Source organism: Rathayibacter sp. PhB179 (genome assembly GCF_004345345.1).
In the GTDB taxonomy this organism is placed as follows: domain Bacteria; phylum Actinomycetota; class Actinomycetes; order Actinomycetales; family Microbacteriaceae; genus Rathayibacter; species Rathayibacter festucae.
On sequence record NZ_SLVD01000008.1, the window covers coordinates 114,213 to 171,883 of the forward strand.

The window sequence follows — 57,671 nt, forward strand, 5'->3', positions numbered from 1 at the left end:
CGAGCCGACCGCGAGGCCCCTCCCCTGCAGAGGAGTGCCGACGCACGAGGGCCCCGAGACGATGTCGTCCGGGAGCCCGCGGCGGATGCCTAGGGGTGCCGGACGACGCCGGGCTGGAGGTTCGCGAGATCGCGCTTCGAGCTTTCGAACTCGACCGCGCCGACGAGGGCGCGGAGGCGATCGGCGACGAGCAGCTCGTCGCGGGTCGATCGGTTCGCGGTCACGGGCTGCTCCTTCCGGGCGTCAGGGGTGCGCACTCCGGTGGCGCGCCCGCCGAAGCTAGCAGTGCTACTGGTGCCGTGCAACCCGGGCGTGTCGCGCGGCACGGGACGTCGGAGCACATCGGCGAAGGATCCTCCTGCCGTCCAGTGAGCACCTCCCCCTCGAGTCGGAGTCTCCTCCGCATCGCGTGGGCGCTCTCTGGGCGACCCCTCCGTGTCCCCGGATCCGTGACAGCGACAGGAGTAGGCAGGACGGGCAAGGGAGAAGCGAACTCCGCCGATCGTGACAACGAATCCGGCCGCCCGGCGGCCACGAAGAGGTGTACGAAACGATGAGAACCACCCGTCCCACTCCAGTCGCCCAGCGCCCGAGGCGCCTCCTGATCGCAGGGCTCGCTTGCGGCGCCCTCGCCCTCGGGTCGGTCGCCACGGCCCCGGCCGTCTTCGCGGCCGAGGCGCCGGTCAGCGCCGCTGCCGCGTCCGCCGCCGCCTGGCCCGTCGTCGCCGAGGGCGAGAACAGCGCCAACGCCCGCACGGTGCAGCACCTGCTGAACGCCGCCGGCGCCTCCGTGGACGCCGACGGCGTCTTCGGCCCCGCCACCGCCGCCGCGGTGACCTCCTTCCAGAGCGCGCGCGGCCTCTCCGCCGACGGCATCGTCGGCGCGCAGACCTGGGCCGCCCTGATCACGACGGTGTCCTCCGGCGACTCCGGCGAGGCGGTCAGCGCGCTCCAGGTGCAGCTGAACAAGGTCGGAGCGAGCCTCACGGTCGACGGTGCGTTCGGCGCCGCGACCCTCGCCGCCGTGAAGAGTGTCCAGTCCGCGGCCGGGCTGACCGTCGACGGCGTCGTCGGACCGCAGACCTGGCAGTCGCTGGTCGGCGCCGGCTCGGGCACCACGCCCGACCCGGGCCAGCCGGGCGAGACGTTCGCGACCCTCAGCGAGGAGCAGCTCGCGAACGTCCGCACGATCATCGCGGAGGGCAGGACCGCCGGCGTCCCCGAGTACGGCTGGGTCGTCGCCATCGCCACGGCGATGCAGGAGTCACGACTGCGGAACCTCTCCGGTGGCGACCGCGACTCGGTCGGCCTGTTCCAGCAGCGCCCGTCGGCGGGCTGGGGCGACGCGGCCGACCTCGTCGACCCGGTCTACGCCTCGAGGGCGTTCTACGGGGCGGCGAACAGCCCCACCACGAACACCGGCCTGACGGACATCGCCGACTGGGAGTCGATGTCGGTGACCGAGGCGGCCCAGGCCGTGCAGGTCTCCGCCTACCCGGACGCCTACGCGCAGTGGGAGACCCTGGCGCGCGAGGCCGTCGAGAGCGAGGGATGAGGATCATGAGCACCACGGACATCAGAACGACAGAGATCAGCACGCCGACGATCAGCACGACCGCCGCCACCACGACCCCCGAGACCCGGCGCGCACGGAGTCTCGGCGCCCGCGCCCTCGCGGTCGTCACCGCCCTGCTGCTCGCCTTCGGCGTCAGCGTCGGGACCGCGACCAGCGCTCAGGCGGCCGACTGGCCCGTCCTCTCCTCCGGCTCGACCGGGGAGGACGTGACCACCGCGCAGTACCTGCTCCGCTCCTCCGGCCAGTCGCTCGCGGTCGACGGCGCGTTCGGCGCCGGCACGCAGTCGGCGGTCACCTCCTTCCAGTCCGGCGCGGGTCTCGCTGCCGACGGCGTGATCGGTGCGGCCACCTGGGGTGCCCTGACGGTGACCGTGCAGAGCGGCGCCTCCGGAGACGCCGTCAGCGCCGTCCAGACGCAGCTGAACGCGAACGGCGCGTCCGTCGCGGTCGACGGCGCGTTCGGCGCGGCGACCACCGCCGCGGTGCAGAGCTTCCAGAGCAGTGCCGGACTGACCGCCGACGGCATCGTCGGACCGGCCACCTGGAAGGCGCTCGTCGCCGGGACCGGTGGCGGCACGACGCCTCCCCCGTCGGGCGACGCCGCCGCGACCGCGCAGGCGATCCTCGACAACCCGGGGATCGAGCTCTACGAGCTGGGCTCGGACGCCGCCTCCACCTCGCTCGCGAACATCCGCGACACGGCCGCCGGCCAGCCGGCCAAGACGAGCCCCGAGGGCGACGCCGGCGTGACCTCGGTCGCACTGAACCCGGCCATGCTCGACGCGCTGCTGAAGCTGAACACGCAGTACGGCCACACCCTGCGGGTCACCTCCATCGCGGGTGAGGACCACTCCACCGGCTCCGGCCACTACACCGGCGACGCGGTCGACATCGACCTGATCGACGGCGTGCGGGTCTACGAGGGCGCCGACCACCAGGCGATCCAGAACGCCTGCGCCGAGATGGGCGCGACGCTCACGCTCGGCCCCGGCGACGCGGGCCACTCGGACCACGTGCACTGCGAGTTCTGACCCTCGGGACCTCGGTCCGGGTACTCGGAACAACAGGGGGCGGGCGCTCGATCGGGCGCCCGCCCCCTTCCGCGCGCGAGGCGTAGTCTCGGGAGATGAGTGCATACGTCTCCGCCTTCGACCTGTTCAGCGTGGGGATCGGCCCCTCCAGCTCGCACACGGTCGGCCCGATGCGGGCGGCTCTGGCCCTCGCCGAGCGGCTGCGCGACGCCGGCCTGCTCGACCGGGTGAGCCGCGTGGTCTGCACGCTCTACGGCTCACTCGGCTCCACGGGCATCGGCCACGGGACGCCGGACGCGATCGTCGCCGGGCTGTCCGGGCTGCACCCGGAGACCTGCGACCCGGAGGAGGTCCGCGGAGCGTGGCGGCGGCTCGACGAGGACGGCGCGATCGCGCTCGCGGGCGAGGCGCGCCTGCCGATGACGCGCGACGACATCGCCTTCGAGCCGCGCACCCGGCTCCCCGAGCACCCCAACGCCCTGACGTTCAGCGTCTGGCTCGGCGACGCGGCGCTGCCCGAGTGGGAGGAGACCTACTACTCGATCGGCGGCGGCTTCATCCGCCGGGCCGGCGAGCGCGCCGAGCTGGCCTCGCTCGCTCCGCACCCCTACCCCTTCGTCTCCGCGCTCGACCTGCTCGCGACCTGCGACCGGACCCGCTCGAGCATCGACGAGATCGCCGCCGCGAACGAGCGGGCGCTGCACCCCGGCCTCGACGTCGACGCGCGGCTGGACGCGATCTGGGACGCGATGGCCGCCTGCGTCGAGCACGGCCTGGCGACCGAGGGCGTCCTGCCGGGAGGTCTGGGCGTGCAGCGCCGCGCCTCCGTCCTGCGCGGCAGGCTCGAGGCCTTCGAGGACGACCCGCTGGACCGCGCGCGGGCGACCTCGGTGGAGTGGCTGCACGCGTTCGCGCTCGCGGTGAACGAGGAGAACGCGGCCGGCGGACGCGTCGTCACGGCGCCGACGAACGGGGCGGCGGGCATCATCCCGGCCGTCGCGCACCACTACCTCCGCTTCGTGCCCGGGGCGGACCGCGCGGGCATCCGACGGTTCCTGCTCACCGCGACGGCGATCGGCTCGCTCTGCAAGACCAACGCGTCGATCTCGGGTGCCGAGGCCGGCTGCCAGGGCGAGGTCGGCTCGGCCTGCGCGATGGCGGCGGGCGCGCTGTGCGCGGTACTCGGCGGGACCCCGCGGCAGGTGGAGAACGCGGCCGAGATCGCGATGGAGCACCACCTCGGGCTGACCTGCGACCCCGTCGGCGGGCTGGTGCAGATCCCGTGCATCGAGCGCAACGCGATCGCGGCCTCGACGGCGGTGAGCGCGGCGCGGCTGGCGCTGCACGGCGACGGGACGCACCGGGTCTCGCTCGACACCGTGATCGAGACGATGCGCCAGACGGGCATCGACATGTCCTCGAAGTACAAGGAGACCAGCGAGGGCGGCCTCGCGGTCAACGTCATCGAGTGCTGAGGGCGGCGGTCGGTACCGCAGGAGGGACGGCCGCGCCAAGCGGACTGTGACGCCGGATGAACCACGATGACGCACCGGCCTGCGGAGCGTCGGGGGTCGCGCCTAGCGTGGTGCGGGTGAGCAGCACTGCAGCCCCCTACCTCGCCCGGCCGATCGTCTCGACCCAGTGGCTGGCCGACCAGCTCGGCCGCGAGCACCTCGTCGTGGTCGACGCGAGCGTCCTGCTGGTGACCGGCTTCGACGGCCGGCCCGGCTACCTCGGCGGCGACGAGCAGTACCTCCTCGAGGGCCACGTGCCCGGTGCGGTCTTCGGCGACCTGCTCGCGCAGCTCTCGGATCCGGAGGCGGCCCTCCCCTTCACCCGGCTCGACCCCGAGCGCTTCGCCGCGGCGACGGCCGCCCTCGGCATCGACGACGACTCGGTGGTCGTCGTCTACGACTCCGCGGTGGGCCAGTGGGCGTCGCGCCTGTGGTGGCTCCTGCGCGCCGCCGGGCACGACGCGGTCGCGGTCCTCGACGGCGGACTCAGCGCCTGGCGGCGGGAGGAGCGCCCGATCGAGACCGGTCACGTCGAGCCGCGGGCCGCCGCGGGCATCACCGTCCGCCCCGAGCGCCCGCTCTGGATCGACAAGGCCGGCGTCGAGCGCGTCGTCCGCGGCGAGGAGCCGGGCGCCCTGATCTGCGCCGTGCCGCCGAAGGAGTTCACCGGCGAGCAGGGGCGCCGGCCGCGCCTCGGCCACCTCCCCGGCTCGGTCAGCGTCCCGGCCGTCCGGCTGGTCGACCGCGAGGACAACACGCTCCTCCCGCCGGAGCGGCTGCGGGCGCTCTTCGGCGAGACGCTCCGGGCCGAGCGGATCGTCCTCTACTGCGCGGGCGGGATCGCCGCGACGGCCGACGCGCTCGCGCTCGCCGTCCTCGGCGTCGACACCGCGGTCGTCTACGACGGCTCGCTCAACGAGTGGGCCGCCGATCCCGACGCCCCGCTCGTCGTCACGGCCGCGTGAGCAGCTCCTCCGGGAGCTCGGTCGTCGGCAGCGCGCAGACGAAGGCCTCGCAGGAGTAGGCCGTCGGCAGACCGTCGCGCGACGTCCGGCCCTCGAAGAGCTCGAAGCCGGCGCGGGCCCACTCCGCCGCCACGTCGTCGCTCACCACCGCGAGCACGCCCAGCCCGGTCTCCCGGGCGCCGCGCTGCAGCGGTGCCCGTGCGCCGTCGTCCGGGACGACGACGACCATCTGCGTGACCGGCCGCGCGAGGCGCCCGGCGAGCGCGAGGACCCCGCCGAACCCCATCGGCTGCCCGAGTGCCCCGGGCCCGATGCCCGCGACCACGGCCTCCGCCGCCTCCCGGTAGCGCCGCTCCCCCGTCAGGAGGTACAGCACGTGGGCCGCGTCGGCCGCCGCCGAGAGGCCCGAGGGGTAGGCGCCCTCGGACGGATCGGCCGCCAGCAGCAGCCCACGCGCGGTGAGCGCCGGGTCCCCACCGCCGGGCAGCGCGAACGGCGGCCAGGACGCGGCCGCGTCCAGCGCCCCGTCGATCAGCGTCCGGGCGACGACCGCGGAGCGGGGCGTCCCCTCGGCGAGCGCCAGCTGCAGCAGCCCGCCGGCGAGCATGCCGAGATCCTCCAGCGCCGGGCGCGCGGCGGAGACGGAGTCGCCGAGCGAGGCGCGGACGCCGACGCGCCCGTCGACGAGGTGCCGCTCCAGGAGGAGATCGGCGGCGGCACGCGCTGCAGCGATCCAGTCCTCCCGTCCCAGCACCCGCCCGGCTCGCGCGAGCGCTCCGATCGCCAGCCCGTTCCAGCCGGTGACGACCTTCTCGTCGAGCGCGGGGGGCGCCAGATCCGTGCGGTCCTCGGCGAGGTAGTAGCCGCCCTCCGAGCGCTGCCCGTCGATGACGCTCTCGGAGTCCTGCGCGCTGGCGAAGCCGCCGCTCGGCCGCCGCAGCGTCGCGAGCAGGAACGACGCGACGCCCTCCGCCACCCCGGCGAGCGCCTCCCGGTCGACGCCGTCGCGCCCGAGCAGCACCGCCGCGACGTCGAGCAACTGCGCGTTGTCGTAGAGCATCCGCTCGTAGTGCGGATCGCTCCAGTCCTGGCGGGTGGCGTAGCGGAAGAAGCCGCCGTCGCGATCCCTCAGCGGCGAGCCCGCCAGCGTCAGCAGCGTCCGCTCGGCCAACTCCGCGCCGTCGTCCCGCGACGCCAGGAACCCGAGCACCGGCGCCACCGGGAACTTCGGCGCCCCGCCGAAACCGCCGTGCACCCGGTCCTCCTCGGCCGCGAGCGCCCCGACGGCCGCCGCGAGCGTCGCGTCGTCCGGGAGCGCGTCTCCCGACGGCACCACCGCGGTCGCCTCCCGCAGCGCGGTGCTGAGCGACCCCGCCGTCGCCTGCACCTCGTCGCGCCGCAGCCGCCACGCCTCCGACACCGCGTCGAGCACGTCCGAGAACGCCGGCACCCCGCCGACGGCCCGCGGCGGGAAGTACGTCCCCGCGTAGAAGGTCTCCCCGGCCGGAGTCGTGAACACCGTCAGCGGCCAGCCCAGATTCCGCGTGAACGCGCTCGCCGCCGTCAGATACGCGGTGTCGACGTCCGGATGCTCCTCCCGGTCCACCTTGACCGCCACGAACCCGTCGTTCAGCCGCGCCGCCAGCACCGGGTCCGAGAACGACTCCCGCGCCATCACATGGCACCAGTGGCAGGTCGCGTACCCGATCGACACCAGCACCGGCACGTCCCGGCGCACCGCCTCGGCGAACGCCTCCTCCCCCCACGGCCACCAGTCGACGGGGTTGTCCGCATGCGAGCGGAGGTACGGGCTGACACTGGAGCGGAGTCGTTCGGCCATGCCCTCCACGCTAGACGCGCCGCCCGCCGCCGTCCGGGCCGTTGACAGCCGCCCCCCACTCTCGCCGCTCCCCCCGGTGGACCCCCGCTCCGCGGGGCCCCATGCTGATCGAGTAGCCCGCTTCGCGGGCGTATCGAGATCCACCACCGTCAGAAGCCGAGCATGCAGACCCGCCCTGCTGACGCCGGTAGGTCTCGATACGCCCCTGCGGGGCTACTCGACCAGCATGATCTGCTGACTTCATGCTGCTCGAGCAGCCCGCGCAGCGGGCATATCGAGATCCACCACCGTCAGGAGATGAGTCCGCAGACCCGCCCTGCTGACGGCGGTGGGTCTCGATACGCCCCTCCGGGGCTACTCGACCAGCATGGCTGCGATACGCCCCTCCGGGGCTACTCGACCAGCATGTTTCATGGGCCTCTCCCTGCGATGGAGGCACCGGCCTCAGAGCTGACGACGTCGAGTCTCCTCCCGAAGGGATAGGCCCGCCCCTCGCCTCCGTCTCACCCCGGAGGGGTGGACGCGGTGCCTCGTCGCGGCTCCTGGCTCGGGTCTGGCGGGCGCGCCGCAGGCGCGCGGGAAGGAGCCGCGACGAGGCACCGCGTCCGCCCCACCCGCCAGCACCCCAAACGCCGAAGGACGCCTCAGCGCTCGAAGAACCAGCCGGTCGGCCGCTGCGGCCCCGGCGACCCGCCGCCGCTCGCCCGCCGGCCGAAGACCAGGTACGCGATGCTCCCCGCGAACGGGAGGATCACGATCAGTGCCACCCAGCCGACCTTCGCGACCTTCGACAGCCGCCCGTTCGCCAGCACGCCCCGGATCGCGAGGATCAGCAGGACGATGTTGAGGATCACGAGGAGGGACTGCGTGTTCACACTCGGCTCTCTGCTCGGCCCGCTCGGCGCGGGTGACCGCCCGCGGGATTCCGCCGGGAGACCTGGGCATCATGTCACGGCGCCGTAGGATGGAGGGCTCATGTCCGACGTCCTCAGCATCCGGTATCCTCCCGAACTCCCCGTCTCGGCGCGCAGGGACGACATCGCCGCCGCCATCCGCGACCACCAGGTCGTGATCGTCGCCGGCGCCACAGGCTCCGGCAAGACGACGCAGCTGCCCAAGATCTGCCTCGAGCTCGGCCGCGAGAGCATCGCGCACACCCAGCCCCGCCGCATCGCCGCCCGCACCATCGCCGAGCGCATCGCGGAGGAGCTCGACGACGAGGTCGGCGGGATCGTCGGCTACCAGGTCCGCTTCACCGACAAGGCGAGCGCGTCGACCCGGATCAAGCTGATGACCGACGGCATCCTGCTCAACGAGATGAACCACGACCGGATGCTCAGCCGGTACGACACGATCATCATCGACGAGGCGCACGAGCGCAGCCTCAACATCGACTTCCTGCTCGGCTACCTGCACCGGCTGCTGCCCCGCCGCCCGGATCTCAAGCTGATCATCACCTCCGCCACGATCGACCCGCAGAGCTTCGCCGAGCACTTCCGCGACGCCGCCGGCGAGCCCGCCCCGATCATCGAGGTCTCCGGCCGCACCTACCCCGTCGAGATCCGCTACCGCCCGCTCGTCGCCGAGGAGCCCGAGGAGGAGGAGGACACCGACGTCCCCGACGCCACGAGCGGCAGCCGCGATCTGATGACCGGCATCGCCGACGCGCTGGCCGAGCTGGCGCGCGAGGACCAGGGCGACGTCCTCGTCTTCCTCTCCGGCGAGAACGAGATCCGCGACGCCGAGGACGCCATCCGCGGCCGGAACATCCCGGGCACCGAGGTCCTCCCCCTCTACGGCCGGCTCTCGGCCGCCGACCAGCACCGCGTCTTCGAGCGCGGCCGCACCCCGGGCGTCCGCCGGCGCGTGGTGCTCGCGACCAACGTCGCCGAGACCAGCCTCACCGTGCCCGGCATCCGCTACGTCATCGACGGCGGCACCGCCCGCATCTCGCGCTACAGCGCCCGCTCGAAGGTGCAGCGCCTGCCGATCGAGGCGATCTCGCAGGCGTCGGCGAACCAGCGCTCCGGTCGCTCCGGCCGCACCAGTGCGGGCATCGCGATCCGGCTCTACTCGGAGGAGGACTTCGAGCGCCGCCCCGAGTTCACCGATCCGGAGATCCTGCGCACCGGCCTCGCCGCCGTCATCCTGCAGATGATCTCGCTCGGCCTCGGCGACATCGCCGGCTTCCCGTTCCTCACCCCGCCCGACTCCCGCGGCATCAAGGACGGCCTCGACCTCCTCACCGAGCTCGGCGCCCTCCGCTCCCCCGCCACCCCCGCCGACTCCCCCTCGCGAGATGCCACTTCGGTACGCGACACGCCGGAGAAGGCGAGCACAAGTGGCATCTCGCGGGGAACGGGGGCCGACACGGCGCCTCAGCTCACGAGGATCGGGCGGGATCTCGCGCGGCTGCCGATCGACCCGCGCTTCGGGCGGATGGTGATCGAGTCGCGCAAGCACGACGTCAGCCGCGAGGTGATGGCGATCGTCGCCGGGCTGACGATCCAGGACGTCCGGGAGCGCCCGCTCGAGCGCCGCGCGCAGGCCGACCAGCAGCACGCCCGCTTCGTCGACCCCACCAGCGACTTCCTGACCCTGCTCAACCTCTGGAACTACGTGGAGGAGAAGCAGGCCGAGCTCTCCTCCAGCGCCTTCCGCCGGCTCTGCAAGGCCGAGTACCTCAACTACCTCCGCGTGCGCGAGTGGCAGGACGTCTTCCGCCAGCTGCGCCAGCTGGCCCGGCCGCTGAAGCTCGAGCTCGGCGAGCCGAAGGTCGACCCGGACGGGATCCACCGGAGCCTCCTCGCCGGCCTGCTCTCGCACCTGGGCATCAAGGACACCACCTCGCAGCAGGCGCAGCGCGCGGCGAAGAACCGCGAGCGCCAGAGCGTCCAGTACGTCGGCGCCCGCAACGCGAAGTTCTCGATCTTCCCCGGCAGCGCACTGGCGAAGAAGCAGCCCGACGCCCTGATGAGCGCCGAGCTGGTCGAGACCAGCAAGCTCTTCGCCCGCTCCAACGCCGCGATCGATCCGGCCTGGGCCGAGGCGATCGCCGGCGACCTGGTGAAGCGGCAGTTCAGCGAGCCGCACTGGGAGAAGGCGCAGGGCGCGGCCGTCGCCTACGAGAAGGTCACGCTGTACGGCGTGCCGATCATCGCCCGGCGCCGGGTGCAGTTCTCCCGGATCGACGCCGGCTACGCCCGCGAGCTGTTCATCCGGCACGCCCTCGTCGAGGGCGAGTGGGACGCGCGGCACGCCTTCGACCGGAAGAACCGGGCCCTGCGCGCCGAGCTCGAGCGCCTCGAGGAGCGCACCCGCCGCCGCGACCTGCTCGTCGACGACGAGGCCGTCTTCGACTTCTACGATCGCCGCGTCCCGCGCGACATCACCTCGGTGCGCTCCTTCGACTCCTGGTGGCGCACCGCGCAGCACGACGAGCCCGACCTGCTGACCATGACGCAGGAGACCCTCCTGCCCGAGGACGCGGAGCAGATCGACGAGACCGCCTTCCCGACCCAGTGGCGCCAGGCCGACCAGCGCTTCCGGCTCTCCTACCGGTTCGAGCCGGGCACGGAGGAGGACGGCGTCACCGTGCACGTGCCGCTCGCGCTGCTGCCGCGCGTCACGCCGCTCGGCTTCGACTGGCTGGTCCCGGGGCTCCGCGCCGAGCTCGTCACCGCGATGATCAAGGCGCTGCCCAAGCACCTGCGCCGGAACGTCGTCCCGGCGAACGACTGGGCGCGCAAGCTCACCGCCGCGCTCCCCCAGGACGTGCCGAACCCGCCGACGGAGTCGTTCGCCGCGACCCTCGCCGGGGCGATCCGCCGCGAGGCCGGCGTCGTGATCGACGCCTCCGACTTCGACCTCGAGCGCATCCCCGCGCACCTCCGGGTCACCTTCGCGATCGCCGACGAGCGCGGCCGCACCGTCGCCGCCGGCAAGGAGCTCGCGCCGCTGGCCGAGCGCCTGCGCGGCCGGGTCCGCGACGAGGTCGCCCGGGTCGTCGAGGCGCGCGTGCCCGACGCCCTCGAGCGCCGCGGCATCAAGACCTGGGACATGGCGGAGCTCCCCCGCGTCACCGACACCCGCCAGGGCGGCAACACGATCCGCGCCTACCCGGCACTGATCGACGACGGCGACTCCGTCTCGATCCGCCTCCTCGCGACCGCGGAGGACCAGGCGCGCGAGCACCCGCGCGGCGTCCGCCGCCTGCTGCTGCTCGCGACACCCAGCCCGGTCGCCTACGTGCAGCAGTACCTGACCGCCAACGAGAAGCTCGTCCTCGCGCAGAGCCCGTACCAGAACACGACGGCGCTGTTCGGCGACTGCCTGCTCGCCTGCGTCGATGCGGTGCTCTGGCGGATGAAGCCGGACGGCATGCTCTTCCTCCGCGCCGAGTTCGACGCGGTGCGCGACCGGGTCTCGGGCAGCGTGATGGACTCGATGTTCGAGACCGTGAAGACGGTCACCACGATCCTCACCACGGCGCGCGGCGTCGAGAAGGCGCTCAAGGCCTCGACGAGCATGGCGCTGCTCCCCGCGCTGACCGACGCCCGCGAGCAGCTGACCGGCCTCGTGCACCCCGGCTTCGTCTCCGCGACGGGACTCGAGCGGCTCCGGCACCTGCCGCGCTACCTCGGCGGCATCACCGAGCGCTTCGGCAAGATCGGCGAGAACGTCGGCCGCGACCGGGTCTGGCTGAACGAGGTGCAGGCGGCGCAGGAGCTCTACCGCTCCGCGGGCGGCACGATCCCGCTGCCGCCGCACGCTCCGGAGCGTCTCGTGCGCGCGCGCTGGCTGATCGAGGAGCTGCGCATCAGCTTCTTCGCGCAGAGCCTGGGCACCGTCGAGAGCGTCTCGCTGCAGCGGATCCGGAAGGTCCTCGCGGGCTGACCGGGGCCGCTGCCGGCCGGTTCGGCGGACGACGCCGGCGGGCCGCCGCGGGCCGCTAGTGTCGTCCGGTGGGCAGCTACACCGAACTCCTGAGAACCCCCGGCGTGGGTCGCATCATCGCGGCCCAGCTCACCGCGCGCTTCCCGTTCGGGATGCTCTCGCTCGCGTTCCTCCTGCACGTGGAGCGCGTGCACGACTCCTACGCCGCGGCCGGCCTGGTGCTCGGCTCGATGTCGATCGGCCAGGCGATCGCCGGCCCGCTGACCAGCCGCCTGATGGGCCGGCTCGGGATGCGGCGGGTGCTCACCGCCACCCTCATCGTCTGCGCGGCCGCGATCATCGCGATGGCGCTGCTGCCGCTGGAGATCTGGCAGTTCGTCGTCATCGGCTTCGTCGCGGGCCTCAGCATGCCGCCCGTGCAGCCGGCGGTCCGGACGATCTACCCGAAGATGGTGCCCAGCTCGCAGCTGACCCCGCTCTTCTCGCTCGACGCCTCGGCGCAGGAGATCATCTGGGTGCTCGGCCCGGTGCTGACCACCTTCGTCTCGATCCAGATCTCGACCGTCGCGGGCATCCTCACCGCCGCGGTCTTCCTCGTCGGCGGCGGCATCTGGTTCATCGCCTCGCCCGAGGTCGGCCGGGTGCGCATCCCGCGCTCGCGTCGGAAGCTCGGCGCCGTGCTGACCAAGCCGCCGGTGCTGCTCGCGACCGTCGTCGGCTTCCTGCTGGTCGGCGCCTGCGCCGCGGTCGAGGCCGGCGTCGTGGCGGTCTTCGGCGAGGGCGGCGTGGAGTCGGGCGTCGTCCTGGCGGTCTTCGCGGCGGGCTCGCTCGTCGGCGGGCTCACCCTCGGTCACATCCCGATCAGCCGCTGGGCGACCGCGCGACGGATGCTGATCGTCACCGTCGGCATGGGCCTCGCGGCGTTCTCGACCGATTTCTGGTGGCTCTCGATCACGCTGTTCCTGGCCGGTGTCGGCATCGCGCCGGCGCTGGCCGCGCTCTTCACGATCACGGCCGCGAGCGTGAAGTTCTCCGACACGGCGGAGGCCTACGGCTGGGTCGGCACCGGGCAGCTGATCGGCGCGGCGCTCGGCTCGGCGATCGCGGGCGTGCAGATCGACCGGTCCGGCCCGACGGCCGCGATCGTGGTCGCCGCGGTGTTCGCCTTCGTCGGCTTCGTCGTCCCGGCGCTCGGCCGCCGCTTCCACCCGGACCTCCGCGGTCGCGACGCCAGTCCGCTGCCGGACACCGAGCCGGTGGAGCTGCCGACCTGAGTCGGCGTCCTCCGACGTCCTCGCGCGGAGGCGTCTCCCACTCCGCTCCGACTCGGCTCCCTTGAGGCTCCCAGCCTGTCCCCCTTAGGGTGGGGCTCGCACGGGACGGAGGGGCTGCCGATGGCACTGCGCGACGACGCGGAGGAACTCGTCCGCCAGCATCAGCGCGAGGCGGAGGAGGCGCACGTCCTCGACCCCTGGGCCGACCCCGAGACGCCCGAGTGGGCCGGCGAGCTGGCCGCGGCACTCTGGCAGGGCTCGTTCCGCCCCAGCCCCGTCTACTACCGCGCGGAGGACCCCTCGCACGCCTGGCGCGGACCGCATCCGATCCGGGTGCACCACCTCGGCTTCGGCTGGCAGATCACGGCCCGGCGCCTGCGGGCCGGCGCGATCGTGCCGAGCACCGTAGTCCTGCTCGAGACCGGCACGCTCTGGCTCGGTCTCGGGCCCGCCCGCCGACCGGGCCGCGGACTGCGCGCCCTCGGGGAGCAGGGCCTCGTCGACGGACTGCAGCCCGGACACGACGACTACTTCGCCGTCCGCCGCTTCGTGCACACCAGCCAGGCCGCGCGCGACGACCGCCGCCTCCTCTTCGGCGTCGCCGGCCTCGCCGCCCTGATCGAGGACACCGTCCGCGTCGGCCCGCACGGCGAGCTGCACTGGCACCTCTGACCCCTCCCGCGAGATGCCACTTGTGACCGGCTTTCGCGGCGTGTCGTGCGCACAAGTGGCATCTCGCGGAGGGGGAAGAATGGGGGGATGAGCGTTCCCCTTCTCCCCCTCAACGACGGGCGGGCGATCCCGCAGATCGGGCTCGGCGTCTACAAGATCGGCGACGACGAGGCGGCCCACACGGTCGCCACGGCGCTCGAGGCCGGCTACCGGCACATCGACACGGCGACCCTCTACGGCAACGAGCGCGGCGTCGGCGAGGGGATCCGCGCCAGCGGCCTCCCCCGGGAGCAGGTCTTCGTCACCACCAAGGTCTGGAACGACGACCACGGCTTCGACGAGACGCTCGAGGCCTTCGACCGCAGCCTCGAGTTGCTCGGCACCGACTACGTCGACCTCTACCTCGTGCACTGGCCGATCCCCTCGCGCGACCGCTACGTCGACACCTACCGCGCGCTGGAGCGGATCCGCCAGGAGGGCCGGGCGCGCTCGATCGGCGTCTCGAACTTCGCGATCGAGCACCTCGAGCGGCTGCTCGGCGAGACCGAGGTCGTGCCCGCGATCAACCAGGTCGAGCTGCACCCGCGGCTCCCCCAGGACGAGCTGCGCGCCTTCGACACCGCGCACGGCATCGTGACGCAGGCCTGGTCGCCGCTGGCCCGCGGCCGTCTGCTCGACGAGCCGGTGCTCGCGTCGATCGCCGCGAAGCACGGCGTCTCGCCCGCGCAGGTCGTGCTGCGCTGGCACGTGCAGCTCGGAGTCGTCGTGATCCCGAAGTCGGTGACGCCCGCGCGGATCCGGGAGAACCTCGACGTGTTCGGCTTCGCCCTCGACGAAGAGGATCTGGCAGGAATCGGTGCACTGGCGTCCGGCGAGCGCACCGGCCGCGACCCGAGCCTCGACTGACGCGCCCTAGCCTGGCGGCATGACGACGCGAGCCCCGGAGACGAGAACCGCCCTCCTCCTGCACGGACTCGGCGGCGCGTCCGGCACCTGGTGGCGGGTCGCCGAGGCGCTGACCGGTGCCGGCTGGAGCGTGACGGCACCGGATCTGCGCGGGCACGGTGCGGGCGCCCGCGGCGGGTCGTCCCGGCACGACGACTACGCCGGTGACGTGCTCGCCCTGCGCGCTCCGTCCGGCACCTGGGACCTCGTGGTCGGCCACTCCCTCGGCGGAGCGGTGGCGGTGCGGGCGGCGGCGCGCGACACCGGCTGGGCCGCCCGGCTGGTGCTGCTCGACCCGGTGCTGCAGCTGCCGGCCGAGTCGCGGGCGGAGGTCCGCGCGGAGGAGCTCGCCGCCCTCGCCGTCACCGCGGACGGGCTCGCCGCCGCCGAGCCGCGCTGGGACGAGCGCGACCGCGCGGAGAAGCTCCGCGCCGCGCACGCCGCCGATCCGGCCGCCGTCGCCGCGACCGTCGACGACAACGACCCCTGGGACCTGCTCGCCGACGTCCCGGCCCTGCGCACGCCCGCGCTCGTGCTCGCGGGCGACCCGCAGGTGTTCACGTTCTTCCCGCCGTCCCTCGCCGCACAGGTCCTCCGCGCGAACCCGCGCGTCCGCTATGCGGTGGTCGCCGGAGCCGGTCACAGCCCGCACCGCGACCGGCCCGCGGAGACGATCGCGATGCTCCGCGAGTGGGCCGAGAGCGACGCGACGGCCTGAGACGCCCTCCGGCCGCGGCCGGCGCTCCGTGTTTCCACCGGGTGACAAGTGCCGCGAAGGGGTGTCATTCGCGCGCGACCTGTGAATACGCTCGCAGAGGGCACCGCCGCTTCTCAGCACAGCGAGGGCGACGGAGGCCGTCGGTCCGACGGCCGCCGCCCTCGACGAAAGGGACCACCTGTGGCTACCACCACTGAAGACACCTCCGGCGCACGACGTCGGCGTCCACTCCTCGGCTCGGCCGCGATGATCGGCGCCGGCGCGCTGGTCGCCGGCTTCGCCTTCGCTCCCGCGGCGAACGCCGTCGAGCCCGTCGACTTCGCCGATGCGGTGACCGTCGACGGCATCATGAACCACCTCGAGGCCTTCCAGGCGATCGCGGACGCCAACGACGGCAACCGCGCGATCGGCACCGAGGGCTACGAGCAGAGCGGCCAGTACGTCGAGGCCGTGCTGAAGGCCGCCGGCTACACCACCGAGCGCCAGGACTTCACCACCACCACCCAGACGATCGACGAGTTCTCGCTGACCACGACCCCCGCGGTCGAGGGCATCCCGATGTCGTTCACCCCCTCCACCCCCGAGGGCGGCGTCACGGGCGAGCTGATCCAGCCGGTCGACCCGCTGGGCTGCGACGCCGACGCCTGGGCCGGACTCGACGCGACCGGCAAGGTCGCCCTGGTCAGCCGCGGCACCTGCAGCTTCTCGGAGAAGTCGGCCGCCGCCGGCGCCGCCGGGGCCTCCGCCGTGATCATCTACAACAACGCTCCCGGCGAGGCGCTCAACGGCACGCTCGGCGCGCCCGACGACAGCTACATCCCGTCGGTCGGCGTGACGCTCGAGGAGGGCCAGTCGCTGATCGCCGCGCTGCCCAGCACGGCGACGCTGGTCCTCGAGCAGACGACCACCGACACCGACACCTTCAACATCATCACCGAGACGCCCGGCGGCGACCACGACAACGTGGTCATGCTCGGCGCGCACCTCGACGGCGTGCCCGAGGGCCCCGGCATCAACGACAACGGCTCGGGATCGGCGACGCTCCTCGAGACCGCCGTCCAGCTCGCGGACGCGGGCGAGACCACCAACGCCGTGCGCTTCGCCTGGTGGGGCGCCGAGGAGGTCGGGCTCGTCGGCTCGTACACCTACGTCGACTCGCTCTCGGAGGAGGAGGCCGGCGACATCGCGACCTACCTGAACTTCGACATGGTCGCCTCGCCGAACTACGTCGTCTCGGTCTACGACGCGAACGAGTCCACCTACGAGGCCCCGGTCGAGGTGCCCGCGGGCTCCATCGCCACCGAGAAGGCGTTCACGGACTACTTCGACTCGATCGGCCAGCCCTGGATCGACACCGCGTTCGACGGCCGCAGCGACTACGACGGCTTCATCTCCGCCGGCATCCCGGCCTCCGGCCTGTTCACCGGAGCGGACGACATCAAGACCGAGGAGGAGGCCGCGCTCTTCGGCGGCACCGTCGGCATCGCGCACGACCCGAACTACCACTCGGCCGGCGACGACCTGGCGAACATCAACCAGGAGGCGCTCGGCATCACCTCGAAGGCGATCGCCTTCGTGACCGCCTCCTTCGCCGAGGACACCTCCGCGATCGACGCCGAGAAGGACCCGACCACGCCGGAGCCGGAGCCCACCACCCCGCCGTTCGTGCTCCCCACCAAGGAGCAGGTCCTCGGGCTGATCGCCGCCGGCCTCTCGCCGCGCGAGATCGCCGCCGAGCTCGGCATCACCGAGGCGATCGCGCGTCCCTACGTGCAGCAGATCATCGACCGCTACGGCATCACCGACCGGGCGAGCGCTGAGCGCCTGATCCGCGAGTACCTCGCCGACCGCGGCGTGCTCATCGGCGCGTAGCCACCGCACCACCCGAGGCGTCCCGCTCCGGTCGACGCGTTCCGCTCCGGCAGGACGCCTCGACGGGGGCGGGACGCCTCGCTCGTTCGCGGCGGGCCGCCGCCGACCCGGACCGCTCGCACTGAACGACGGATGTCGTTGATAGCCTCGCGAGCGATGGAGCCTTCCTGGATCGTCGTCGTGGCCGCGGGCGAGCGGACCGGCGAGCCCGCCGTCCGGCCGCGGCGCGTGTTCGCCGGCGTGATCGCCGTCGCCCTGCTCCTGATCCTCGGCATCAGCGCCCTCGACGTCCAGGCTGCGCGGACGCTCGCGGAGTCCGAGGCCGTCGCCGACGCCTCCGACACCGCCGATCTCCTCGCGGAGGTGATCGTCGAGCCGGCTCTCGCGGACGCCGTGCTCACCGGCGACCCGGCGGCGCTGGAGCTCGTCGACCGCGAGGTCCGGGCGCACGTGCTCGACGACTCCCTGGTGCGCGTGAAGCTCTGGGACCGCTCGGGCCGCATCCTCTACTCCGACGACCGGCGCCTGGAGGGGCGGACCTTCACCCTCGACGAGGACGATCTGGAGGCCTTCGCCGACGTCGCTGTGCACGCCGAGGTCTCCGACCTGCAGGCCCCGGAGAACGTGTACGAGCGCGACAGCGGACGCCTCCTCGAGGCCTACCGGACCGTGCGGACGCCGTCGGGGACTCCGCTCCTGTTCGAGAGCTACTTCCGCTACGACGAGGTCGTCGAGCGCAGCGGCGAGCTCTGGCGCAGCTTCGCCGTCATCTCGATCGCGAGCACGGTGCTGCTGGTGCTCGTGCTGCTGCCGGTGCTCGCGCGCCTGCTCGCGCTGATCGGGCGGTCGCGGCGGAGTCGCGAAGCACTGCTGCAGCGCGCCCTCGACGCCTCGGCGGACGAGCGCCGGCGGATCGCGGCGACCGTCCACGACGGTGCCGTGCAGGACCTCGTCGCCGCCTCCTTCGCCGTGCACGGGCGGGCGGAGCGGGCCGAGGCGGACGGCGATCCCGCCCTCGCCGCGGATCTCCGCGAGGTCGCCGCGACCGTCCGCACCGGCCTCGGCGGTCTGCGGTCGCTGCTCGTCGACATCTACCCGCCGAGCCTCGCCGACGCGGGGCTCGCCGCCGCTCTGGAGGATCTCGCCGTCACGACCCGCGCGCGCGGACTGGACGTGGTGGTCGAGGCGCCGCCGCGCACCGGCCTGACCGCGGACGACGAGCGGCTCCTCTACCGGGTCGCGCACGAGGCGCTGACGAACGCGGTCAAGCACTCCGGCGCGCGGAGCGTCCTCGTCCGGCTGCGGCGCGCAGGCGATCGCACGGGCCGCTCGGTCGCGCTCGACGTCGTCGACGACGGGTGCGGCTTCGACGCGGCGACGGCGCTCGCGCACCCGGAAGCGGGACACCTCGGGCTGAGCATCCTGCGCGATCTCGCCCGCGAGCGCGGCGCCGAGCTGCGCCTCCTGACGGCTCCAGGCCGGGGGACGCACTGGCGACTGGAGCCGGCGCCGTGATCCGCGTCCTGATCGTCGACGATCATCCGCTCGTCCGCGCGGGCCTCGCCGCGCTGATCTCGAGCGCGCCGGACCTGCTGCTCGTCGGGCAGGCGGGCAGCGGCGAGGAGGCGCTCGGATCGGCGGCGGAGTCCGCGCCCGACGTCGTCCTGATGGACCTGTCGATGCCGGGCATGGACGGCATCGAGGCGACCGCGCGGATGCTCGCCCTGCACCCGGCGATCCGCGTCGTGGTCCTGACCTCGTTCGACGACCGGGGCCGCGTCCTCGCCGCGCTGCGGGCGGGCGCCCAGGGATACCAGCTCAAGGACGCCGACCCCGCCGTGGTGCTCGACGCGGTCCGCTCGGCGGCGGCGGGGCACGCCCCGCTGGATCCGCGGGCGGCCCGGGCTCTGCTGCCGGGCGGCGCCGGTGCCGCCCTGCCCGCGCTCAGCACTCGCGAGGAGCAGGTGCTGCGGCTGATCGCCTCCGGCCGAGCGAACAAGGAGATCGCGCGAGAGCTCGGGATCGCGGAGCGGACGGTCAAGGTGCATGTCGGGCACGCCTTCACGCGCATCGGCGTGCGCGATCGCACGAGCGCCGCGCTGTGGGTGCGCGACCACCTGCCCGGGTACTAGTACCAAGGTCCGATTGCCGCGCGGCGCGGCGCGGGCGAGGGTTGCCTCCTACCCGCACCGGCCCAGCGCCGGTCGACAGGAAGGCCACGATGTCCCCCCTCAGCAGAACCGCCCGCACTGCGGCGATCGCCGCGATCGCGCTGCTCCTCACCGGCCTCGCGGCCTCGCCCGCGCAGGCCAAGACCTCGTCCGTCGGAGGCGACTACTCCGTCACCGTGAACGGCACCACCTACGACCCGGCCGCCGGCAAGGACGTGAAGCTCAAGGACGTCGCCGTCGCTGGGACCATCGCGGTGCGCGGCGTCAACAACCGCTTCGACCTCCGCGTGTCGACGCTGGGCGTCTACGACTACACGCTCACCGGCGCCCCCGACACGCAGCGGATGGTCACCTCGCCGACGGTGGTCTTCGCGTCCAAGGTGCCGACGCTCACCGCGGCGCAGCTCGCGGGCGCGCGGCTCGACTCGCTGGAGGTGAAGGACGACACCCTGGTGGTGATCCTCCGGACCGCGGCCGGCAAGCTCAAGGTGCAGGCGAAGGACGGCGCGCAGGGCGGCATCTTCCAGATGGAGCCCGAGTTCGCCGGGAACGTCGAGCTCGTGCACACACTCGGCCCCGGGCTGTTCTACTTCGTCAACAGCTTCACCGGCAAGATCAACTTCGGCAGCGGAGTCGACGCAGTGACCCCGGCCCAGAGCGCGACGGGCTACCACTCGATGCTGCTCGGCAAGGACAGCCCGCAGGTCGCCACGAAGACCTTCCAGAGCGGCACGGTCACGAAGTGGACCGTCGCCTCGGGTGGCCGCCTCGGCGGGGTGCTCGGCGAGGACGCCGTCGAGCTCTCGCAGGGAGCGACCAACTGCACGAGCCAGTGCCAGGCGCAGAACCGCATCAACGGCTCGCTGCCCGTTCCGCCGGACCCCGTGAACCCGACCCCGATCGGCTGAGCCGACCCGGACGCCCGAGGCGTCCCGTCCCCGTCGAGGAGTCCCGCTGCTGCTGGACGCCTCGACGGGAACGGGACGCCTCACGCGTTCCCTGCGTCCGCTTCCGAGCGGTCGGGCCCGCGTCAGGGGCGGCGGGCGCGGGCGAAGGCCTCCTCGACGTCCTCGTCCGGGTCGGCGAGGAGGCGGAGGGTCGCCAGGGCGTGGAAGCGGCGGGGGTCCTCCTCCGAGCGCGCGGCGGCCTCGAGGACGGGGCCCGCGGCGTCGCCGAGCATCAGCAGCGCGCGGGTGAGGGCGCGCTGGTCCGGGCGGTCGCGCTCGCCGAGGTGCTCCGCGAGCTGCCGGGCCAGCGCGGGCCGCTCGGAGTCCGGGGCGAGCCGGGCGGCGGTGCGCCAGGCCGCGTGCGCGACCGCGGCGTGCTCGTCGTGCAGCAGCGCGGGCGTGATCGCCGGGAACGCGCGCGGGTCGCCCACCTTCGACAGCGTGTGCAGCGCCTGGCTGCGGGCCTGCGGTGTCCCGGACGCGAGCTCGGGCAGCAGCAGGTCGACGGTGACCGCCGGATCGTGGCGGGTGAGCGCCCAGGTGAGCATCTCGCGCACGCCGAAGTCGGGCTCGACGGCGCAGCGGGCCACGAGCACCGGGGCGTACTCGCCGGCGGGCCGGGTGCCGGCGGTCATCGCCGCCTGCAGCCGGGACGACGCGTCGGGGGCTGTCAGGGCGGCGCGGAGCCTGTCGGCGGGCCGGTTCTCGTCAGTCATCGCCGTCCATTCGACACCCGCCGCCCGAAAGGATGTCGAGTGCCCCTCCCCCTCCGCGCCGCGAGATGCCACTTGTGACCCGATTCCACGGCGTGTCGCGTGCACAAGTGGCATCTCGCGGGAGGGGCGGGGCTTCCCGCCGCGGTGGCGCACGGTGTTCACTGGGGCCATGCGAGCCATCTGGAAGGGCGCGATCACCTTCGGCCTGGTCAACGTGCCGGTGAAGATCTACAGCGCCACCGAGGACCACGACGTCCCCCTGCACCAGGTGCACGACAAGGACGGCGGCCGGATCCGCTACCAGCGCAAGTGCGAGATCTGCGGCGAGGTCGTGACCTTCGACCACATCGACAAGGCCTACGACGACGGCGAGCGCACGGTCGTGCTCACCAAGGACGAGCTGAAGGCGCTGCCGGAGGAGCGCGACCGCGAGATCGACGTCGTGCAGTTCGTGCCGAGCGAGCAGGTCGACCCGATCATGTTCGACCGCGCCTACATCCTCGAGCCGGACTCCTCCTCCCCCAAGGCCTACGTGCTGCTGCGCCGCACCCTCGAGGAGACCGACCGCACCGCGATCGTCGAGTTCGCGCTCCGGCAGAAGACCCGGCTGGCGGCGCTGCGCGTGCGCGGCAAGCTGCTGATGCTGCAGACGCTGCTCTGGGCGGACGAGGTGCGCGAGGTCGAGTTCCCGTCCCTCGAGGGCACCACCCGGATCGCCGCCCGCGAGCTGGAGATGTCCTCGCACCTGGTCGACTCCTACTCGGAGGACTTCGACGCGTCGAAGTTCCAGGACTCCTACCAGGCCGAGCTGCGCACCCTCATCGACGCGAAGATCGAGCAGGGCGACGCCCTCGACACCTCCGCGACCTTCGGCGAGAAGCCCGAGGAGGAGGGCGGCGGCGAGGTGCTCGACCTGATGGAGGCGCTGAAGCGCTCGGTCGAGCGCAGCCGCGGCGCGAAGGCGGGGGTGTCCGCGGACTCCGAGGAGAAGGCGCCGGCGAAGAAGCGCGTGACGAGGAAGAAGGCGGACGAGGACTCCTCCGCCGACGAGGACTCGGCGCCGAAGAAGACCGTCGCCAAGAAGCCGCCGGCGAAGAAGAGCGCCGCGAAGACCGACGACGACGAGAAGGCTGCTCCCAAGAAGATCGCTCCGAAGAAGAAGCCCGCCGCGAAGACGGCGGCCTCGACGGCCGGAGCGGAGGAGGAGAAGGCGGCGTCCTGAGCCCGACCGGCCCGGAGGATCGGCTCAGGCGAGCTCGTCCACGTCGTCGAGGTCGACCGCGACCGAGCTGACCAGCGCGAGCAGCGCCTCCGCGTAGGCGTTCTCGGCGATCTCGTCCTCGAAGTCGCGCTGCTCGCCGGCGAGCTCGACCGTCACGGCGAAGCGCACCGGCCCGCCGTCCGCGACGCGACGCAGTGAGCGGAACGTGCCGCGGAGCAGCTCGCGCAGCTGGTCCTCGCGCGGCAGCCAGAGCGAGTCGTCGAGCGCCACGGAGTCGAGCGCCCACTCGGTCGTGCCGTTGAAGCCGAGCACGGTGCCGGTCTCGTACTCGTGCGGCTCGATGGTCATGTCGCTCACGGTGAAGACGTCGCCGTCGAACCCCTCGCGCTCGATGCGGAAGCGGTCGCCGGTGACCGGTGCCCAGCGCAGACCCGCGGTGCGCAGCGCCTTGGCCAGTTCGAAGGAGATCATCCCCCGATCATGGCGCGCGTTCCCGGACGGAGGCCGCGAAGACGGGACCGCGGCCCCGATGTCGGTGGGTGAGTTTACGTTCATGAAACGTCCGGTTCACAGGCCGGGCACCCGCACTGCATAGCGTGGCTCACTGTGCCCCTTTCAGGGGCGAGGGTCGCCGTCGACGTGCGGTGACGCACCACCGCTCCCCGGAGCGGCGATCGAGAGGACCACCATGCCCGACTCCCCCGCACTCCCCGCGCAGAGGCCCCGCGCCCGCGCACCCCGGAGAGGCCTCGCGCTCGCGGCCCTCGCCGGCCTGGCCCTCGTCGCCTCGCCGCTGGTCGCTGCCCCCGCCACCGCCGCTCCGAGCGGGGACGAGCTGGTCATCAGCGAGGTCTTCGCCCGCGGCGGCTCGGCCGGCGCGACCTACAGCAACCGCTTCGTCGAGCTCTTCAACCCGACCGGCGCCGACGTCGCGCTCACCGGCCTCTCGCTGCAGTACCGCTCGGCCACCGGCACGGCCAACCCGACGACGACCGTCGCGCTCACCGGCACCGTCCCCGCCGAGGGCCACTTCCTCATCGCCGGCGCGAGCAACGGCACCAACGGCGCGCCGCTCCCCGCCGCCGACCAGACCGCGAACGGCCTCAACATCGCGGCCGCGGGCGGCACGCTCTTCCTGGTCGAGGGCACCGCGACCCTCGTCGCCCCGCCGATCGGCACCGCCGAGCAGCCCGAGGCGGTCCTCGACCTCCTCGGCTACGGCACCTCGAACACCTTCGAGTCGGCGGCCGCCACCGCGCCGACGCTGACCGAGTCGATCGCGCGCGCCGACACCGCGACCGGTGACACCGACTCCAACGCCGCCGACTTCACCGTCGGCGCGATGACCCCCGAGGCCGCCGGCGGCAGCACCCCGGAGCCGACGCCCGCGCCGACCGGGACGCCGACCCCCACCGCGACCCCGACCGCCCCGCCGACGACGCCGCCGACGACGCCGCCCACCACCGCGCCGACCGTCTCGATCGCGGAGATCCAGGGCACCGGAGCCGCGTCCCCGCTCGTCGGGCAGACCGTCACCACCACCGGCGTCGTCACCGCGCGCTACGCGACCGGCGGCTACAGCGGCTTCGTGATCCAGACCGCCGGCACCGGCGCGCAGACCACCGGCCGCACCGCCTCCGACGCCGTCTTCGTCTACTCCTCCGCCTCGGTCGGCGCGGTCGCGATCGGCGACAACCTGCGCATCACCGGCGCCGTCAGCGAGTTCAACGGCCTCACCGAGCTCACCCCGACCTCGGCCGCGACCGTCGAGAAGCTCGGCACCCCGGCCGCCGCGCCGATCCCGGCCGCCGTCGGCCTCCCCCGCACCGTCGAGGAGCGCGAGACGCTCGAGAGCATGCTGATCGCCCCGCAGGGCGCGTTCACCGTGACCGACACCTTCGACCTCAACAGCTTCGGCTCCATCGGCCTCGCCGCCGGCGACTCGCCGCTGCTGACCCCGACCGAGGTCGCCCGTCCCGGAACGCCCGAGCTGGCCGCGGTCGTCGCCGACAACGCCGCGCGCGCGATCGTCCTCGACGACGGCGCCTCGATCAACTTCCTCGGCGCCGCCGCGAACAAGGCGATCCCGCTGCCCTACCTCACCCCGACCGAGCCGATCCGCGTGGGCGCCCCGGCGACCTTCACGACCCCGGTCGTGCTCGACTACCGCAACGGCGGCTGGTCCTTCCAGCCGACGACGCAGCTGACGGTCGAGAACGCCGCGACCGTCCAGCCGGCGACGTTCGCGAACACCCGCGAGGCGGCCCCCGAGGCCGTCGGCGGCGACCTCTCGATCGCGTCCTTCAACGTGCTCAACTACTTCTCCACCACCGGCGACTCGATCACCGGCTGCACCTTCTACACCGACCGCGACGGCGACCCCGTCACGGTGAACAGCGGCTGCGACGCCCGCGGCGCCGCGAACGCGGACGACCTCGAGCGCCAGCAGGCCAAGATCGTCACCGCGATCAACAGCCTCGGCGCCGGCGTCGTCTCGCTCGAGGAGATCGAGAACTCGGCCAAGTTCGGCAAGCCGCGCGACGAGGCCCTCGCCACGCTGACCGCCGCCCTCAACACCGCCGCCGGCTCGGAGCTGTGGGCGTACGTGCCCTCGCCCGCCGCCCTCCCCGCGCTCGCGGACGAGGACGTCATCCGCACCGCGTTCATCTACAAGAAGGCCGTCATCGAGCCGGTCGGCGAGTCCGTCATCCTGAACGACGGCGTCGCCTTCTCCAACGCCCGCAAGCCCCTCGCCCAGGAGTTCCGCCTGATCGGCGACAGCGCCAGCGAGTTCGTCGCGATCGTGAACCACTTCAAGTCGAAGGGCTCCGGCTCCGGAGTCGACGCCGACCAGGGTGACGGCCAGGGCGCCTCGAACGCCTCCCGCGTCAACCAGGCCACCGCGCTCGTCGCGTTCGCCGACCGCCTGAAGACCGAGAAGGCGACGGACCTCGTCTACCTGCTCGGCGACTTCAACGCCTACTCGCAGGAGGACCCGATCCAGGTCCTGCGCGACGCGGGCTACATCGACCAGGGCGCGAAGGACGGGAAGTACTCCTACTCCTTCGACGGCGCGGTCGGCTCGCTCGACCACGTCTTCGCCTCCCCGGCGGCCGACGCGACCGTGACCGGTGTCGACACCTGGAACATCAACAGCGGGGAGTCGGTGGCGCTGGAGTACAGCCGCTACGACTACAACGCGACGATCTTCTACGACACCTCGGCCTACCGCTCGAGCGACCACGACCCGGTCGTCGTCGGACTGGACCTGCCCGAGACCGCGCCGGCGACCGTGATCGACGTCGCGACCAGCGCGAAGACCACGCGCCTCGCCGTGCTCCGCACGCTGACGGTCACGGCCGTCAACAACGGCCCGGAGGCGGTCGCGATCGAGATCTCGACGCCCTTCGGCACGCGGACGAAGAGCTCGGTGAAGCCCGGCCAGTCGTTCACGACCTCGTACCTCACGGTGCTCCGCCCGATCAAGGCCGGCACCGCGACGATCGAGGTCACCGCGAAGGACGGCACGGAGCGGACGTACCGGCAGGCGTACAGCGCCCGCTAGAGCACCGCGCACGACCGACCGCCGGGGCGGGCCCGCTGAGAAGCGGGCCCGCCCTCGTCGCGCCACCCCTGACGTCGCGCGGGTCCGGCTCCTAGAGTGCGGAGCATGCCCGAGGGAGACAGCGTCCACCGTCTCGCCGCCCGCCTGAGGCGGGCGGCGGACGGCCGCACCGTGGCGGACGGCGAGCTGCGCTCGGGCGACGCGGCCGGCAGCTCGCTCGAGGGCCTGCGGATCCTCGAGCACGACACGCACGGCAAGCACCTGCTCACCCGCTTCTCCGGTGACCTGACCCTGCATACGCACCTGCGGATGCAGGGCTCCTGGACGGTCACCTCGCCCGGCCGCGCCGTCCCGCGGGCCGTCCAGAAGGACGTCCGCGTCCGGCTCCGACTCGACGACGGGGTCACCCTCTGGGGCATCGACCTCCCCGTCGTCGAGCTGCTGCCGACCCGCGACGAGGCACGCGCGGTCGGCCACCTCGGGCCGGATCCGCTCCGCGCCGACTGGAGCGCGGAGGAGGCCGTCGCCCGCCTCTCCCGCACACCGGAGCGGCCGGTCGTCGCCGCCCTGCTCGATCAGCGCCTGATGGCGGGCCTCGGCAACCTCTGGGCCAACGAGGTCTGCTTCCTCCGCGGACTCTTCCCCTGGCGGCCCGTCGGCACCGTCGACGTGCGCGCGCTGATCGCCACCGCCGCCCGGGGCCTGCGCGCGTCCGTGACGGTGCCCGGGATGTTCCAGACCACGACCGGCGACACCCGCCGCGGCGAGCGGCACTGGGTCGCGGGCCGCGCCGGCCGGCCGTGCCTGCGCTGCGGCACCACGGTCCTCGTCCGCGCCGAGGTCCGCGACGACCCGGAGCAGCGGCGCACCTGGTGGTGCCCGCACTGCCAGCCCGAGCTCCCCTGAGGCGGGCCGTGCCCTCGACCGCCCGCCTGCGTAGGCTGGGCGCAACGAGCGGAGGGGTGTCATGAGCGACAACGTCTGGGGGTCCCCGGACCCGTCGGCCCGGCGCGATCAGCCGTCGGCGACCGGGGTCGAGCGGGGCTCCGCAGCGCAGCCGCCCGCCGAGAACGCCGCCGAGAAGCCGGCGGAGGTCGAGCTCGCCCGTCCCGAGGACATCGAGCGGGCGCAGGCCGTCAAGGACCTCAAGCGCCGCCGCGACTTCGCCGGCTCGGTCGGCGGCTGGATGACCGTCTCCGCGATCAGCACCGGCGTCTGGTTCGCGACCGGCGCCGACGGCTACTTCTGGCCGATCTGGCCGATGCTCGGCATCGGCATCGGGGTGGCCAGCCAGGCCGCCGCCCTCTGGGGCCCGGCGAAGAAGGAGATCACCGAGGCCGACATCGCCGCCCAGATGCGCAAGCGCGAGGCCCGCGGCCGCTGACCCCGGTCGCCTTGGAAGAGACGCCCGCCTGCATGCTGGTCGAGTAGCCGCGCAGCGGCGTATCGAGACCCACCCTCCTCAGCAGGGCAGGTCTGCAGACTCCCGTTCTGACGCTGGTGGATCTCGATACGCCCGCTCCGCGGGCTGCTCGATCAGCATGCAGCGCACCGCCCGGAACGGCCCGTCATGCTGGTCGAGCAGCCGCACGCCCGCTTCATACTGGTCGAGCTGCCGCGCCGCCCCGCTTGCATGCTGGTCGAGTAGCCGCGCAGCGGCGTATCGAGACCCACCCGCCGACAGCACCCGCCCCGCCCGGCACCCCCCTCCCAGGAGTCCCGTCGACCCCGGCTGCTAGGGTGCGTGTCGAGCGTGCCGACGTCCCGACGGCTGCGCTCACGGCACAGCGTGGCGCGCCGGACCCGAGGCGTGCCGCCTCCGGCACCGCCCACTGACGGTTTGGACACCCTTGGCCGACTCCTCCTCGCCCTCCTCCGCGAAGCCTCCCTTCGACGCGTCGCAGTTCCACGAGCTCCCGCCGAAGCGGCCCTCCCGTCGAGCCGTCGTGCTCGGCGCGGTCGGCGCCGGCCTCGGCCTCGTCGCCCTCGGCGGCGGCGGCTACGCCGCCTATCGCGCCCTGCAGCCCGACCAGCCCGGCGTCTCCGGCGAGCCGGGCACCCCGGCCGCCGAGCTCGACCTGCTGGCCGGCGTCCCGACTCCGACGCCCTCCTTCGGCCCGAACGGCACCCACTGGCCCTCGCGGACCCCGTGGTTCACCGGTGACGTCGACCTCGAGGTCGAGGTGGAGTGCTCCTGGTCGGCGATCAGCGAGGCCATCACCACGGCGCTCGACACCGCGGGCCCCGCCGACACCGTCCGCATCCTCGTCGCGCCGGGCGAGCTGCCCGGCGGCGGCGCCGGCTCGAGCTCGTCCCCGATGATGCAGGACATCGGCACGCTCGATCGCGACACCCGCGTCCTCGTCTACCCGCGCGACGGCTGGGGCACGGTCACCACCGCCAACTCCTGGCGCCTGCTCCGCGTCTACAACGTCGCGCTCGTCGGCATCGTCACCAACGGCGCCTTCCTCGCCTCCGGCTGCAGCAGCTCGGCCTTCGCGCGGATCACCACCAACGCCTACAACGTCTACGGCGTCGACGGCACCGACTTCACCGAGAACGTCGAGCTCGTCGAGGTGGTCGTCCCGGACGCCCAGCTCCGCGACGAGGACGTCTCGAGCATGCGCACCCCCACCGACGGCGCGGGCGGCCTCCGCCACATCTTCCGCATCGGCTGCTACACCGCCCCCGCGTACAAGGAGAAGGGCTCCGGCGCGCACACCGACACCGTGCAGTTCTCCGGCCAGGGCGGCAACTACTACGGCGACATCACGAGCATCGACTGCATCGACTTCGCCTCGACGAACACCGCGTTCCAGATCGGCTCGGCCGAGAACGTGCGCTACCAGCACTGCCTGGTCGTGGGAGCGGACGTCGTGAAGCGGGTCTTCCCGGTGCCGGACGAGGCCGACCAGGACGGCAGCTTCGGCGCCTCCAACGGCCCCGGCGTCGAGTTCGGCTGCTCGGCGCTCGACAGCACCTTCATCGGGCCGATGGGCGCCGCGACCTGGGCGTCGGTGACGAACTCGACCGCCGGCTACGAGACCAGCGGCGCGGCACCGAAGGAGGGCGAGTGGATCATCGACGAGTCGATCCTCGAGTGGAGCGCCGACGACGTGCACGAGCGCAGCCCGCAGGTGACGAGCGAGTACCTGGCCCAGATCTGGGCCTGACCGGCTGAGCACCCGGCCGGCTGAGCACCGACCGTCCGACCACCTGATCGCCTCACCGGGCGGGCGCCTGAGCGCGCGGCTGCCGGCGCTCAGCCCGCGTGCCGCCCGGCCCGCGCCGGACGCGTCAGCGCGACGAGCGGCGCCGGCACCGTGAAGAGCGGATCCCCCGGGATCAGCGCCAGCACCCGGCGGATCCCGAGCGAGAGCGCGACGATCGCCGCCGTGAGCACCAGCGGGTAGAGCAGCGCCGCCACCGGCTTCTCGAGCAGCCCCGTCAGCCAGGCGGCGTCCGGGTTCGCGACGAGAGACCACAGCCCGAGCAGCGGCACCTGCAGCAGGTAGATCGGCAGCGTCCGCCGTCCGATCGCCGAGCCGACCCGCGCCGCCGGCGCCCAGCGGCAGAGCAGAGCCGCGCAGGCCACGGCGAGCGGGATCGCGCTCGCGCTCACCACGAAGCCCGCGATCTGCCCGGCTGCCCCGTCGACGACGCGCCCACCCACGACCGCCACCAGGAACACCCCGAGCGGCACGAGCAGCACCAGCACACCCGGCCGCGAGAAGCGGCGCAGCTGCTCCGCCCCGAGGACGCCGAGCGCGAAGAAGACGAAGTTGGCCAGCAGCGCGTCGCCGAAGAGGATCACCCGCAGGTTCGTCGCGAGGAACCAGGCGGCGGTGCCGAGCAGCAGGATCCCCCACCACGGCACCCGCAGCGCCCGCAGCAGCACCAGCACGAGCGGGTAGAGCGCGAGCGCGAAGAGGAACCAGAGCGTGGTCGTCGGGAAGACGAACTGCAGGAGGACGCGGTCGAGCGAGTCGATCGAGTGCGGGAAGTCGGGGCGCGCGAGCAGGGCGAAGAACACGGCGTAGAGCACGACCCACACCGCGTAGAGGTAGTAGTTCGAGACGAGCCGCACCCGCGCGGAGCCGCGACGCCAGCCGCGCAGCAGGCCGGACTGCGCGAGAAGCCCCGCCAGCGCGAAGAGGATCGGCATCCGGATGCGCCCGAGCGAGCCCCCGACCTGGTCCCAGAGCGCGGCGACCGAGGATCCCGGATCCGCGACGGTGGCGAAGCTCCAGATCAGGACGTGGAAGAGGACGACCGCGAGGACGCCGAGGCCGCGGGTCGTGTCGATCCAGGCGAGCCGCTCGCGCGCGACGAGCGCGTCCCCTGATCCCGTTGCCACGCGAACCAGTATGCGGGCTCGATGTGTCGCGGAAAACGCGACGTGCGGCGCGCGGCGTCGGTCCGCGGTGGCGGCTCGCGGCGTTCGGCCGCGCGCCGCCCGTCGGTTTGCGCCGTCAGCTCGCGCCGTCGAGCCGCCCGACCGCGGTGACCCGCACGACCGCGGCGCCCGCCTCGTCCGACTCCGCGAGATCGACCGTGGCGGAGATCCCCCAGTCGTGATCGCCGGCCGGATCGTCGAGGATCTGCCGCACCCGCCACTGGGTCGGCGTCTCGGTGACGAGCAGCATCTTCGGACCGCGGGCGTCCGGCCCGATCCCGATCGAGTCGTGCTCGTCGTAGTAGTCGTCGAGCGCCTCTCCCCAGGCGTCAGCGTCGAAGCCGGCCGCCGCGTCCAGCTCGCCGAGCGCCTCGTGGTCGTCCAGCGCCGCGAGCGTGACCCGCCGGAACAGCTCGTTGCGCACCAGCACCCGGAAGGCGCGCTGGTTCGCGGTCAGCCGGCGCGGCGCGGGCGGCACGATCGCCTGGTCGGCGGCGTGCAGGGCCGGGTTGACCAGCTCCTCCCACTCGTCGACCAGCGAGGAGTCGACCTGGCGCACCAGCTCGCCGAGCCACTCGATCAGATCGTGCAGCTCCTCGTTCTTGATCTCGTCCGGGATGGTCTGCCGGGCGGCCCGGAACGCGTCGGAGAGGTAGCGCAGCACCAGCCCCTCCGAGCGGGAGAGCTTGTAGAACGCGCAGTACTCGCCGAACGACATCGCGCGCTCGTACATGTCGCGCACCACCGACTTGGGCGAGAGCTCGAAGTCGCGCACCCAGGGCTGCACGGCGGTGTAGGTCTCGAAGGTCGCCTCGAGCAGCTCCTGGAGTGGCTTCGGGTGCGTGACGCTCTCGAGCAGCTCCATCCGCTCCTCGTACTCGATGCCGTCCGCCTTCATCGCGGCGACCGCATCGCCCCGGGCCTGGAACTGCTGGGCGCCGAGGATCTGCCGCGGGTCGTCGAGCGTCGCCTCGAGCACCGAGATCACGTCCAGCGCGAAGGTCGGCGACTCCGGGTCGAGCACGTCGAACACGGCGAGCGCGAACGGCGAGAGGGGCTGGTTGAGCGCGAAGTTCGGCTGCAGGTCGACGGTCAGCCGGATGCGGACCACGCCGTCGGCGTCGACGATCTGCTCGACGACCTCCGCGGTGCGGAGCGTGCGGTAGATGCCCAGCGCCCGGCGGGCCAGCTGCAGCTGCCGCTTCCACGGCTCGTGGTTGTCGAAGATCAGCGCGTGCACGTTCGCGAAGACGTCGCCGCCGCGCGCGATCACGTTGAGCAGCATCGCCGAGGTGATCGTCATGTGCGAGGTGAGCGTCTCGGGCTCGGCGTCGACGAGCTTGCGGAAGCTCGGCTCGCCCCAGCTGACGAAGCCCTGCGGCGCGCGCTTGCCGACCCACTTGCGCCGCTTCTTCGGGTCGTCGCCCATCTTGTCGAGCGCCTTGCGGTTCTCCGACTCGTGCTCGGGCGCCTGCACCACCACGGTGCCCGCGGTGTCGTAGCCCGCGCGGCCGGCCCGCCCGGCGATCTGGTGGAACTCGCGGGCCGAGAGCTGGCGGCTCTTCACGCCGTCGTACTTGGTCAGTGCGCTGAGCAGCACCGTCCGGATCGGCACGTTGATGCCGACGCCGAGGGTGTCCGTGCCGCAGATCACCCGCAGCATGCCCTGCTGGGCCAGCTGCTCGACCAGGCGGCGGTACTTCGGCAGCATGCCCGCGTGGTGCACGCCGATCCCGAGCCGGAGCAGGCGCGAGAGGGTCTTGCCGAACGCAGTCGTGAAGCGGAAGCCGCCGATCACCTCCGCGATGCGGTCGCGGTGCTCGCGGGTGGCGATGTTCGCGCTGGTCAGCGCCTGCGCGCGCTCGAGCGCGGCGGCCTGGGAGAAGTGCACGATGTAGACCGGCGCCTGGTTCGTCGAGAGCAGCTCCTCGATCGAGTCGTGGATCGGCGCGATCTCGTAGAAGAAGTGCAGCGGCACCGGCCGCTCGACCCCGGTGACCGTCGCGGTCTCGCGCCCCGTCCGCCGGGTGAGGTCCGCGGCGAGCGCCGTCACGTCGCCAAGCGTCGCCGACATCAGCACGAACTGCACGTGCGGCAGCGTCAGCAGCGGCACCTGCCAGGCCCAGCCGCGGGACGGGTCGGCGTAGAAGTGGAACTCGTCCATCACGACCTGGTCGACGTCCGTCTCGGCGCCGTGCCGGAGTGCCAGGTTGGCGAGGATCTCGGCCGTGCAGCAGATGATCGGCGCGTCCGGGTTCACCGAGGAGTCGCCGGTCACCATGCCGACGTTCGCGGCGCCGAAGACGTCGACCAGCGCGAAGAACTTCTCCGAGACGAGCGCCTTGATCGGCGCGGTGTAGTAGCTGCGCCGGCCGTTCGCCAGCGCGGCGGCGTGCGCCCCGATCGCGACCAGCGACTTCCCGGTGCCGGTCGGCGTCGACAGGATCAGGTTCGCCCCCGACGAGATCTCGATCATCGACTCGTCCTGCGCCGGGTACAGCGGCAGCCCGCGCGCCTCGGCCCACTCCGTGAACGCCAGGTACACCGCGTCGTCGTCGACGCGCCCGTCGGCGTCGGGCGTCGGCATCCGTTCGAGCAGCGTCGCAGTCATCCCCCCATCCTCCCGGAGTTTCCTGCGCCAGGGCCCCTCCCTGCTGGTCGAGTGCCTCCGCAGCGGCCGCACCCTGCTGGTCGAATGCCTCCGCAGCGGCCGCACCCTGCTGGTCGAATGCCTCCGCAGCCGCCCCTGCATGCTGGTCGAGTAGCCGCGCAGCGGCGTATCGAGACCCACCCTCCGGACGCCGGTGGATCTCGATACGCCCTCTCCGAGGGCTGCTCGATCACCATGCCGATGCCGGTCGAGCAGCCGCGCCGCGGCGTATCGAGACCCGCGCTCACGGGCGCGCTCGATCCGCGAGGGCCCGGCGCAGCCGCTCGACCGAGCGCTCGGGGTGCGGCAGGAACTCGGCCGCGACGATGCGCACCGGGTGCACACCGATCGCGAGGAAGTCGTCGTAGCGGCCGACGTCGCGCGCGAACTGGCGGTTGCTCGTGCGGTGTCCGTCGCCCTCGTACTCCCAGGACACCCGCTCCCGCTCGTACCAGCCGTCGGGCCGCCCGACGAAGACACCCGCCGGCGTGAACAGCGGCACCTGGAGCTGCGGCTCCGGAAGTCCTGCCCGCACCGACGCGAGCCGGAAGCGCGTCTCCGGCCGCGACTCGGCGCCGTCGCGCACCAGCGCGACCGCCTCGCGCAGCCGCGCTGCCCCGCGCCCGCAGAACCACGCCACTCGCTCGCGGAGCTCCCCCAGCGGCACCCAGGGGCGCGGATCCTCCGGATCTCCGCGGTGCGGCGTCCGCACGAGCGCGTCGCCCGCCGCCACGAGATCGTCGAGCTCGAGCAGCGTGCCCAGATGGCAGAAGAGCGACGCCCCGTCGGTCATCGGCAAGCCGTGCCGGACGACGCGCCGTACCCGCGCATCGGAGACCGCGTGCCCGGCCACTCCCGGACGCCGTGCCGCCCGAGCCGGCGCGCGCACGCTGACGTGCAGCGGCTCACCCGGCAGGGCGCGCGGGAGCTCCAGCGGCCAGAGTCTCGCCGCGGTCAGATGGCTGAGGACCGCTCCCGGCCCGAGCAGGGCGAGGAGCGCCCGCGCGCGGATCTCGAGGTCCGGATCGACGCCCTCGACCCGCACGCCGTGGAACGGCGCCGTCAGATCGCCGCTGCGCAGGCGACCCCGGGCGAGACCGACGCGAGCGGCCTCGGCGACGGTGAACGGCCGCCCGAGGAGCTCGGCGGGAAGACGGGACGGCTGCGGCATCCCGCCACCGTGCCGCACGCGGACCCCTGAGAACCGCTCTTCACAGACCCGCCTGTTCTCCACACCCCGACCGCGCCAGTCGATCCGTCACGAACGGTCCCCTCTCGCATTCGGAGACGACCATTCGTGCCGGATCGACGCCCGCACTGGGCTGCTCGATCAGCAGGCTGGGGCCGGTTCAGCAGCCCGCGGGTCAGGCGAGGGCGCGCTCGACGTACGGGCGCAGGTCGGCGGCGAGGCGCAGCTCGCCCGCGGCCTCGGCGTCGAGGAGGGTCTGCGCGTCGTCCGCGCGGCGCTCGACGAACCAGCGGCGCAGCGGCACGGCGCGCTCCGGGCGCGAGAGCAGCTCGATCGCGTCGCCGGCCTCGATGCTCCCCCGGTGCAGGACCCGCAGGTAGGCGCCGGTGCGCCCCTCGTCGGCGAAGCGCTTGACCCAGTGCGGCTCGCCGAGCACGCGCTGGAAGGTCGCGCACGGCGTCCGCGGCATCGTCACCTCGACCTCGACCTTCTCGCCGATCCGCCACCGCTCGCCGATCACGGCGCCGGTGAGATCGAGCCCCTCGACGCGCAGGTTCTCGCCGAACCGTCCGGGGGGCATCTCGTAGCCGAGCCGCTCCGCCCACCACTCGGCGTCCTCGCGGGCGTAGGCGTAGAGGGCCTTCGCCTCGCCGCCGTGGTGCGCGCGGTCGGCCTGCACGTCGGCGTAGACGCCGAGATCGCGGATGACGACCGGCCCCTCGACGGGGCGCTTGTCGATGGCGGTCACGCCGACCAGGCCCGGGTCCGGGAGCAGGCGGTCGACGCGGCAGACGGCGAGGAGTCGGGGCATGCGGTCATGCTCTCACCGCCGGGCCCCGCTCGCGCGCAGAGGCTCGCCGGTGGGCGGTGCGCAGGTGCTCGCCGCGTAGGCTCGCCGGGTGCGCGCCGCCCTCCCCGCTCCCCGTTTCGATCCGCTCCTCCTCGCCGGCCTCGCGGAGGGCTACGCCGGCGACACCGGCGCCCGGGAGCACGCGGAGGGCCTCCGCTTCGACGGCGTCGACCTCACCGGCGCCGACCTGACGGCCGCGTCCTTCAGCGAGTGCGTGCTCGACGGCGTGGTCCTCGAGCGGGCGCAGCTGCGGGCCGCCTCCCTCGTGGAATCGCGGCTCGAGCGGCTGGACGTGCCGGGGCTGTCCGCGCCCCGCAGCCGCTGGCGCTCGATCGAGCTCGCCTCCTCCCGGCTCGGCTCGGCCGAGCTCTACGAGAGCACCTTCGAGCAGGTCCGCATCACGGACTGCAAGCTCGGCTACGTCAACCTGCGCGGAGCGACCCTGCGCGACGTCCTCTTCGAGCGCTGCACGATCGACGAGCTCGACCTGGGCGGGGCCACCGGTTCGCGAGTGGCCTTCACCGACTGCGACGTCCGCTCGCTGGAGCTGCCCGGCGCGAAGATCCAGGACCTCGACCTGCGCGGCGCCGAGCTGCACGTGCTCGGCGGTCTCGACGGGCTCCGAGGCGTCGCGCTCACGGAGCTGCAGCTCAGCCTGATGCTGCCGCTGTTCGCCGAGCACTTCGGCGTGCGGATCCTCGGCTGAGGCGGACCCCCGGCCCTATGCGCGCCGTCGCCCGATCCGCCGGCTGAGCGCGCGGCGCCCGAGCAGGAACACCCCGAGCACGATCGTCGTGACGACCACGAAGCTCAGCTGCACGCCCTGCCCGGAGAGCACCCGCAGCAGCATCCCGCCGGCCACCGTCACGACCCAGACCACGAGCCCGGAGACGAGGATGCGATCCGGCGTCCGCCAGGCGCGCGCGATCACCCAGCCCAGCAGCAGCGCCGCGAGGAAGGGCCAGAGCGTCACGAGGAAGCCCTCGAGCACCGAGTCGCCGTCGTGCGTCCGCCGCCCGATCAGCACGAAGACCGCGACCAGGAGGACGTCCACCGCCAGGCCGAGCCCGGCGCGGCGGGTCACGCCGGCTCCGTCACGAAGTCGATCAGCTGCTCGACCCGGCCGAGCAGCGCGGGCTCCAGGTCCTTGAAGGTCCGGACCTGCCCGAGGATGCGCTGCCAGGCGCGCGCGATGTCGGCCTGCTCGTCGTGCGGCCAGCCGAGCGCCTGGCAGATGCCCTTCTTCCACTCGATCGAGCGCGGGACGTCGGGCCAGCGCGCGAGGCCGACGCGGGCCGGCTTGACCGCCTGCCAGACGTCGACGAAGGGATGGCCGACGACGAGGACGTGCGCGCCGTGCGGGCCGGCGGCGACCGCGTCGGCGATCCGCGACTCCTTCGACCCGCGGACGAGGTGGTCGACGAGCACGCCGATCCGCCGTCCCGGCCCGGGGGCGAAGGCGCGGACAAGCTCGTCGAGGTTGTCGACGCCCTCGATGTACTCGACGACCACGCCCTCGATCCGCAGGTCGTGCCCCCAGACCTTCTCCACCAGCTCGGCGTCGTGGCGGCCCTCGACGTAGATGCGGCTCGGCAGCGCGACGCGCGCCTTCGCGTCCGCGACGTGGAAGGAGCCGGAGGCGGAGCGCGCCCGGCCGAGGTTCGCGTCGCGCTTGAGGCCGGGCGCCTTGAGCGACACCGGCTTGCCGTCGATGAGGAAGCCGGGGCCGATCGGGAAGACGCGGACCTTGCCGAAGCGGTCCTCGAGCTTCACCATCCGCAGCTCCACGCCGACGACGGCGCCGACGAATCCGGAGGCGACCTCCTCGACCACGAGATCGCGCTCGGCCTCGACCACCGCGACCTCGACCGTGTTCTTCGCCCGCCAGTTCCCGGCGAGCACGTCCTGCCCGTACCTGTCCTCGTCCATCGCCTCGAGGGTAGCCCGCTGCTGCGGATGATCATCACTCTCGATTGCCCGAATGTATTGCGATGCGTTTATGGATCTGGTCCACTGGTCCTGGCCGCCGACCGGTGGCCGCGTTCCTCGAAAGGCAGCACCATGAGCAGCACCGACCTCCACGCCGAGCACGACCTCACCGAGCACCAGCACGGCGACGGCTGCGGCCACACCACCGTCCAGCACGACGACCACGTCGACTACGCGCACGGCACCCACCGCCACGCCCTGCACGGCGACCACTACGACGAGCACGGCGCGCACGCCGAGCACGTCGCCGCCGCCGACCAGTCCTGACCCGTTCGGCGGCATGCTGGTCGAGTAGCCGCGGAGCGGCGTATCGAGACCCGCCCTCCGGACGACCCTGGATCTCGATACGCCCTCTCCGAGGGCTACTCGATCAGCATGAGCGGCCCATGCTGGTCGAGTAGCGCGGAGCGCGTATCGAGACCCACCCACCGGACGACCCTGGATCTCGATACGCCCTCTCCGAGGGCTACTCGATCAGCATGAGCGAGCCATGCTGGTCGAGTAGCGCGGAGCGCGTATCGAGACCCCGCCGCCGGCGAGCATGACGCCGCGAGACCCCGCTCCCAGCCGCGGTGAGTAGGCTGGCGGGGATACAACGTGCTCCGGGGTCGGTGAGAGTCCGAACCGGCGGTGACAGTCCGCGAGCCGCTGACCACTTCGGTGGGAGGCGGTTGACCTGGTGGAATTCCGGGACCGACGGTGAAAGTCCGGATGGGAGGCAGCACGAGCGTCGCGCGCGAGCGCGGCGCTGAACGACGGTGCCCGCGCACCGCCGCTCGCACCCCGGAGTTCGGCGACGAACGGAACCGGGAATGACGATCGACTTCGAGCACGCGATGCGCAGGGCGCTGGCCCTCGCCGAGCGCGGCCCCTCGCGCGGCGTGAATCCGCGCGTCGGCTGCGTCCTCCTCGCGCCCGACGGCACCGTCCTCGCCGAGGGCTGGCACCACGGCGCCGGCACCGCTCACGCCGAGGTCGACGCCCTCTCCGCCCTCGCCCCGGGCGCCGCGACCGGCGCCACCGCCGTCGTCTCCCTCGAGCCCTGCAACCACACCGGCCGCACCGGCCCCTGCAGCCGGGCCCTGATCGACGCCGGCGTCGCCCGCGTGGTCTACGCCGTCGGCGACCCCGGCGACCGCTCGGCCGGCGGCGGCGACACCCTGCGCGCGGCCGGCGTCGAGGTGATCGAGGGCGTCCTCGCCGAGGAGGCGGAGGAGTTCCTGCACGTCTGGCTCGCCGCGACCCGCCGCCGCCGCCCCTGGGTGACCCTCAAGTGGGCGTCCACGCTCGACGGCCGCACCGCCGCCGCCGACGGCAGCAGCCGCTGGATCACCGGCGCCGCGGCCCGGCAGCGCGTGCACGAGCAGCGCGCCGCCGCGGACGCGATCCTCGTCGGCACCGGCACGGTCCTCGCCGACGACCCGAGCCTCACCGCCCGCGGCGACGCCGGCGAGCTCCTCGCCGAGCAGCCGCTGCCCGTCGTCGTCGGCGAGCGCGGCGTCCCCGCCGGCGCCCGCGTCCTCGAGCACCCGCGCCCCCCGGTCCTCGAGCGCACGCACGACCTCGCGGCGGTCCTCGACCGCCTCTACGACGCCGAGATCCGCCACGTCTACGTCGAGGGCGGCCCGACTCTGGCCTCCGCCCTCGTCGCCGGCGGACTCGTCGACGAGTTCTTGGTCTACCTCGCCCCGGCGCTGCTCGGCGGCCCGCGGCTCGCCCTCGACGACCTCGGCGTCGCGAGCATCGCCGGCGCGCACCGCCTCGATCTCCGCTCTGTCGAGGTCCTCGGCGGCGACCTCCTCGTCACCGCCCGGCCGGGCTCCCCCGCCCGCCGGCAGCCCGCCCCGCAGAAGGAGTCCTGATGTTCACCGGAATCATCGAGGAGGTCGGCGTCGTCACGGCCGTCTCGGCAGGGACCGACGCGATCCGCCTGACCGTGCGCGGCCCCCTGGCCGTCGAGGGCGCCCGGCACGGCGACTCCATCGCGGTCTCGGGCGTCTGCCTCACCGTCGTCGACCAGTCGGCGGACGGCTTCACCGCCGATGTGATGGCGCAGACCCTGCGGATGTCCACGCTCGACGGCGTCGCGGTCGGCGACCCCGTCAACCTGGAGCGCGCGGCGCTGGTCGGCGACCGCCTCGGCGGCCACATCGTCCAGGGCCACATCGACGGCACCGCGACGCTGCTCGCGGTCACGCCCGGCGACGCCTGGCGCGTGCTGCGCTTCTCCCTCCCCGCCGAGGCCGCCCCGCTCGTCACCGACAAGGGCTCGATCGCGGTCGACGGCGTCTCGCTGACGGTCTCGGCGATCAGCCCCGCCACCGAGCCGGAGCAGTGGTTCGAGGTCTCGCTCATCCCCGAGACCCTGGCCGCCACCACCCTCGGCGCCCGCGCCGTGGGCGACCGCGTCAACATCGAGACCGACATCCTCGCCCGCCACGTCGAGCGGATGCTCGCGCTGCGGTCCGCCGCCGACGAAGGAGGCCGAGCATGAGCCTCGCCACGATCCCCGAGGCCGTCGCGGCCCTCCGCGCCGGCCGGCCGATCATCGTCGCCGACGACGAGGGCCGCGAGAACGAGGGCGACGTCATCGTCTCGGCCCAGCTCGCCAGCCAGGAGACGATCGCCTGGATGGTGCGCCACTCCTCCGGCTTCATCTGCGCGCCGATGACGAACGAGATCGCCGACCGCCTGGATCTGCCGCTGATGGTCGTCGACAACGAGGACCCGCGCGGCACCGCGTACACGATCTCGGTCGACGCCGCCGACCGCCTCTCCACCGGCATCAGCGCCTCCGATCGCGCGCACACGCTCCGCGTGCTGGCCGACCCGGAGGCGACTCCGGCGCGACTGCATCGGCCCGGCCACATCCTGCCGCTGCGCGCCGTCGAGGGCGGCGTGCGCGAGCGCGACGGGCACACGGAGGCGGCGGTCGACCTGATGAAGCTCGCCGGGCTCGAGCCCGTCGGCGCCATCTCGGAGATCGTGGCCGAGGACGGCGAGATGATGCGCCTCCCCGGCCTGATCGCCCTCGGCGAGCGCGAGGGCGTGCCGGTGACCACGGTGGCCGCCCTGATCGCCTACCTCGAGGAGCACCACGCCGAGCTGGACGCCTCGAGCGTGGAGCCCGCCCGGGACACCCCGCGGGTGATCTTCGAGGTCGAGACGACCGTGCCGACCACGCACGGGCCGTTCCGGCTGCGCGCCTACCGCGACCGCCAGACCGGCGCCGACCACGTCGCCGTCGTGGCGGGCGACATCGGCGACGGTCACGGCACGCTCGTGCGGGTGCACTCCGAGTGCCTCACCGGCGAGGCCTTCGGCTCGCTGAAGTGCGAGTGCGGACCGCAGCTCGACGCCGCGCTCGACACGATCCAGCGCGACGGCGGCGTCGTGATCTACCTCCGCGGGCACGAGGGCCGCGGCATCGGCCTGATCAACAAGCTCCGCGCCTACCGCCTCCAGGAGGACGGGCTCGACACCCTCGACGCCAACCTCGCCCTCGGCCTGCCCGCCGACGCCCGCGACTACGGCGCCGCCGTCGGCATCCTCGAGGACCTCGGCGTCACCGACGTCCGCCTGCTCACCAACAACCCGGACAAGGTGCGCCAGCTCACCGACCGCGGCATCACCGTGTCCGAGCGCGTGCCGCTGGTCGCCGGTGTCGGCGCCTTCAACCAGGGCTACCTCGCGACCAAGCGCGACCGGATGGGCCACTTCAGCGATCTCGACCCCCTCGTCGGACTCGACCCCCTCGACGCCGGACCCTCCGGCGCGACACCGAAGGAGTAAGCCATGGCCGGTAGCGGCGCCCCCACCACATCCCCCGTCGACGGGAGCGGCCTCCGCGTCGTCGTCGTCGCGGGGACCTGGCACCAGCAGATCAGCGACGGGCTGATCGCCGGCGCGAAGGCCGCGCTCGACGAGTCCGGCGCCTCCTGGTCGCTCGTGCGCGTCCCGGGCTCGTTCGAGCTGCCGGTGGCCGCGAAGGCCGCCCTCGAGGCCGGCGCCGACGCGGTGGTCGCCCTCGGCGTCATCATCCGCGGCGGCACCCCGCACTTCGAGTACGTCTCGGACGCGGCGACCTCGGGCCTGACGAACGTCTCGATCCAGACCGGCAAGCCGGTCGGCTTCGGCGTGCTCACCCTCGACACCGAGCAGCAGGGCATCGACCGCGCCGGCCTGCCCGGCTCGAAGGAGGACAAGGGCCGCGAGGCGGCGGAGGCGGCGATCGCGACCGCGCTCGTCCTCCGCGAGCTGCGCGGCTAGCCGCGACCCCGAGCGCCGACGCCCCCCTTGTCGGGGGCGTCGGCGCACTTCGCGGAGAGGCGCTCTTGCTGAGAAGACCCGGAGTAAAGTGGACGGGTCGTCACGAGCGGCCCTACCCTCCCTCCCCCTCGGCCCCCGCGGCCCGCAGCGCCCGATCGACGCCGCCCCCGCCGGCACCGGGAGACCCCTCCACCGGAGCAGCCCTCTTCCATGTCTTCTTCCCGTACCGCAGCCGACGCTCCCGCCGCCGCCCCGCAGAACTCCCGGGGCCGGGTCATCCTGGCGAGCCTCATCGGCACCTCGATCGAGTTCTACGACTTCTACGCCTACGCGACGGCCGCCGTCCTGGTCTTCCCGTCGCTCTTCTTCGTCAACGAGGACCCGGCGGTCGCCCTCCTCGCCTCCTTCGCGGTCTTCGGCGTCGCCTTCATCGCCCGCCCGATCGGGTCGATCATCTTCGGCCACTTCGGCGACCGCGTCGGCCGCAAGGGGACCCTCGTCGCCTCGCTGCTCACGATGGGCATCGCGACCTTCCTGATCGGCTGCCTGCCGACCGCCCTCACGCCGGGCTGGGAGTTCCTCGCTCCGTTCCTGCTCGTCGTGATGCGCTTCTGCCAGGGCCTCGGCCTGGGCGGCGAGTGGTCCGGCGCCGCCCTCCTCGCGACCGAGAACGCCCCCGCGAACAAGCGCGCCATCTACGGCACGTTCCCCCAGCTCGGCGCCCCGATCGGCTTCATCGTCGCGAACGTGCTCTTCCTCGTGCTCGCGAGCACGATGAGCGATGAGACCTTCGCGGCCTGGGGCTGGCGCGTGCCGTTCCTCGCGAGCGCCGTGCTGGTGATCGTCGGCCTCTACGTGCGCCTCAAGCTCGTCGAGACCCCCGCGTTCCAGAAGGTCGTCGACAACGGCGAGGTGGCCAAGCTGCCGCTCGCCCGCGTCTTCAAGACGAGCTGGCGCCCGCTCATCCTCGGCACGTTCATCATGCTGGCGACCTACGTGCTCTTCTACCTGATGACCACGTTCACGCTGACCTACGGCACCACGCCCTCCGACGCGGCGACCCCGGGCCTGGGCTACAGCCGCAACGACTTCCTGATCATGCTGATCGTCGGCGTCGTCTTCTTCGGGATCTTCACGCTCGTCTCCGGCCCGCTGGCCGAGAAGTTCGGCCGCCGCCGCACGCTGCTCGTCGTCACCTCGGCGATCCTCGTCTTCGGCCTGCTCTTCGTCCCGCTGTTCAGCGGCGGCTTCGCCGGCGTGATGGCGGTGCTGATCCTCGGCTTCACGCTGATGGGCCTCACCTTCGGCCCGATGGGCGCCGTCCTGCCCGAGCTGTTCCCGACCAACGTCCGCTACACCGGCTCGGCGATGTCGTACAACCTGGCGTCGATCCTCGGAGCGGCGCTCGCGCCGATCATCGCGGTGGCGCTCTGGCAGTCGGCCGGCGGCAGCACGCTGCTGGTGGGCCTCTACCTCAGTGCCGCGGCGGTGCTGACGCTGATCGCTCTGCTGCTCTCGAAGGAGACGCAGCACACGGCGTACCACGACAACGTGTCGTAGGACGCTCCTGCCCTGTACGTCCGGCCCGTCGGTTCCCCCGGCGGGCCGGACCCGTCTCCGGGCCCGTGCGACAGGACGCGGCGGCGGCCCTTCATGCCGGTCGACCCTTTTCATGCTGGTCGACCCTTCTCATGCTGGTCGAGTAGCCCCGCAGGGGCGTATCGAGACCCACCGTGGTCAGCAGGGCCGGTCCGCAGACTCGCGTTCTGACGCCGGTGCATCTCGATCCGCCCGCTCCGCGGGCTACTCGATCAGCATGGCGTCCCGTCCCGATCGGGGGCCGGTTCGCAGCCACGAAGGGGCAAGATGGACGGCGGTCCACAAGAAGTACGGCAGGGCATGAGCGAGGACGAACGAGCGATGAGCAGCACCACGGAGAGCACGCGCGGCGGACGGCGGCCCCGCCGCGGCAAGGACGACGGACCCCGCGCCTCCTTCTCGCAGCTCGTCCCCTACCTGCTCGAGCACCGCGGCATCCTCTCGGTCGTGGTGGTGCTCAGCCTGTTCGGTGCCGCCGCCAGCCTCGCGCAGCCGCTCGTCGTCGGCCAGGTCATCACCCGCGTGCAGGACGGTCTCGACCTCGGCCCGCTGGTCTGGGCGCTCCTCGTGCTCGTCGTCGCCTCCGGCCTCATCTCCGGCTTCGCGCACTACCTGCTCCAGCGCACCGGCGAGGGGATCGTCCTCTCCAGCCGCCGCCGGCTCGTCGCGCGGCTGCTCCGCCTGCCGATCCGCGAGTTCGACGCCCGCCGCACCGGCGACCTCGTCTCCCGCGTCGGCTCCGACTCCACGCTGCTGCGCGCCGTGCTCACCCAGGGCCTCGTCGACTCGATCGCCGGCTCGCTGCTCTTCGTCGGCGCGATCATCGCGATGGCGGTCATCGACTGGGTGCTGCTGCTGATCATCGTGATCGTCGTCGCCGTCGCCCTCGGTGCGGCGCTCACCCTCGGTCGCGGCATCCGCGTCGCCAGCCGGAAGGCGCAGGAGAAGGTCGGCGACCTCGCCGCCGCCGTCGAGCGCGCGATCAGCGCCGTCCGCACCATCCGCGCCGCCGGCGCCACCGACCGCGAGATCGCCGTCGTCGACACCCACGCGACCGAGGCCTACCGCCTCGGCATCCGCGTCGCGCACATCTCGGCGCTCGTCGTCCCGGTGGCCGGCATCGCGATGCAGGTCGCCTTCCTCGCCGTCCTCGGCGTCGGCGGCTACCGCGTCGCCTCGGGCGCGATCGACATCGCGCAGCTGGTGTCGTTCATCCTCTTCCTCTTCATGATGGTGATGCCGCTGGGCAACTTCATCGGCGCGATCACCTCGGTCAACTCGGCGCTCGGCGCGCTCGGCCGGATCCAGGAGATCATCGACCTGCCGATCGAGGGCGACGGCGAGCGCGACGGCGGCGGCCTCGGCCCGGGCGTCGCGGACTCCGCGATCGCCTTCGACGACGTCGTCTTCTCCTACGACGAGAAGGCCCTCGACGTCGACGAGGACGCCCGCGACCGCACCGTCCTGCGCGGCGTCTCCTTCACTGTCCCGCGCGGCAAGCGCACCGCCCTGGTCGGCCCGTCCGGTGCCGGCAAGAGCACGATCCTCGCGCTGATCGAGCGCTTCTACGACCCCGAGGCCGGCGTGGTCCGGCTCGGCGGAGTCGACATCACCGCCATCGACCGCGACGCCCTCCGCGCCCAGATCGGCTACGTCGAGCAGGACGCGCCGGTGCTGGCCGGCACCCTCCGCGAGAACCTCGTGCTCGGCCGACCGGACGCCTCCGACGAGGACTGCCTGCGGGTGCTCGAGGCCGTGAACCTCACCGACGTGCTCGAGCGCAACCCGCTCGGCCTGAACGCCCCCGTCGGCGAGAGCGGCGTCATGCTCTCGGGCGGCGAGCGCCAGCGCCTCGCCATCGGGCGCGCGCTCCTCGCGGCCCCGCCGATCCTGCTGCTCGACGAGTCCACCTCGAGCCTGGACGGCCTCAACGAGCAGCGCCTGCGGCTCGCGATCGACGCCGTGGCCGAGAACCGCACGCTCCTGGTGATCGCGCACCGCCTCTCGACGGTCGTCGACTCCGACCAGATCGTGGTGCTGCAGAAGGGCGAGGTCGTCGGGATCGGCACGCACTCCGAGCTCGTCGAGTCGACGCCGCTCTACCGCGACCTGGCCAAGCACCAGCTGCTGGTCTGAGCGCGGCCCGCCGCCCGGTCAGCGCGGCGGCATCCGCAGCGCGCCGTCGAGGCGGATCACCTCGCCGTTGAGCATCGGGTTCTCGATGACGTGGCGGACGAGCGCGGCGAACTCCGACGGCCGGCCGAGCCGGGCCGGGTGCGGCACCGCCTCGCCGAGGGCGGCGCGCGCCGCCTCCGGCAGCCCGGCGAGCAGCGGGGTGTCGAAGGTGCCGGGTGCGATCGAGACGACGCGGATCAGCGCGGAGGCGAGCTCGCGCGCGAGCGGCAGGGTCAGCGCGGCCACGGCGCCCTTCGAGGCGGCGTAGGCCGCCTGCCCGATCTGCCCCTCGAAGGCGGCGATCGACGCCGTGGTGATCAGGACCCCGCGCTCGCCGTCGATCGGCTCGCCCTCGGCGATGACGGCCGCCGCGAGCCGCAGGACGTTCAGCGTGCCGACGGTGTTGATCCGCAGGACCCGCTCGAAGGCGTCGAGCGCCAGCGGTCCGTCGCGGCCGAGGAGCCGGCCCGGCGTGGCGACGCCGGCGCAGGTCACGGCGATCCGCAGCCCCTCGGCGGCCGTCACGGCCCGCTGGACCGCGTCGGCGTCGAGGACGTCGCCCGGGATCCGCAGAATCGACTCCGGCAGGTCGGCGCTGTCGAGCGCCGTCGGCAGATCGAGGACGACGACGCGCGCTCCTGCCTCGGCGAGGGCCCGCGCGGTCGCGGCCCCGAGCCCCGAGGCTCCCCCGGAGACCAGCGCCGCGCAGCCCTCGACGCGCATCAGGGGGCGATCGTCGGGGCGGGCGCGTCGGTGGAGAGCGCCTCGGCGGAGCAGTCGGTGAGGGTGCGGTCGTAGTCGGCGATCGCCTCCTGCGCGGCCAGCCACTCCGTCTCGCTGAGCGAGCCGTCCGGCGCCGGGGGCCGCTCGTTGAGGCCGTAGCGCGCGAGGCACCGGGTGATCAGCTGCGAGACCTCATCACCCTCGGTCACCGCTCCGGTCGCGACGGGCGTCGGCTCGGTCGCGCGGATCGTCCGCGCGGGCGTGGCACCGGAGTCGGGCACCTCGGCCGGGTCCAGCGCGCAGCCCGCGAGCGGGGCCAGCAGCAGCAGCACGGCCGCGACGGCCGACGGCAGGCGGGCGGCGCGGAGCCGGGAGCGCTCGGGCATGGACGACCTCGGGAGTGGATGACGGCGGAGGACGGCACGGCGCCGGAGGAGCGGTGCCGGCCGGGTTCGTGGCGAGCGTAGCGCAGGCGCTCGGACCGGGGCGCCGGGGTGCGCGGAACGACGGGCCACGGCCCTGACGGGGGGTCAGGGCGACGCGAGCGCCCACATCGCGACCGCGCTCGCCGCGGCGACGTTCAGCGAGTCGATCCCGTGCCGCATCGGGATCTGCACCGCGACGTCCGCGGCGGCCAGCGCCTCCGCGGTGAGCCCCTCCCCCTCGGTGCCGAGCACGAGCGCGACCCGCTCCGGGGCGGCCGCCGCGAAGTCGCGCAGCGGCACCGCCTCCGGGGTCAGCGCCATCGCGGCGATCGTGAAGCCGGCCTCGTGCAGCAGCGCGCGGGTGCTCGGCCAGTCGCCCACCCGCGTCCACGGCACCTGGAGCACCGTGCCCATGCTGACGCGGATCGCCCGGCGGTAGAAGGGGTCGGAGCAGCGCGGCGTCACCAGCACGGCGTCGGCGCCGATCGCGCCGACCGAGCGGAAGATCGCGCCGACGTTGGTCGGGTCGACCACGTTCTCGAGCACGACCACGCGGCGCGCGCCGGTGAGCAGCTCCGCGGGGTCGGCCAGGACGGGCCGGTCCAGCGCGGCGATCAGGCCGCGGTGCAGCGTGTAGCCGGTCAGCTCGGCCAGCAGCTCGCCGGGCCCTGTGAACACCGGCACGTCGCGGTCGCCGAGCAGCCGCTCGGCCTCCTCGACCGAGCCGCCGAGCGAGAGCACCGAGCGCGGCCGATGCCCGGCGGCGAGCGCCCGCTCGAGCACCAGCGCCGACTCCGCGAGGTAGAGCCCGTGCGGGCCACGGGCGTTCTTCAGCGCGACGTCCGTGGCGTGCGCGTAGTCGCGCAGCCGCGGGTCCTCGAGCGAGCGGACCTCGATCAGCTCCACAGATCAGGCGAACGGGTCGGGGGTGAGCGTGTACTTCGTGCTGAGGTACTCGTGGATGCCCTCGAGCCCGCCCTCGCGGCCGAGCCCCGACTGCTTGACGCCGCCGAACGGCGCCGCGGCGTTCGAGACCACACCGACGTTCAGGCCCATCATCCCGGTGGCGAGCCGCTCGATCATCCGCTGCCCGCGGGCGAGGTCACGGGTGAAGACGTACGAGACCAGCCCGAACTCGGTGTCGTTGGCGAGGGCGACCGCCTCGTCCTCGTCGCGGAACGGCACGATCGCGAGCACCGGGCCGAAGATCTCGGTGCGCAGGATCTCGCTGCCGGGCGCGACCCCCGCGAGCACCGTCGGCTCGTAGAAGTGCCCCGCTCCGTCGATGCCGTGCCCGCCGACCCGGACCTCGGCTCCGCGGTCGACGGCGTCCCGGACCAGCGAGGAGGCCTTCTCGACCGCGCGGTCGTCGATCAGCGGACCGATCGTGATGCCCGCCTCGGTGCCGCGGCCGACGGTCAGCGCGCGGACGCGCTCCGTGACGCGGGCCGCGAACTCCTCGGCGATCGACTCGTGCACGAAGAAGCGGTTCGCGGCCGTGCAGGCCTGCCCGATGTTGCGGAACTTCGCCAGCATCGCGCCCTCGACCGCGCGGTCGAGATCGGCGTCCTCGAAGACGACGAACGGCGCGTTGCCGCCGAGCTCCATCGAGGTGCGCAGGACGCCCTCGGCCGCCTGCTGCAGCAGCGTCCGCCCGACCGGCGTCGAGCCGGTGAAGGAGAGCTTGCGCAGCCGCGGGTCCGACAGGATCGGCTCCGACACCGCTCCGGCCGAAGAGGTGGTGACCACGTTGACGACGCCGTCCGGCACCCCGGCCTCGGCGAGCAGGGCGGCGAAGGCGAGCGTCGTCAGCGGCGTGAGCTCGGCGGGCTTCACCACGACGGTGCAGCCGGCGGCGAGGGCCGGGGCGATCTTGCGGGTCGCCATCGCGAGCGGGAAGTTCCACGGGGTGATCAGGTAGCACGGGCCGATCGGGTGCTGCGAGACGATCATCCGCCCCGTGCCCTCCGGGTTCACGCCGTAGCGGCCCGAGATGCGCACCGCCTCCTCGCTGAACCAGCGGAGGAACTCGCCCCCGTAGGCGACCTCGCCGAGCGCCTCGGCGAACGGCTTGCCCATCTCCAGCGTCATCAGCAGGGCGAAGTCGTCCTTGCGCTCCTGCAGGAGGTCGAACGCGCGGCGGAGGATCTCCGCGCGCTTCCGGGGCGCGGTCGCGGCCCAGGCCGGCCCCGCCTCGACGGCGGCGTCGAGCGCCCGCAGGCCGTCCTCCGGAGTCGCGTCGGCGATGGTGCGGATCACCTCGCCGGTGGCCGGATCCTCGACGTCGATCGTGCCGCCGCCCGAGCCGTCGACCCACGCGCCGCCGATGAGCAGCTGCGACGGGACGCGGGCGAGCAGGGCAGCCTCGGCGGCGCTTCGAACGACGGAATCACTCACGAGAACACTCTTCCTGTGCGGATCGAGTCGCGCGGACCCCGCACGACGACGCTTCTCAGTCTACGACCGCCCCCGGACGCACCTCAGGAGCCGGTCACCCCTGTGGACGGACCGGCCCCTGTGGAGGAGGGAAGCACGGTGGAGGAGGGAAGCACGGTGGAGGAGACCTCGACGCGCACACCCGCCTCGGCCAGCTCGCGCAGCGCCGCGGCGCTCGCCTCGGGCGAGACCCCGGCGACGAGGTCGGAGAGCACGCGCACCTCCAGGCCAGCCGCGCGCGCATCGAGGGCCGAGGCCCGCACGCAGTAGTCGGTGGCGAGCCCGACGACGTCGAGCTCGGTCACGCCCAGGCGCTCGAGCAGCGTCGGAACCGGCGCGCCGTCGTCCGCCGTCCCCTCGAAGGCCGAGTAGGACGGCCGGCCCTGGCCCTTGCGGATGTGCACGTCGACCGCGTCGACAGCGAGGGCCGGGTGGTACTCCGCGCCGGCCGTCCCCGCCACGCAGTGCACCGGCCAGGTGTCGACGAAGTCGGGCTCTGGGGCGAAGTGCCCGCCGTTGTCGGAGTCGCCGTCGTGCCAGTCGCGCGAGGCGAGCACCGTCGTGTAGCGGCCGGCGCTCGCGGCGAGGTGCGCGGTGATCCCCTCGGCGACACGGGTGCCGCCGGCGACGGCGAGGGCGCCCTCCTCGGTGAAGTCGTTCTGCACGTCGACGATCAGGAGTGCCGTGGTCATGGTGGTCCTCTCGGAGCGGGAGCGGGGGCGGGAGCGGTGCGGGAGCGGAGCGGTCGGGTCGGTCAGGAGTCGGAGAGCGCGCCGCCGCAGCGGTAGACGCCGGTGACGAGCGTGTCGATGGCGGTCTTCGCCGAGTCGGAGACGTCGCCGAGCGCGTAGACGGCGAAGGTGAGCGCGGTGCCGTCCTGGGCGTCGACCACGCCGGCGAGCGTGTAGCCGGTGTCGATCCAGCCGGTCTTCGCGCGGACGGCGCCGTCGGCCACCGCGTTGTCGCCGGCGAAGCGGTCGGCGTAGGAGAGCGAGCCGGTGCGCCCCGAGACCGGGAGGCCGTCGAGGAGGACGCCGAGCTGCCCCTCCCGCGCATGGACCTTCCGCAGCAGGCTCGTGAAGTACGCCGGAGCCACCGCGTTGTCGTCGCTGAGCCCCGAGCCGTCGACGATCGTGATGCCGGCCGTGTCCACTCCGTAGCCGGCGAGGCCCTGGAGGACGCCCGCCTGCTCGGCGCCGAAGTCGTTGCCCGAGCCCGTGCGGATCGCGACCAGCCGCGCGAGCATCTCGGCGATCGCGTTGTCCGAGACGAGCAGCATCTGCTGCACGAGGGTGCTGACCGGGGCCGACTCGACGGTGCCGAGCACCCGCGCTCCGGCCGGGGCGGTGCCGGTGCTCACCGTCGACGAGCCGGACAGCTCAGCCGCGAAGGCGTCGCCCGCCCGGCCGATCGGGTCCTCGCCGCGGCGGGAGGTGGCGGCGGTCGGATCCGCGCGGTCGCCGTCGACCTGCAGGGCGGTGATCTCGGGCATGTAGCCGTCGGTCTGCTCCTTGCGGTTCCAGCTCGGCTGCCAGGTGTCGCCGGAGTAGAGCGAGGCGTCGAGCACGACCGAGGAGATCGTGGTGCCCGCGGTCGCCGGGTCGGCGTCCCAGGCGGCCTTGAGCTGCGCGGCGAGGTCGTCGAGGTGCGCGGCGCCGGCGTAGACCGACTCCTGACCGCTCGGCAGTCGGCTGAGCGTGAGGTCTCCCCCGCCGACCAGCACGACGCTGCCGGCCGCGTCGCCCGCGACGACGGTCGTGGCGATCCGGGTGTCCGGGCCGAGGACGGCGAGCGCGGCGGCGGCGGTGAGGATCTTGAGCGCGGATGCGGTGCGCGAGGCGGTCGTGCCGCCGCGGTCGAAGAGCACCTCGCCGGTCGCCGCGTCGACGACCCGCGCCTGCATCGCGCCGAGGCGCGGATCCGCCGCGAGCCCGGCGACGGAGCAGGTGCGCAGCGCCTCGGCGGTCTCGGTGCCGGCGGGGCGGGCGGTGGGCGTCGGCGTCGGCGTCGGCGTGGCCGTCGTCGTCGCGGTGGCGGGTGCCGAGGCGGTGGGCGCCGCGGCGGGAGTCGCCGTGCGGCCGATCGCCGTCCCGGCGCTGAAGGCTCCGACGCCCAGCAGCACGGCGACGGCGGCCGCCGCGACGACGAGGGCGCGCGGTCGGCGGCGGGGCGGGGTGTCGGTCATCCGAACCAGGGTAACGGGCGGGGATCGACGGGGCCTGGGGGCCGGAGATACGGGGCGATGGCGACACTCGCTGCTTCACCACGTGAGAAATGCGGAGCCGCCTGTCGGAATCGAACCGACGACCTTCTCATTACGAGTGAGACGCTCTACCGACTGAGCTAAGGCGGCGTGCTCGCGAGGCGCTCGCCCCGGACACGATTACACAGCATAGCCTGCTCGCGGGCCGGGGCGTGAATCGGGGCGCGCAGCCCGCGGGCTACTCGGCGAGCGCTCCGCGCAGCTCCTCGAAGGAGTGGACGATGAGTCCGGGGAGCGCGTCGCGACCGTCGTGGTCGACCCAGCCGGCCCAGGCGTGCCGCATGGCGGCGAGGCCGAGCAGGGTGAGCATCCGGGCCCGGCTTCGCACCGCCTCGGCGTCCGTCCCGCTGCGGGTGAGGCGCTCGGCGACCAGGTCCTCGATCGCGAGCTCGAACTCCCGCATGCCGGCGATCTTGAGGCCGACGAGCTGCGGGTGCTCGCGGAAGAGGCTGCGCCGCAGCAGGTGCAGCTCGCGGTCCTCCTCCCCCGGGACCTCCGCCGCCGCGACGAAGACCGCCTGCAGGTCGACGAGGAGGGGCGCCTCGCCCGCCAGGAACGCGGCGGCCGTCTCGTCGGAGATCACCGGGAGGCCGCCGACCAGCGCGTCCTCCTTCGAGGCGAAGTAGTTGAAGAAGGTGCGCGTGGAGACGTCGGCCGTCCGCGAGACGTCCTCGATCGTGACGCGGTCCGGCCCGCGCTCGCTCGCGAGCCGCAGCACCGCGGTCTCGATCGCGCGCCGGGTCGCGAGGCGCTTGCGCTCCCGGAGGCCCGGCTGCTCCGGCGCGCCGCGGCGCTCCTGCTCGGTCAGCACTGCGGGTCCTCCTCGGGGACGACGCCCTCGAGCAGGTACGCGTCGACCGCGTCGTTCACGCACGAGTTCGACTTGTTGTAGGCCGTGTGGCCCTCGCCGTCGAAGGTCACGAGGTGCCCGTCGGACAGCTCCTCCGCCAGCGCCTGCGCCCAGACGTAGGGGGTCGCCGGGTCGTTGGTGGTGCCCACCACGAGGATCGGGCCCGAGCCCTCCGCCGTGATCGGCGCCCGCGAGCCCTCGAAGGCGGCCGGCCACTCGCCGCAGAGGATGTCGCCGTAGGCGAGGTAGCGGCCGAGCGTCGGCGCCGCCGCCTCGAGCTCCGCGGCGTCCGCCCGCATCGACTCCGTCTCGGCGTCGTAGGCGTAGTCGACGCAGTTGATCGCGAGGAAGGCCTCGGTCGCGTTGTCGCTGTAGTCGCCGTCGGCCGTCCGGCCGTTGTAGGCGTCCGCGTACTGGAAGGCGATCTCCGCGCCGCCCTGACGCACATCCGTGAGCATCTCGCTCAGCCCGCCCCAGGAGGAGGCGGAGTAGAGCGGGTAGACGATCGCGGTGAGCAGCGTGCTCGAGCCGAGCTGCCGGCCGTCCTGGGCGCGGATCGGCGAGGCGTCGACCCGCTCCAGCATCGCGGCGACCTGCGCCATCGCCTCGTCGACCGTGCCGGTGAAGGGGCAGCCCTCGCCGCCGAGGCAGGCGGTGAGATACGCGCGCAGGGCGCTCTCGAAGCCGATCGCCTGCTCGCGGACGACGTCGAGCGAGGTCGCGGCCGGATCGATCGCGCCGTCGAGCACGAGCCGGCCGACGCGATCGGGGAACAGCCCGGCATAGGTGGCGCCGAGGAAGGTGCCGTAGGAGTAGCCGAGGTAGTGCAGCGCCTGGTCGCCGAGCGCTGCCCGCAGCACGTCGAGATCGCGGGCCGCGCTGGTGGTGCCGACCTCGGGCAGCAGGGCGCCGCTGCGCTCCTCGCAGGCGGCGGCGAAGGCGGCGGACGCGGTGCGCTGGGCGGCGATCCACTCGTCGCTGCCGCGCTCGCCCGGGACGATGTCGTAGAGGTAGGAGTCGAGTCCGGCGGCGTCGAGGCAGGACACCGCGGTCGAGGCGCCGACGCCGCGCGGGTCGAAGCCGACCACGTCGAAGCGGGCGGCGAGCTCGTCGTCCACGGCGAAGTCCAGGCTGTCCCGGATGAGGTCGACCCCGGACCCGCCGGGCCCACCCGGGTTGACCAGGAGGGAGCCGATCGCGTCCCCGCCCGTCGCCGGGTGGCGGACCAGGGCGATCGAGGCGGTCTCGCCGGCCGGGGCGTCCCAGTCGAGCGGCACCGTCGCGTCGGTGCACTGCATGCCCTCGCCGCAGTCGTCCCAGACCAGAACCTGGCCGTAGTACTGCTCGAGATCGGCGTCGACCGCCTGCGGGGCGGGCGTCGAGGTGCGCTCGGGCGAGGGTCCGGGAGCGAAGCAGCCGGAGAGCAGCGCGACCGCGGCGCCGACCGCGGCGAGCGCCGTCCAGCGGCCCGGGCGCCTCACGCGGCCACCGGGCGCCGCGCGGCGACCACGAGCATCGCCTCGAGGGCGAGGACGGGCGAGACGTTCGCGTCGATGCGCTGCCGGGCCTCCGCCACGGCGTCGAGCACCGCGAGCGTGCGCTCGGGAGCGGTGGCCGAGGCGAGTGCCGTCATCTCGCTCCGCACCTCCTCGTTGATCACGCCGCCGGGGGCGCCGAGCTGGAGGCGCACGACGTCGCGGTAGAGCGAGAGCAGGTCGACGAGGATGCGGTCGAGGCCGTCGCGGAGGCTGCGCGTCGCCCGGCGCTTCTGGTCCTCCTCGAGAGTGCGCAGCTGCGAGCGGAGCTGGGCGGGGATCGTGCCGCCGGGCTCGACGCCGAGCGAGCGCAGCGCCTGCTGGCGCTCGACCTCGTCGCGCTCGAGCGTGTAGGCCTTCGCGTCCTCGGTGGCGACCTCGATCATCCGCGCGGCGCCGAGCACCGCGTCCGACACCCCGCGCAGACTCAGGGCGATCCGGAGGGTCTCCTCGCGCCGCTCGCGGGCGTTCGCATCGGTCGCGAGCCGGTGCGCCATGCCGATGTGGCTCTGGGCCTGGCGGGCGGCGCGCTCCGCCGTCTCCGCGTCGACGCCGTCGCGGCGCTCGAGCAGGCCGGCGACGTCCTCGACGCTGGGGACGCGCAGGCGCACCGAGCGCACCCGCGAGCGGATCGTCGGCAGGAGGTCGGCCTCGCTGGGCGCGCAGAGGATCCAGACGGTGCGCTCGGGCGGCTCCTCGAGCGCCTTCAGCAGGACGTTCGAGGTGCGCTCGCTCATCCGGTCGGCGTCCTCGATGACCATCACCCGGTAGCGCGAGACCGACGGCGAGTACTGCGAGGAGGAGACGAGACGGCGCACCTCCTCGATCGAGATGATGACGCGCTCGGTGGCGAGGACCGCGAGGTCGGGGTGCGAGCGGGCGGCGACCTGCGCGCAGTCCGGGCACTCGCCGCAGCCGCCGCGGCGGCAGAGCAGTGCGGAGGCGAACGCGTAGGCGAGGTTCGACCGGCCGGAGCCGGGCGGCCCGGTGATCAGCCAGGAGTGGGTCATCGAGGTCGACTCGTGCCCCCTCTCATCGCGGGGGGTCGAGGCGTCGCGCAGGGCGCCGATGGCGTGCTCCTGGCCGACGAGCTGGCTCCAGACGGTCACGGATCCAGGCTAACCGCGAGGTCCGACAGCGGGCCGCGCGCCCTGGGGACCGGCGCTGAGCATCGGCTCGACGCGGGCGCGGACGGCCGCGGCGAGCTCCTCGACGGGACGGCTCGCGTCCAGGACGAGGAAGCGCTCCGGGTCGTCCGAGGCGAGGTCGAGGAACGCCTGCCGGACGCGGCCGTGGAACTCGGCCTTCTCCGCCTCGAGCCGGTCGTAGCGGGTGCGCGCGGCGTCCAGCCGGGTGCGGGCGACGGCGGGATCGAGGTCGAGCAGGACGGTGAGGTCGGGGCGGAGGTCGCGGGTCGCCCACTCCGAGAGGGAGCGGACCTCCGCGGCGTCCAGCACCCGGCCGGCGCCCTGGTAGGCGACGGAGGAGTCGATGTAGCGGTCCTGGACGACGACCTCGCCCCGCTCGAGCGCGGGCCGGACGAAGGTCCCGATGTGCTGCGCGCGGTCGGCGGCGTAGAGGAGCGCCTCGGCCCGCGGATCGATCTCGCCGCGGTGGTGCAGCACGATCTCGCGGATCTGCACGCCCACCTCGGTGCCGCCCGGCTCCCGGGTGCGCCGCACGGTCTCACCGCGCGAGCCCAGCCACTCCTCGAGCAGCCGGGCCTGCGTGGTCTTGCCCGCGCCGTCCCCGCCCTCGAGGGTGACGAACAGCCCGGTCACGACTCCGTCGAGCCCGTCGCCTTCGCCGCAGTGCTGCGGGCGCGGGTGGTGGCCGGCTTCTTCGCGGCGGTGGTCTCCGCCGCCGTCGTCTTGGCGGCCGTCGTCTTCGCCGCCGTGGTCTTGGCCGCCGTGGTCTTGGCCGTCGTCGCCTTCGCCGCCGTGGTCTTCGCGGCGGTGGTCTTCGTCGCCGTCGTCTTGGCCGCCGTGGTCTTCGCCGCGGGCTTCTTGGCCGGGGCGCGCTTGGCCGGGGCCTTCTTGGGCGCCGGGCCCTTCGCCCGCTTGTCGGCGAGCATCTGCACCGCCTGCTCGAAGTCGATCTCCTCGATCGGCTGGCCCTTGGGGATCGTGACGTTGGTCTCGCCGTCGGTCACGTAGGCGCCGAAGCGGCCGTCGCGGATCCGGATCGGCTTGCCGCTGACCGGGTCGGCCTCGAACTCCGCGAGGGCGCTCGTGGCGCGCTTGGCGCCGTACTTGGGCTGGGCGAACACCTCGAGCGCGGTCGGCAGGTCGACCTCGAAGATCTGGTCCTCGCTGGTGAGCGAGCGGCTGTCCGTCCCCTTCTTCAGGTACGGGCCGTAGCGGCCGTTCTGCGCGGTGATCGGCTCACCCGACTCCGGGTCCTCGCCGACGGTGCGCGGCAGGTCGAGCAGGCGCAGAGCGGTGGCGAGGTCGACGGTCGCGACGTCCATCGACTTGAAGAGGGAGGAGGTGCGCGGCTTGACCGCGGCCGCCTTCTTCGCGCCGCGCTTCGCCGGCGCAGGCTCGACGACCTCACCGGTGGCGGGGTCGGCGGTGGTCTCGGGCTCGGGGTCGACCTCGGTCACGTACGGGCCGAAGCGGCCGTCCTTGACGACGACGGTCTTGCCCGAGTCCGGGTTGCTGCCGAGCACGCGGTCGGTCTGCACGGGGGCGTCGACGAGCTCCTGCGCCTTGGCGGGCGTGAGCTCGTCCGGAGCCAGCTCGAGCGGCAGGTTGACGCGGCGCGGCGTCTCCTGCCCCTCCTCCTGGGCGACCTCGAGGTAGGGCCCGTACTTGCCGATGCGCAGGGTGATGTCGTCGGTGATCCGGACCGAGTTGATGCTCTTCGCATCGATCTCGCCGAGGTTGTCGACGACGTGGCGCAGGCCCGGCTGGTCGCCGCCGCCGAAGTAGAAGCGGTTCAGCCAGTCGACCCGGTCCTCCTCGCCGCCGGCGATGCGGTCGAGGTCGCCCTCCATCGCGGCGGTGAAGTCGTACTCGACGAGGTCGGAGAAGAACTCCTCGAGCAGGCGCACCACCGAGAAGGCGATCCAGTTGGGAACGAGCGCCGTGCCGCGCGGAGTGACGTAGCCGCGGTCGACGATCGTCGTGATGATCGAGGCGTAGGTCGAGGGGCGCCCGATCCCCAGCTCTTCGAGCGACTTGACGAGGCTCGCCTCCGTGTAGCGCGGGGGCGGCGAGGTCTCGTGGCCCTTGGCCTCGACCTCGGCGACGACGAGGCTCTGGCCGACCTCGAGCACGGGCAGCTTGGCGTCCTTCTCGTCGCGGGCGCCGTGGCGCTCCTCGTCGCGGCCCTCCTCGTAGGCGAGCAGGAAGCCGCGGAAGGTGATGACCGTTCCCGAGGCGGTGAACTCGGCGGTGCGCTCGGTGTCGCCGGCCGGGTTGGCGAGCAGGGTGACCGTCGCGGTCGAGCCCTTGGCGTCGGCCATCTGCGAGGCGACGGTGCGCTTCCAGATCAGGTCGTAGAGGCGGTGGTCGTTCCCGCGGAGGGTGCCGGCGAGCTGGTCCGGGGTGCGGAAGGTCTCGCCCGCGGGGCGGATCGCCTCGTGCGCCTCCTGCGCGCTCTTGTTCTTGCCGGAGTAGAGGCGCGGCTTCTCGGGGACCGTCTCGGCTCCGTAGAGCGAGGCCGCCTGCGAGCGGGCGGCGTTCAGCGCCTGCTGCGAGAGGTTCGGCGAGTCGGTCCTCATGTAGGTGATGAAGCCGTTCTCGTAGAGCGACTGCGCGACGCTCATCGTCTGGCGCGCCGAGAAGCGGAGCTTGCGCGCCGCCTCCTGCTGGAGCGTCGAGGTGGTGAACGGGGCGGCGGGGCGCCGCGAGTAGGGCTTGGACTCGAGGTTCGAGACGCGGACGAGCGTCTTCGGGTCGCGCAGCGCCTCGGCGAGGGCACCGGCGGAGGCCTCGTCGAGTACGGTGACGTCCCCCTTCAGCTGACCGCGGTCGTCGAAGTCGCGGCCGCTTCCGATCCGCTTGCCGTCCAGGCGCGCCAGGCGGGCGTCGAACGCCGCCGAGGCGTCGGCCTCGGGGGCGAGGACCGTGGCGAGGTCCCAATAGGAGGCGGAGACGAAGGCGAGGCGCTCGCGCTCGCGGTCCACGACGAGGCGCGTGGCGGCGGACTGCACGCGGCCGGCGGAGAGGCCGGGCCCGACCTTGCGCCAGAGGACCGGGGAGATCTCGTAGCCGTAGAGGCGGTCGAGGATGCGGCGGGTCTCCTGCGCGTCGACGAGGGAGGTGTCGATGTCGCGGGTGTTGTCGCGGGCCGTCTGGATCGCGTCCTTGGTGATCTCGTGGAAGACCATCCGCTTGACGGGGACCTTGGGCTTGAGCTCCTCGAGGAGGTGCCACGCGATGGCCTCGCCCT

General features: G+C 73.4%; 48 protein-coding genes, 1 tRNA gene and 1 riboswitch (1 of these 50 only partly in view). Of the genes, 26 read left to right on the top strand and 23 right to left on the bottom strand.

Translation table 11 applies throughout. From position 1 onward, the window contains the following. Nucleotides 1–89: 89 nt before the first annotated feature. A complete protein-coding gene (locus EDF43_RS22535; protein ID WP_279389010.1) occupies nt 90–224 on the bottom strand; it encodes a hypothetical protein in 135 nt (44 codons plus the stop codon). A 329-nt stretch (nt 225–553) separates the two neighbouring features. On the opposite strand from EDF43_RS22535, the gene EDF43_RS22540 reads away from it, so the two are divergent. The 4 genes from EDF43_RS22540 (at nt 554) to EDF43_RS16260 (ending at nt 5,086) form a co-directional block, all read left to right on the top strand. Further along, complete coding sequence (locus tag EDF43_RS22540; protein ID WP_132437708.1) at nt 554–1,555, top strand: peptidoglycan-binding protein; 1,002 nt, start codon at nt 554–556, stop codon at nt 1,553–1,555. Nucleotides 1,556–1,560: 5 nt separating this feature from the next. After that, a complete protein-coding gene (locus EDF43_RS16250; RefSeq protein ID WP_165909153.1) occupies nt 1,561–2,607 on the top strand; it encodes a peptidoglycan-binding protein in 1,047 nt (348 codons plus the stop codon). Nucleotides 2,608–2,702: 95 nt separating this feature from the next. After that, nucleotides 2,703–4,082, top strand: a complete 1,380-nt coding sequence (locus tag EDF43_RS16255) for an L-serine ammonia-lyase (protein WP_123733580.1) — start codon at nt 2,703–2,705, stop codon at nt 4,080–4,082. A gap of 116 nt (nt 4,083–4,198) precedes the next feature. Next, nucleotides 4,199–5,086, top strand: coding sequence for a rhodanese-like domain-containing protein (locus tag EDF43_RS16260; RefSeq protein ID WP_165909152.1), 888 nt, complete (start codon nt 4,199–4,201; stop codon nt 5,084–5,086). Here EDF43_RS16260 and EDF43_RS16265 read toward each other — a convergent pair. Then, nucleotides 5,073–6,926 (bottom strand): DUF255 domain-containing protein, encoded by a 1,854-nt coding sequence (locus tag EDF43_RS16265; RefSeq protein WP_132437706.1) that lies wholly within the window; start codon nt 6,924–6,926, stop codon nt 5,073–5,075. The genes EDF43_RS16260 and EDF43_RS16265 overlap by 14 nt on opposite strands. A 644-nt stretch (nt 6,927–7,570) precedes the next feature. Continuing rightward, nucleotides 7,571–7,801: a PLD nuclease N-terminal domain-containing protein gene (locus tag EDF43_RS16270; protein ID WP_123737600.1), complete on the bottom strand. Its 231-nt coding sequence runs from the start codon at nt 7,799–7,801 to the stop codon at nt 7,571–7,573. Nucleotides 7,802–7,901: 100 nt separating this feature from the next. On the opposite strand from EDF43_RS16270, the gene hrpA reads away from it, so the two are divergent. The 9 genes from hrpA (at nt 7,902) to EDF43_RS16315 (ending at nt 20,382) form a co-directional block, all read left to right on the top strand. Continuing rightward, nucleotides 7,902–11,822: an ATP-dependent RNA helicase HrpA gene (gene hrpA / locus EDF43_RS16275; RefSeq protein ID WP_132437705.1), complete on the top strand. Its 3,921-nt coding sequence runs from the start codon at nt 7,902–7,904 to the stop codon at nt 11,820–11,822. 68 nt (nt 11,823–11,890) lie between these two features. Further along, nucleotides 11,891–13,096, top strand: a complete 1,206-nt coding sequence (locus EDF43_RS16280; protein ID WP_132437704.1) for an MFS transporter — start codon at nt 11,891–11,893, stop codon at nt 13,094–13,096. Nucleotides 13,097–13,216: 120 nt separating this feature from the next. Further along, nucleotides 13,217–13,768 carry a hypothetical protein gene (locus EDF43_RS16285; protein WP_123447651.1) on the top strand — a complete coding sequence of 184 codons (552 nt, stop codon included), beginning with the start codon at nt 13,217–13,219 and terminating at the stop codon, nt 13,766–13,768. 87 nt (nt 13,769–13,855) lie between these two features. Continuing rightward, complete coding sequence (locus tag EDF43_RS16290) at nt 13,856–14,674, top strand: aldo/keto reductase (RefSeq protein WP_132437703.1); 819 nt, start codon at nt 13,856–13,858, stop codon at nt 14,672–14,674. Nucleotides 14,675–14,693: 19 nt separating this feature from the next. Then, nucleotides 14,694–15,431 (top strand): alpha/beta hydrolase, encoded by a 738-nt coding sequence (locus EDF43_RS16295; protein ID WP_132437702.1) that lies wholly within the window; start codon nt 14,694–14,696, stop codon nt 15,429–15,431. Between the two features lie 180 nt (nt 15,432–15,611). Then, nucleotides 15,612–17,303, top strand: coding sequence for a M28 family peptidase (locus EDF43_RS16300; RefSeq protein WP_243582247.1), 1,692 nt, complete (start codon nt 15,612–15,614; stop codon nt 17,301–17,303). 156 nt (nt 17,304–17,459) lie between these two features. Next, nucleotides 17,460–18,818, top strand: coding sequence for an ATP-binding protein (locus tag EDF43_RS16305; RefSeq protein ID WP_123705167.1), 1,359 nt, complete (start codon nt 17,460–17,462; stop codon nt 18,816–18,818). Further along, nucleotides 18,815–19,435: a response regulator transcription factor gene (locus EDF43_RS16310; RefSeq protein ID WP_123737594.1), complete on the top strand. Its 621-nt coding sequence runs from the start codon at nt 18,815–18,817 to the stop codon at nt 19,433–19,435. Before EDF43_RS16305 ends, EDF43_RS16310 begins: the two co-directional genes overlap by 4 nt. An 89-nt stretch (nt 19,436–19,524) precedes the next feature. Then, entirely contained in the window at nt 19,525–20,382 is an 858-nt protein-coding gene (locus EDF43_RS16315) for a hypothetical protein (RefSeq protein ID WP_207901805.1), read from the top strand. Nucleotides 20,383–20,504: 122 nt separating this feature from the next. On the opposite strand, the gene EDF43_RS16320 is transcribed toward EDF43_RS16315, so the two are convergent. Further along, nucleotides 20,505–21,137: a HEAT repeat domain-containing protein gene (locus EDF43_RS16320; RefSeq protein ID WP_132437701.1), complete on the bottom strand. Its 633-nt coding sequence runs from the start codon at nt 21,135–21,137 to the stop codon at nt 20,505–20,507. Nucleotides 21,138–21,306: 169 nt separating this feature from the next. Here EDF43_RS16320 and EDF43_RS16325 point away from each other — a divergent pair, with 169 nt between their 5' ends. After that, nucleotides 21,307–22,359, top strand: coding sequence for a Ku protein (locus tag EDF43_RS16325; RefSeq protein WP_132437700.1), 1,053 nt, complete (start codon nt 21,307–21,309; stop codon nt 22,357–22,359). A 24-nt stretch (nt 22,360–22,383) separates the two neighbouring features. Here the strand turns inward: EDF43_RS16325 and EDF43_RS16330 are convergent, their stop codons facing one another. Continuing rightward, a complete protein-coding gene (locus tag EDF43_RS16330; RefSeq protein WP_132437699.1) occupies nt 22,384–22,830 on the bottom strand; it encodes a hypothetical protein in 447 nt (148 codons plus the stop codon). A gap of 217 nt (nt 22,831–23,047) precedes the next feature. On the opposite strand from EDF43_RS16330, the gene EDF43_RS16335 reads away from it, so the two are divergent. The 4 genes from EDF43_RS16335 to EDF43_RS21955 all read left to right on the top strand — a co-directional run bounded on the left by EDF43_RS16335 (nt 23,048) and on the right by EDF43_RS21955 (nt 29,097). After that, entirely contained in the window at nt 23,048–25,924 is a 2,877-nt protein-coding gene (locus EDF43_RS16335; protein WP_132437698.1) for an ExeM/NucH family extracellular endonuclease, read from the top strand. A gap of 105 nt (nt 25,925–26,029) precedes the next feature. Beyond that, a complete protein-coding gene (locus EDF43_RS16340) occupies nt 26,030–26,830 on the top strand; it encodes a DNA-formamidopyrimidine glycosylase family protein (protein ID WP_132437697.1) in 801 nt (266 codons plus the stop codon). Between the two features lie 61 nt (nt 26,831–26,891). After that, nucleotides 26,892–27,308 carry a 2TM domain-containing protein gene (locus EDF43_RS16345; protein ID WP_132437696.1) on the top strand — a complete coding sequence of 139 codons (417 nt, stop codon included), beginning with the start codon at nt 26,892–26,894 and terminating at the stop codon, nt 27,306–27,308. A gap of 466 nt (nt 27,309–27,774) precedes the next feature. Continuing rightward, nucleotides 27,775–29,097 (top strand): hypothetical protein, encoded by a 1,323-nt coding sequence (locus EDF43_RS21955; protein ID WP_165909151.1) that lies wholly within the window; start codon nt 27,775–27,777, stop codon nt 29,095–29,097. Nucleotides 29,098–29,186: 89 nt separating this feature from the next. On the opposite strand, the gene EDF43_RS16355 is transcribed toward EDF43_RS21955, so the two are convergent. The 4 genes from EDF43_RS16355 to EDF43_RS16370 form a co-directional block, all read right to left on the bottom strand. Continuing rightward, entirely contained in the window at nt 29,187–30,281 is a 1,095-nt protein-coding gene (locus tag EDF43_RS16355) for an acyltransferase (RefSeq protein ID WP_165909150.1), read from the bottom strand. A gap of 115 nt (nt 30,282–30,396) precedes the next feature. Beyond that, nucleotides 30,397–32,931 (bottom strand): DEAD/DEAH box helicase, encoded by a 2,535-nt coding sequence (locus EDF43_RS16360; RefSeq protein WP_132437692.1) that lies wholly within the window; start codon nt 32,929–32,931, stop codon nt 30,397–30,399. 283 nt (nt 32,932–33,214) lie between these two features. Next, nucleotides 33,215–34,141, bottom strand: coding sequence for a hypothetical protein (locus EDF43_RS16365; protein ID WP_132437691.1), 927 nt, complete (start codon nt 34,139–34,141; stop codon nt 33,215–33,217). A 193-nt stretch (nt 34,142–34,334) separates the two neighbouring features. After that, on the bottom strand, nt 34,335–34,970 hold the full coding sequence (locus EDF43_RS16370) for an MOSC domain-containing protein (protein ID WP_123705180.1): 636 nt from the start codon (nt 34,968–34,970) through the stop codon (nt 34,335–34,337). 88 nt (nt 34,971–35,058) lie between these two features. Between EDF43_RS16370 and EDF43_RS16375 the strand changes: the two genes are divergently transcribed. Further along, nucleotides 35,059–35,715 carry a pentapeptide repeat-containing protein gene (locus EDF43_RS16375; RefSeq protein ID WP_132437690.1) on the top strand — a complete coding sequence of 219 codons (657 nt, stop codon included), beginning with the start codon at nt 35,059–35,061 and terminating at the stop codon, nt 35,713–35,715. A 15-nt stretch (nt 35,716–35,730) separates the two neighbouring features. On the opposite strand, the gene EDF43_RS16380 is transcribed toward EDF43_RS16375, so the two are convergent. Together EDF43_RS16380 and EDF43_RS16385 are read right to left on the bottom strand one after the other, a co-directional pair. Next, on the bottom strand, nt 35,731–36,093 hold the full coding sequence (locus EDF43_RS16380; protein ID WP_132437689.1) for a DUF3054 domain-containing protein: 363 nt from the start codon (nt 36,091–36,093) through the stop codon (nt 35,731–35,733). Further along, nucleotides 36,090–36,938, bottom strand: coding sequence for a DUF3097 domain-containing protein (locus tag EDF43_RS16385; protein WP_132437688.1), 849 nt, complete (start codon nt 36,936–36,938; stop codon nt 36,090–36,092). Before EDF43_RS16385 ends, EDF43_RS16380 begins: the two co-directional genes overlap by 4 nt. A gap of 132 nt (nt 36,939–37,070) precedes the next feature. Between EDF43_RS16385 and EDF43_RS16390 the strand changes: the two genes are divergently transcribed. The 7 genes from EDF43_RS16390 to EDF43_RS16420 all read left to right on the top strand — a co-directional run bounded on the left by EDF43_RS16390 (nt 37,071) and on the right by EDF43_RS16420 (nt 45,002). After that, on the top strand, nt 37,071–37,265 hold the full coding sequence (locus EDF43_RS16390; protein WP_123447667.1) for a zinc transporter permease: 195 nt from the start codon (nt 37,071–37,073) through the stop codon (nt 37,263–37,265). Nucleotides 37,266–37,592: 327 nt separating this feature from the next. Then, nucleotides 37,593–37,726: riboswitch (FMN riboswitch) on the top strand. 84 nt (nt 37,727–37,810) lie between these two features. Then, entirely contained in the window at nt 37,811–38,860 is a 1,050-nt protein-coding gene (gene ribD / locus EDF43_RS16395; RefSeq protein ID WP_243582250.1) for a bifunctional diaminohydroxyphosphoribosylaminopyrimidine deaminase/5-amino-6-(5-phosphoribosylamino)uracil reductase RibD, read from the top strand. Then, the gene (locus EDF43_RS16400) at nt 38,860–39,492 is read left to right on the top strand and encodes a riboflavin synthase (RefSeq protein ID WP_132437687.1); all 633 of its coding nucleotides are present in this window, start codon (nt 38,860–38,862) and stop codon (nt 39,490–39,492) included. The genes ribD and EDF43_RS16400 overlap by 1 nt, the downstream gene beginning before the upstream one ends. Then, complete coding sequence (gene ribA / locus EDF43_RS16405; protein ID WP_132437686.1) at nt 39,489–40,790, top strand: GTP cyclohydrolase II; 1,302 nt, start codon at nt 39,489–39,491, stop codon at nt 40,788–40,790. Before EDF43_RS16400 ends, ribA begins: the two co-directional genes overlap by 4 nt. 3 nt (nt 40,791–40,793) lie before the next feature. Beyond that, on the top strand, nt 40,794–41,267 hold the full coding sequence (gene ribH / locus EDF43_RS16410) for a 6,7-dimethyl-8-ribityllumazine synthase (protein WP_123447670.1): 474 nt from the start codon (nt 40,794–40,796) through the stop codon (nt 41,265–41,267). Nucleotides 41,268–41,477: 210 nt separating this feature from the next. Then, nucleotides 41,478–42,827, top strand: coding sequence for an MFS transporter (locus tag EDF43_RS16415; protein ID WP_132437685.1), 1,350 nt, complete (start codon nt 41,478–41,480; stop codon nt 42,825–42,827). 360 nt (nt 42,828–43,187) lie between these two features. After that, a complete protein-coding gene (locus EDF43_RS16420; protein ID WP_132437684.1) occupies nt 43,188–45,002 on the top strand; it encodes an ABC transporter ATP-binding protein in 1,815 nt (604 codons plus the stop codon). Between the two features lie 18 nt (nt 45,003–45,020). On the opposite strand, the gene EDF43_RS16425 is transcribed toward EDF43_RS16420, so the two are convergent. The 12 genes from EDF43_RS16425 to topA all read right to left on the bottom strand — a co-directional run. Then, nucleotides 45,021–45,764 (bottom strand): SDR family NAD(P)-dependent oxidoreductase, encoded by a 744-nt coding sequence (locus EDF43_RS16425; RefSeq protein ID WP_132437683.1) that lies wholly within the window; start codon nt 45,762–45,764, stop codon nt 45,021–45,023. Then, a complete protein-coding gene (locus EDF43_RS16430) occupies nt 45,764–46,150 on the bottom strand; it encodes a hypothetical protein (RefSeq protein ID WP_132437682.1) in 387 nt (128 codons plus the stop codon). The genes EDF43_RS16425 and EDF43_RS16430 overlap by 1 nt, the downstream gene beginning before the upstream one ends. Before the next feature lie 144 nt (nt 46,151–46,294). Further along, on the bottom strand, nt 46,295–47,095 hold the full coding sequence (locus tag EDF43_RS16435) for an RNA methyltransferase (RefSeq protein WP_132437681.1): 801 nt from the start codon (nt 47,093–47,095) through the stop codon (nt 46,295–46,297). Between the two features lie 3 nt (nt 47,096–47,098). Beyond that, nucleotides 47,099–48,586 (bottom strand): NAD-dependent succinate-semialdehyde dehydrogenase, encoded by a 1,488-nt coding sequence (locus tag EDF43_RS16440; protein ID WP_132437680.1) that lies wholly within the window; start codon nt 48,584–48,586, stop codon nt 47,099–47,101. An 83-nt stretch (nt 48,587–48,669) separates the two neighbouring features. Then, the gene (locus EDF43_RS16445; RefSeq protein WP_123737574.1) at nt 48,670–49,317 is read right to left on the bottom strand and encodes an isochorismatase family protein; all 648 of its coding nucleotides are present in this window, start codon (nt 49,315–49,317) and stop codon (nt 48,670–48,672) included. A 62-nt stretch (nt 49,318–49,379) separates the two neighbouring features. After that, nucleotides 49,380–50,810: a D-alanyl-D-alanine carboxypeptidase/D-alanyl-D-alanine-endopeptidase gene (gene dacB, locus EDF43_RS16450; protein WP_132437679.1), complete on the bottom strand. Its 1,431-nt coding sequence runs from the start codon at nt 50,808–50,810 to the stop codon at nt 49,380–49,382. A 95-nt stretch (nt 50,811–50,905) separates the two neighbouring features. Continuing rightward, a tRNA-Thr gene (locus EDF43_RS16455) sits at nt 50,906–50,978 on the bottom strand. 88 nt (nt 50,979–51,066) lie between these two features. Next, entirely contained in the window at nt 51,067–51,699 is a 633-nt protein-coding gene (locus tag EDF43_RS16460; protein ID WP_207901807.1) for a TetR/AcrR family transcriptional regulator, read from the bottom strand. Next, entirely contained in the window at nt 51,693–53,219 is a 1,527-nt protein-coding gene (locus EDF43_RS16465; RefSeq protein ID WP_123733607.1) for an alpha/beta hydrolase, read from the bottom strand. Before EDF43_RS16465 ends, EDF43_RS16460 begins: the two co-directional genes overlap by 7 nt. Then, complete coding sequence (locus EDF43_RS16470) at nt 53,216–54,382, bottom strand: DNA polymerase III subunit delta' (RefSeq protein ID WP_123705195.1); 1,167 nt, start codon at nt 54,380–54,382, stop codon at nt 53,216–53,218. Before EDF43_RS16470 ends, EDF43_RS16465 begins: the two co-directional genes overlap by 4 nt. A gap of 9 nt (nt 54,383–54,391) precedes the next feature. Next, nucleotides 54,392–55,054, bottom strand: coding sequence for a dTMP kinase (gene tmk, locus EDF43_RS16475; protein ID WP_132437678.1), 663 nt, complete (start codon nt 55,052–55,054; stop codon nt 54,392–54,394). Further along, nucleotides 55,051–57,671 carry the 3' portion of a type I DNA topoisomerase gene (topA, locus tag EDF43_RS16480; protein WP_132437677.1) on the bottom strand. The gene runs 301 nt beyond the window's last position, so the window shows 2,621 of its 2,922 coding nt (coding positions 302–2,922); its start codon lies off the right edge, out of view; it ends in the stop codon at nt 55,051–55,053. The genes tmk and topA overlap by 4 nt, the downstream gene beginning before the upstream one ends.

Coding starts and splice junctions, on each gene's coding strand:
- ribA (WP_132437686.1), top strand. CDS start 39,489: ATGAGCCTCGCCACGATCCCCGAGGCCGTCGCGGCCCTCCGCGCCGGC.
- EDF43_RS16295 (WP_132437702.1), top strand. CDS start 14,694: ATGACGACGCGAGCCCCGGAGACGAGAACCGCCCTCCTCCTGCACGGA.
- EDF43_RS16420 (WP_132437684.1), top strand. CDS start 43,188: ATGAGCAGCACCACGGAGAGCACGCGCGGCGGACGGCGGCCCCGCCGC.
- EDF43_RS16400 (WP_132437687.1), top strand. CDS start 38,860: ATGTTCACCGGAATCATCGAGGAGGTCGGCGTCGTCACGGCCGTCTCG.
- EDF43_RS16315 (WP_207901805.1), top strand. CDS start 19,525: ATGTCCCCCCTCAGCAGAACCGCCCGCACTGCGGCGATCGCCGCGATC.
- dacB (WP_132437679.1), bottom strand. CDS start 50,810: ATGACCGACACCCCGCCCCGCCGCCGACCGCGCGCCCTCGTCGTCGCG.
- EDF43_RS16325 (WP_132437700.1), top strand. CDS start 21,307: ATGCGAGCCATCTGGAAGGGCGCGATCACCTTCGGCCTGGTCAACGTG.
- EDF43_RS22540 (WP_132437708.1), top strand. CDS start 554: ATGAGAACCACCCGTCCCACTCCAGTCGCCCAGCGCCCGAGGCGCCTC.
- EDF43_RS16365 (WP_132437691.1), bottom strand. CDS start 34,141: ATGCCGCAGCCGTCCCGTCTTCCCGCCGAGCTCCTCGGGCGGCCGTTC.
- hrpA (WP_132437705.1), top strand. CDS start 7,902: ATGTCCGACGTCCTCAGCATCCGGTATCCTCCCGAACTCCCCGTCTCG.
- EDF43_RS16285 (WP_123447651.1), top strand. CDS start 13,217: ATGGCACTGCGCGACGACGCGGAGGAACTCGTCCGCCAGCATCAGCGC.
- EDF43_RS16320 (WP_132437701.1), bottom strand. CDS start 21,137: ATGACTGACGAGAACCGGCCCGCCGACAGGCTCCGCGCCGCCCTGACA.
- EDF43_RS16370 (WP_123705180.1), bottom strand. CDS start 34,970: ATGCCCCGACTCCTCGCCGTCTGCCGCGTCGACCGCCTGCTCCCGGAC.
- EDF43_RS16335 (WP_132437698.1), top strand. CDS start 23,048: ATGCCCGACTCCCCCGCACTCCCCGCGCAGAGGCCCCGCGCCCGCGCA.
- ribD (WP_243582250.1), top strand. CDS start 37,811: ATGACGATCGACTTCGAGCACGCGATGCGCAGGGCGCTGGCCCTCGCC.
- EDF43_RS16255 (WP_123733580.1), top strand. CDS start 2,703: ATGAGTGCATACGTCTCCGCCTTCGACCTGTTCAGCGTGGGGATCGGC.
- EDF43_RS16385 (WP_132437688.1), bottom strand. CDS start 36,938: ATGGACGAGGACAGGTACGGGCAGGACGTGCTCGCCGGGAACTGGCGG.
- ribH (WP_123447670.1), top strand. CDS start 40,794: ATGGCCGGTAGCGGCGCCCCCACCACATCCCCCGTCGACGGGAGCGGC.
- EDF43_RS16345 (WP_132437696.1), top strand. CDS start 26,892: ATGAGCGACAACGTCTGGGGGTCCCCGGACCCGTCGGCCCGGCGCGAT.
- EDF43_RS16290 (WP_132437703.1), top strand. CDS start 13,856: ATGAGCGTTCCCCTTCTCCCCCTCAACGACGGGCGGGCGATCCCGCAG.
- EDF43_RS16415 (WP_132437685.1), top strand. CDS start 41,478: ATGTCTTCTTCCCGTACCGCAGCCGACGCTCCCGCCGCCGCCCCGCAG.
- EDF43_RS16305 (WP_123705167.1), top strand. CDS start 17,460: ATGGAGCCTTCCTGGATCGTCGTCGTGGCCGCGGGCGAGCGGACCGGC.
- EDF43_RS16390 (WP_123447667.1), top strand. CDS start 37,071: ATGAGCAGCACCGACCTCCACGCCGAGCACGACCTCACCGAGCACCAG.
- EDF43_RS16330 (WP_132437699.1), bottom strand. CDS start 22,830: ATGATCTCCTTCGAACTGGCCAAGGCGCTGCGCACCGCGGGTCTGCGC.
- EDF43_RS16250 (WP_165909153.1), top strand. CDS start 1,561: ATGAGCACCACGGACATCAGAACGACAGAGATCAGCACGCCGACGATC.
- EDF43_RS16265 (WP_132437706.1), bottom strand. CDS start 6,926: ATGGCCGAACGACTCCGCTCCAGTGTCAGCCCGTACCTCCGCTCGCAT.
- EDF43_RS16340 (WP_132437697.1), top strand. CDS start 26,030: ATGCCCGAGGGAGACAGCGTCCACCGTCTCGCCGCCCGCCTGAGGCGG.
- EDF43_RS16360 (WP_132437692.1), bottom strand. CDS start 32,931: ATGACTGCGACGCTGCTCGAACGGATGCCGACGCCCGACGCCGACGGG.
- EDF43_RS16425 (WP_132437683.1), bottom strand. CDS start 45,764: ATGCGCGTCGAGGGCTGCGCGGCGCTGGTCTCCGGGGGAGCCTCGGGG.
- EDF43_RS16430 (WP_132437682.1), bottom strand. CDS start 46,150: ATGCCCGAGCGCTCCCGGCTCCGCGCCGCCCGCCTGCCGTCGGCCGTC.
- EDF43_RS16445 (WP_123737574.1), bottom strand. CDS start 49,317: ATGACCACGGCACTCCTGATCGTCGACGTGCAGAACGACTTCACCGAG.